The sequence below is a fragment of the Stappia taiwanensis genome, from assembly GCF_014635285.1.
Taxonomy (GTDB): domain Bacteria; phylum Pseudomonadota; class Alphaproteobacteria; order Rhizobiales; family Stappiaceae; genus Stappia; species Stappia taiwanensis.
Genome location: NZ_BMCR01000001.1, coordinates 1 through 57,671 on the forward strand (window position 1 = coordinate 1; position 57,671 = coordinate 57,671).

Genomic DNA, 57,671 nt, shown 5'->3' on the forward strand with positions numbered 1-57,671 from the left:
CGAATGGACCACAACGTGAACGGCGCTAGCCTATGAACGGGTACATTCAGGGGAGCAGGTCATGGCGATTGTGCCATCGTTCGAGACACCGCTTTGCCAGGGCTCTGCCGAGGCTTGGGTGGTGGCGCCGGGCAAGGACAGGAGGGCAGCGAGAAAAAGGCCGGCGAAAAGGCGGGGAGTGTACGTTCGCTGCGGTTTGATCGAATGACTGGAAAGAGGCCGACAGCTGACCTTAAGTCGTGCTGTGGGCTCAGTGTACCCGAGATTTCGCGTTGTCCGCTCGTGGTGAAGTATCCCAACGCTCTATCAACGTCGCCATAGGAACGGAGTCCAAATGATGCTCAGAGCTCGACATCAACAATAGCCGATTGATGGTGTTGTCCTGAAAACCACCGAAGCGAAACGCGGTCGTAAGGCGCGCCGCTACGGCGGGGACGTTTGCGCGCGCGATCAAGGATTTCATAGAGTCCCGTTGTCGCTGGAAGCGTGCAGCGAGCTGAGCCTCGAAATTAGGTTTCAGGTTCTCCGCGGAACGCTTAGCAGTGTACGAGAATGCGGAACGGAAGAGCGATCCCATCTCACGGAACAACGGGTTGTCGAATACACTGAGTATCGCCTGGTGGCCCACCGGAAATTCGACCGGGGTAGACGCAATCGCTCGCTGCAACTGGATCAGGGTAGGTGTAGTACCGAGATGGCGTCTGGCGAGCGCCGCTTGGAGTTCTTTCCATCGGAAGGGACTGTCGGTCACGATCTGAGCGCCGGTCGCCTGGGCCAGGTACATCGCCATCTCAAAATTGGGCGCCATCTTCATCAATTCGAACTGGCCGCCATCCGTGAGGGAGTCTTCCTGTAGGATGGCCAACGTGTCCTCAACCTTCATCTTTTCGACGAGGTCGACGAGTGTATTCATCGGGATCGGTTCGTCATCGCTGGCCATCTTCAACATGCGCTTGGCAAGGAAGTCTTTTGGCATGTTCAGCATCGTACGGCGTATGTCTTCTTGCATCACAGCCTCGACTCTCGGGTCGTCAGCCGGACCAAACTTGATGGCCCGAGATCGGACCTCAGACATTGCCATCATCTGATCCCTGAGGTGAAAATCGAAATCGCAGGGATCCGGGATCAGGATGATCAGTCCGGCCTCAACGAGCGGCATGAGCTGGAAAAAGGTCATCAGGGTCTTGAGAGCTTCGCCTCGGTACTTGCGAGGGTGCAGTGTGGGTCGCTTGTCCTCTTGTAGGGTTCGAGAGATCAAGAACGGGTTCTGGATAATTACCTCACCGAAATACAAAGGCGCCCCGAGTGCGAACTCCAAGATCAGTTTGGGATGCAGCGATCCTGTATAGACAGAGCGCATCTTGCCATCCGGCTTAGGCAAGAGGGCTAGCAGGTCGGTTTCTAGCGGCCACAGAGCCTCATACAGGCGATACATCCGCGCAATCTTGTCGTCGGTCATCTCGCGGCGGATCGTATCCCAATCCTTGGTCTTCAATTGGAAGAGCTTGGTCAGAGCGTTCATGAACATCATGTTGCGCTCTCGGATGCTTTTCTCCGTCCATGACGTGCGCAGGTGCGCCGGTTTGTCTCGACAGCAGTTCCCGAACGACTGGCCGGATCCACACGGACAGTAGTCGCGTGGCCGTGGAGGGGTTTTCAGCTTTTCCTTTAGCAGCCATTCCCGCGGTTTTTCGGTTCGCCCGAACTCGTCTTGATAGTAAACATCTCCATTCTCGAAGCTGGCATACATCTCTCCGCCGAACCGGTAGAGCTCGTCCGACGGCGGAAGGAACGTCGTACGCAGGTCGGCCCAGGACTTGGATACCACCTTTTCAGGGAAAAGATCCTCCCGGCGGGAACCGGCGACATAGCGGTCAGCACGAGCCTTGATCACGAGGTTCACCTCGGCGACCTGATCGTCGGTCAGGTGCCGCTTCTTGATGAACTCAATCGTGGACACCATCGTGGACTGGTAGTTCCGCGCGAACGTCCGCTTCGCGTCGGGGTTAGTTTCGGGGTTCCTCGCGTATTCGAGGTTGGTCAGGATTAGGAGGTGATCCGGCCCCAACGGGAAAAGCGTCTGCGAGCCTTTGAGAGCGGTCGACGGATCCTCGGGATACCGGTTCCGGGCGTCGGACGGTGGTATGGCATGGTTATAGACCGTGATAGGGTGGTCGCTTACGATGAACTTGACGCCGGCCCGCTCCGCTGAAACGATCTCCCGAACTCCGGAGGTCCAGGTCGTAATGTTGAGCATACGGATACCCTGCATCTCGACCATCAACTGGTTCTGGGCGGCGCCCGGAAACTTCTCGCTGACTCGACCGATCTCCGGATACTGCTGGCGTAGCCATGCGAGACCTTTGGGGGTTCGCAGCTTCTGGATGTCCAGGAATTCGAAGAGGTCCATGAAATGTTCATGCCAGGCACCTTGATCATCGCCGCAGAATGCCCGGACCGCGTCGGCACCTCGCCTATCGATGTCACCGAAAAACATTCTCTCGATCTCATCGTTGACCCCGGCACCGAAGAATGTCGAGTAGAGGTCCTGCTCGACAAACGCCCGGGCCGTAGGTGAATCGAAAAGGCAGCGCCCGCTAGCGGCCGTTCCGTCCCGACGCTTGAAAGTGGGTGGCTTCAGGTCGAGGAGGCAATGCGTGGTTTTCCCAGGCGTGAAGAACCTTTCCTGATACCATTGCGGGACATAGTGGTTCTTCCTGGTTACTGACATAAGTACTCGCTGCGTTCGATACAGGATATCCAACCAGCCTGATTCGATTATCGGCCGACCAACAATACCCACTATCAACCGTAGCGAGAAACTTGCTGAATGTCAGGAATGGCGTCGCGAAGCCGCCATTGATTGGCAAAGTTCCCTCTGTCCGCTATGGGCCGCCTCTGTCGATTCGGCGGGCGCGGACGCCTGGGGCGGCATGCGACGTCGCCCCACTGACGCCCCGCCGGTGAACTCTGATCATGATCTGGTCGTGCAGAAATTTCCGTTGGTTTTTTCACGGTGAGCCGAGGAACAAAACAGGGGTACTTTCCCAGCGGATTCCGGGACTATTCCGGGACTCCTTTGCCGCAAGGTGCTAAATCCGCCCAAAAATTCCCGTTTCGTTCCCCCTTGACGGCACCCCGATATGGCGGATAAACCGCAGAACTCCTTGGATCGGGGTATAGCGCAGCCTGGTAGCGCATCTGCTTTGGGAGCAGAGGGTCGCAGGTTCAAATCCTGCTGCCCCGACCATTCTTCAAAAAAATCGATTCACTCTTCGCCGGCCACATTGGTTCCGGATCTGGCGTATGCGCGGTGTATCGGCGGTTGGTCTTCAGGCAATCGGCGAGGGACGGGAGGCGTTTTCCCAAATCCCCGGCCCTGCGGCCCGCTAGCGCCGATTTGCGATGTTGACTTCGCCCGGCGGCGGGGAAATAAACAGGCGCAGTTGGTGCGCAACCGCGCACCGGAACAGCGAATTGAGCGACGGGAGCCGTCCGATGGTGGCACGCATCTATTCTCCGGCCAAGACCGCAACCCAGTCCGGCCGTGGCAAGACCCATGACTGGGTGCTGGATTACGTTCCGGAGGTGGCGCGGACGATCGAGCCGCTGATGGGCTACACCTCCTCCAGCGACATGCGCCAGCAGGTGCGCCTGCGCTTTGCCAGCGAGGAAGAGGCCGTGGCCTACGCCCGGCGCAACGGCATTGCCTACCGGGTGGAAAAGCCGCGCGAGCGGCATGTGCCCAAGGTGACCTATTCCGACAACTTCCGCTTCAATCGGCACATGCCCTGGACCCACTGACGGCCCAGAGCGGCGGGCTTCGTGCCCGTCCGGCCCCGTAGCTCAGGTGGATAGAGCATCGGTCTTCTAAACCGACGGTCGCAGGTTCGAATCCTGCCGGGGTCGCCATTTTCCATGTTATCCAGCTTGCAAGACGACTGCCCCTGCGCGCCCACGCGCCGGGCGGTCGGTGCGTCACGCTCTCCAGGCCATAAAAAAACCACGCGCGGGAAGGCCCCACGCGTGGTTTTGTTTTGCGGTAGGGGCGGCCCGCCCGGAGGGGAGGGCCGCCGTGTCCGGTGCGGCTTACTGCGCCGCGCCGCGCGCGGTGGCGAGCCAGCCGTCGACCATCTCGCGGTTGGCCTTGATCCAGTCGGAGGCCTGCTTCTTGATGTCTTCCGGGCTGTCGGCGCCATCGTTCATCGCCGAGTTCTGCGCGAAGATGTCCTCAAGCGGGATCGAGGCGGTCTTCAGCAGGGTGGCGACGGCGGGGTTCTCCTTCAGGAACTTGGAGTTGGCCACCGGCACGATGTCGTTGGCGGCAAAGCCCATCACGCACGGGTCGGCGACGCAGGAAGCAACGCCCTTGGCAGCGTTCTCCTCGGTGGCCTCTTCCGGCACCTGGATCCAGACCACGTCCTTGCCGAGCTTCAGCTCGTTGACGGTCCAGTTCGGGGTCCAGGTGTAGAACAGGATCGGCTCGCCGGCGCCATAGGCGGCAACCGCATCGGCCATGGACGCGGAGTAGCTGGCCTTGATCTCGTTGATGTCGCCCTTGAGATCGTACTTGGTCAGGTGCTCGTCAATGGCGACCTCACAGCCCCAGCCCGGGGGGCAGGCGACCAGATCCGCACGGCCATCGCCGTCACGGTCGAAGGCTTCCTTGACGTCGTCGCGTTTGAAGTCGGCCAGCGACTTGATGTTGAACTTCTCCGCCGAAGCCTTGTCGACGAGATAGCCCTGCAGCGCGCCGCCGGCGGCAACCGCACCGATGATCTCGGCCGAGCCCTCGAAGGCCGGACGGTAGGTGTCGTGGATCGGGAACCAGCCGTTGACCCACAGGTCGACGTCGCCATAGCCGACCGCCTGATAGAAGGGCGGGTTGTCGAGGGTGGTCGGGCCGTCGATGGAATAGCCGAGCTCCTCGAAGAGCTGCTTGTAGATTTCCGAATGGAACCAGCCGGTGTCCCAGGTGGCCTGAGCCATCTTGATGGTCTTGCCGGCGCCCGGGCCGTCCTGTGCCGAAGCCGGGGCGGCGGCAAGGGTGCCGGCCAGCGCCAGAGCCGTCACCGACAGGAGCGTCTTCTTGAGGCTGTTCATGGTGTGAAATCTCCAGATTGGAACGTCAGATGGGGATGGCGGCAAGCGCCGCCACCTTGGGCACGCGGCCCCGCTGGAACGGGGCCGCGCGAAACGGTGTGTCGGGGCAGCCGCCCGTCAGGCCGGCTTGCCGCTCTGCGCACCCACGTCCGCCTTGCTGGCGGAGAACAGCGAGCGCAGCGACTGCCAGAGAGAGGGTGTCTGCACGCCCTTCTTGTCGCCCAGCGACTGGGTAATGCGGTCCAGAATGATCGCCAGGAGGACGATGCCGATGCCGCCGGTCGTCGCCGCGCCGACATTGAGCCGCCCGAGGCCGGTGTAGACCGTCAGGCCGAGGCCGCCGGCGCCGATCAGCGCCGCGATGACGACCATCGACAGGGCCAGCATCAGCGTCTGGTTGAGGCCGGCCATGATCGTTCTGAGGGCCAGCGGCAACTGCACCTCCCAAAGCATCTGCCAGCGGGTCGAGCCGAAGGCCTCGGCGGCCTCGATCAGGTCGCCGCGCACGTTGCGGATGCCAAGGTTGGTCAGCCGGATGATCGGCGGCAGGGCGAAGATGATGGTGGCGATGATGCCAGGCACCATGCCAACGCCGAACAGCATCACGATCGGCACCAGATAGACGAAGGAAGGGATCGTCTGCATGATGTCGAGGATCGGCCGGACCACGAGCAGGACCCGGTCGCTGCGGGCGGTCCAGATGCCCAGCGGAATGCCGATTACCGCGCAGAAGAACACCGAGGTCAGGATCATCGACAGGGTGGTCATGGTTTCCGCCCACAAGCCGATCATGTCGATGAAGATCAGCGCCACCAGCGAGAACAGCGCAACGCCGCGTCCCGCCGTACGGTCGGCGATCAGCGTCAGCCCGACGGTGAACACCAGCATCGGCAGCCAGTGGAAGAAGGTGTCGATCTGCTCAAGGACCTTGGTGATCGGCACCTGCATGGCGCGAAAGGCCGGGCGAAAGTTCGGCACCAGGAAATCGCGCACGAAGGAATTCACCCAGTCGTCGAGCGGGATCTGGACAAAGTCAGCGGGGCTGATCATCGGGGCGTCCCTCCTTGTGCGGTCTCAGTCTTTTCCTCGGCGGGCGGCGTGCTGCCCTCTTCTCCTGTCTCGTCTTCGGACGCGTCGCCCGAAAGCTGGGAGAACACCGCTTCGACCTCGATCACGCCGGTCAGACGCCCGCGCTTGTCGGTCACGGCAATCGGGTGGCCGGCGCTGGCTGCGCCGTAAAGCTCGTTCAGCGGCGTGTCCTGGTCGACCACCGGAACGTCCGTCACCATCACCTCGGTAAGGTCGGTACGCCCTTCCTCGCGGGCGGCAACCGACAGTTCCTGGTAGGTGACCAGGCCGGCGACCTTCTTGTTGTCGAGCACATAAAGCGCATTGCGGTTGTGCTCTTCCATCAGCTGGAGAGCCTTTTCCGCCGCACCCTTTTCGTTCTGCTCGACGGTCACCGGATCGGTGACCACATGGCCCGCCTCGAACACGCGGCCGCGGTCGATGTCGGCGACAAAGGCGGCGACATAGTCATCGGCCGGGTTGTCGACGATTTCCTGGGCGGTGCCCACCTGCACGAAGCGACCATCCTTCATGATGGCGATCTTGTCGCCCAGAAGCAGGGCTTCGTTGAGGTCGTGGGTGATGAAGATGATGGTCTTCTTCAGGATCTTCTGAAGGTGCAGCAGCTCATCCTGCATCTCACGGCGAATCAGCGGGTCGAGCGCGCCGAACGGCTCGTCCATCAGCAGGATCTGCGGATCCGTCGCGAGCCCGCGCGCCAGACCGACCCTTTGCTGCATGCCGCCGGACAGCTCGCCGGGCAAGCTGTCGGCATAGGCGGCCAGTCCCACCTGCTCCAGCGCCGCAAGTGCCTTCTTGCGTCGCGAGGCGGCGCTTTCGCCCTTGATCTTCAGTCCGTAGGCCACGTTCTCGGCGACGGTCTTGTGCGGGAACAGCGCGAAATGCTGGAAGACCATGGTGATCTTCTCGCGCCGGATCTTGCGCAGGCGCTCCGCCGAGCAACTGGCAACGTCGTCGTCGTCGATCAGGATCTTGCCGGAAGTGGGCGGGATCAGGCCATTGAACGTCCGCACCAGGGTGGACTTGCCGGACCCGGACAGGCCCATGACCACGAAGATTTCCCCTTCGCCGACCTCGAAGCTGACATCCTGGACGCCGACGGTTTGGCCGGTTTCCTCGAAAATCTCGATCTTCGATTTTCCGGCATTCAGTGCGTCAAGGGCCCCTTGCGGGTCCTCGCCAAATATTTTGTAAACACCTTCGACCCTTATTTTGGGTTTCATGGATCCTCTTTTTGATTTCTTGATTGTTTACTGGGAAAATCTTTCAGGTTACGTAAGGTTTCTTTTGCAAATTTACTTGCGATATTTTGCGGTTGTTGCCGCATATGCTTTCAATTTTGCTTCGATTTTCCCATATCGCGGCGCAATATATCGTTTGTTATTATAATTCTCAACCGCAAATCAGATTTAATTTTATACGTTGCTCACGGCCGCGCTCCTGGCCGCGAAATATGCTGGCCGATGTGGCGGTAAGTGAATGGACATGCGGGCGATTTGGCGCTCGGATGCATCGGCCGGGAGCGTGCGTGTGTGTTCGCCTGAACGGCGTGATCGCGCGCTGTTTGAGTGGATCGGGGGGGCGTCTTACGCGAACTGGCCGGCGCACCAGCCGGAGGACCAGGCCCACTGGAAGTTATAGCCGCCGAGCCAGCCGGTCACGTCCACCACCTCACCAATGAAATAAAGCCCGGGGGTGGCTCTGGCTTCCATGGTCTTGGAATCGAGGTCGCGGGTGTCCACACCGCCAAGGGTCACTTCGGCGGTGCGATAGCCTTCCGAGCCGGTCGGCTTGATCCGCCAGTCGGTGATCGCGGCGGCAACGCGCCGTAGCGCCGTGTCCGACATGTCGGCCAGTCTGGCGGGTGCTGCGGCCTCCGTGGCGATCATCTGCGCCAGTTTTCGCGGTAGGTGCTGTGACAGTGCGGTCTGGAGCGCCTGGCGCCCGTTCGTGGCGCGCTGCGTGCGCAAGGTCTCGAACAGGTCGGCTCCCGGCAGCATGGAGAGGGCGATCTCGTCGCCTTCGCGCCAGTAGGAGGAGATTTGCAGGATGGCCGGGCCGCTGAGGCCGCGATGGGTGAACAGCATCGCCTCATTGAAGCGGGTCTTGCGGCAGGTGGCGGTGGCCTCGACCGCAACGCCGGCCAAGGGCTTCAGCTGTTCCAAAAGGTTCGGGTCGAAGGTCAGCGGCACCAGCCCGGGGCGGGTGTCCACCAGGCGCAGGCCGAATTGGGTCGCCAGGTCGTAGCCAAACCCCGTCGCGCCCATCTTCGGGATCGACTTGCCGCCCGTGGCCACCACCAGCGACTGGCAGGACAGGCTTCCGCCTGAGTGGCGCACGGTGAAGCCGCCCTCGGATTTTTCAACGCTTTCTACGCGGGTGGCGAGTTCCAGCTTTGCGCCGTGGCTCCGCATCTCGGAAAGCAGCATGGCGATGATCTGGGTGGCGGACTCATCGCAAAAAAGCTGTCCGAGCGTTTTCTCGTGATAGGCGATGCCGTGCCGCTCGACCAGCTGGATAAAATCCCGCTGGGTGTAGCGGCTGAGCGCGGAAATGCAGAAGCGCGGGTTGCGGGACAGGAAGTTCCGCGCGCTGGTGTGAAGGTTGGTGAAATTGCAGCGGCCGCCGCCGGAGATTCGGATTTTTTCGCCGGGCGCCTTGGCGTGATCCAGCGCCAGCACCGATCGGCCGCGCTTTGCAGCTTCGATCGCGCACATCATGCCGGCGGCGCCGGCGCCAATTACCACGACATCGATGTGCTGCAACATCCTGCTCCAAATGGCGGGTCGGGTCGCCGACGGGGTGAGCGGCGGTTCGTGCCCTGGGGAATCGAGACGCGGTCGGTCTTCTTCCCCGCGTCAAGCGTGCCAGCGCTCATATAGGAAACCGCCCGGCAGGGCCATGCGCGAGGCTGAAAAACGTCAGCAACGTCAGATGTCGGGTGTTCTGTGGGGGGGGCGCAGATGCGCTGCCCACGGCACTCTGAGGCACAAAGCGCCTCGCAGGCCGGGAGGCCTGCTTGATCTATCTGTGATGTGTGAGAAACACCTTGAGAGGGTGTGGCTCCCCGGGCCGGACTCGAACCAGCGACCCAGCGGTTAACAGCCGCTTGCTCTACCAACTGAGCTACCGGGGATCACCCTGTGCAGCGAGCTTCGCTGCGTCGGTGGCGAGCATATAGCAAACGGTTGGCGCGCTTGCCAAGCGTTTTGTCCGGAAAAATTTGCAAGGCTGGGGAAAACTTGTCCGCAATACCGGTTCCGGTGGTCGGGGGTGGCCAGCCTCCTCAAGGCGTATCCCTGATGAAATGCCGCTTGCGGGCCCTTGTTGCTGTGACGGCAAAGCGGTACAAGGGAGATGTGTTCCGGTTCCCCGCTTCGGGCAAAGCCCGATGGGGATGAAAAGGGAATGCGGTGAGGGAGGACCCAATCAGGGCTCCCGATTCCGCAGCTGCCCCCGCAACTGTATGCGGCGAGCCGCCCTGCGAAATGCCACTGGATCGGTTGATCCGGGAAGGCGCAAGGGCGGCGATGACCCGCGAGCCAGGAGACCGGCCGGATCACGTGACTCGCACATGTCGTCGGGTGGACGACCAATGGAGAATGCCAATGTCCGCTTCTGTTTCCTCCGCCGCTTCCGCTTCGCAGGCTTCCGTCTCGCGCGCCGCCCTGTTGCCGATCGTGCTCCTCAGCGCCTTTGTCGGCGCTTTCGTGGTCTTTGGCGTGGGCTTTGCCCATTCCAATGTGCTGCACAATGCGGCGCATGACAGCCGGCACGCGCTCGGCTTTCCCTGCCACTGACGATCCGGAGCGCTCGCGGATCTGATCCGCGTGGCCTTTCAGTCCAGTGATCACACGGATATTCGGTGTTGCCCTCGGCGCGGGATGCGCTGCGGGTATTGCCTTGGCTGTGCTTCAGGCACTCATCACGACACCGCTGATTCTTCAGGCTGAGACCTATGAGGTGGCCGGCCTGTCCGCGCCAGTGCTGCATCAGGCTGCCGGCATGAAGGCTGTCGGCGCCAGTGCGGAGCTTGCCCCATACGCGGGCGGATTGACCGACGATGGTCGGGTGTGGCTTGCCCATTCCCCCGGCGAGCATGACGAGGCGGCGGGCGAGCTCGGGTTTCTCGATTCGATGATCGGCGCCTGGGCGCCGGAGGATGGTCTGGAGCGCACGCTCTACACCAGCCTGTCGAGCATTCTCACCGGGTTCGGCTTCGGCCTGATGCTGCTGGCGGCGATGCTGCTCGGCGCGCGGCGGATCGATGCGGCGACAGGTCTGCAATGGGGTCTTGGTGCCTTTGCCGCCGTGGCGCTTGCCCCGGCGCTCGGCCTGCCGCCGGAACTGCCCGGCTCGGCCGCCGCCGAACTGGTCGCCCGTCAGACCTGGTGGGTCGGCACCGCCGTTGCCACCGGTCTCGGCCTCTGGCTCGTGGTGGGGCGCGGTGAGCCGCTGCTGAAGATCGCCGGCGTTTTGCTGATTATCGCGCCGCATCTGATCGGCGCGCCGCATCCGCATGAATATGCTTCTCGCGTCCCGGCGGAGCTGCAGGGCCATTTCGTCGCCGCGTCGATGGTGTCGGCGGCGGTGTTCTGGGCGATTCTCGGCAGCGCCCTTGGCTGGCTCTGGCAGCGCGGCGAGACGACATGACACATGGAGCGCGCGCGGCTGCGACCCTGGTCGTCGGGGGCGCGCGCTCCGGCAAGAGCGCGTTTGCCGAACGTCTCATCGTCGAAAGCGGATTGCGGCGGGTTTATGTGGCCACCTCCGCGCCCGGCGATGGCGAAATGGCCGAGCGGATCGCCCGGCACCGGGCCGATCGCGGTGACGGCTGGACCACGGTTGAGGAACAGCGCGACATCGCCGGCGTTCTCTCCCGCGAATGTGGGCCGGACCGCGCCGTGCTGGTGGATTGCCTGACGCTGTGGCTGTCGAATCTGATGTTCGCGCAAGCCGATATCGAGGCCGAGACCGGCCGCCTCGTCGCCGCATTGACAGCGGTGCGAGGGCCGGTGGTGCTGGTCTCCAACGAAGTCGGCCAGGGCATCGTCCCCGAAAATGCACTTGCGCGGCGGTTTCGCGATGCGCAAGGCCGCCTCAATCGAACGATTGCGCAAGCCGCGCATCAGGTGGTGCTGGTCGCCGCCGGTCTGCCGCTGCTTCTCAAACCCAATCCCATGCAACCGGAGATTCGCCTATGAGTGCCGGACCCTCGTCTTCCGCCAAGATCCCCGCCACCATCGTCACCGGCTTTCTCGGTGCGGGCAAGACCACGCTGCTGACCAACCTTCTCACCGAAGCCAAGGGCAAGCGCATTGCCCTCATCGTCAACGAGTTTGGCGACATGGGCTTCGACGGCTCGCTGGTCGATGGCTGCGCCGATCCCAATTGCGCCGCCGAAGAGGTGGTGGAGCTGACCAACGGCTGTATCTGCTGCACCGTTGCCGATGATTTCCTGCCGACCATGGAAATGCTGATTTCCCGCGATCAGGCGCCGGATCACATTGTCATCGAGACCTCGGGTCTTGCCCTGCCGCAGCCGCTGGTACGAGCGTTTTCCTGGCCGAGCGTGCGCAACCGGGTGACCGTCGATGCGGTGGTGACGGTGGTCGATACGGCTGCCGTTGCCGAGGGGCGGGTTGCCGCCGATGAGGCGGCGGTCGCCGCCCAGCGGGCCGCCGACGAGGCGCTCGATCACGACAGCCCGGTGGAGGAGCTGTTCGCCGATCAGCTCGTCTGCGCCGACCTCGTCGTTCTCAACAAATCCGATCTGGTGGATGCGGAGACCCTTGACCGGGTGCGCCAGAGCGTTGCCGCCCGGGTGCGCCCGGCGGTGGAGATTGTTGCCGCCGAGCGGGGCAGCCTTGCCGCCGATGTGCTGCTCGGCCGTGCCAGCGCCTCGGAGGACGACATGACCGGGCGCGCCGGCCATCACGAGGCGCATCATCACGATGATGATGACGATCACGATCATGACGATGACCACGACCATCATCACCACCACCATGATCATGACCACGATGAATTTGCCAGCCATGTGATCGAGACCGGGGTCTTTGCCGGGCTCGATGACATTCGCGACAAGGTGGCGGCGGCCATGGCGGTGCCCGGCGTTCTGCGCATCAAGGGCGCGGTGGCGGTCGCGGGCAAGCCGGCGCCGGCGATGGTGCAGGCGGTCGGGCCCCGGGTCGAGACCTGGTTCGCCCGCGATGCGCGTGCCCCCGGGCGTCTGGTGGTGATCGGCCTCAGCGGCTTCGACCTTTCGCGGATCGAGGACATTCTGCGGGCGACTGTCGCCGCCTGACACGCTGGCGGTCAGAGCCGCCACAGCCCACACGGGAGACGACATGCATATTCTGGCCGGCCGCAGCGGGCGGATCGATCAGGGGGACGAGGCGGTTGACCTGGAACAGGCCCCCGCCGACATCCTCTTTCTGTCCGCCGCCGATACGGAATTGGCGTCGCTGGCCGCCGTTGCCGGTGATCTTGGCGACGATGGCGCGCTGAGCCTGCGGCTGGCCAGCCTGCTGGCGCTCTCCCATCCCTATTCGGTCGACCTTTACGCCCAGCAGACCGTCGAGGGCTCGAAGCTGGTGGTGCTGCGCCTGCTCGGCGGAGCGGAATACTGGCCCTATGGGCTCGACCGGCTCACCGAGGTCGCGCGTGGATTTGGCGTCAAGCTGGCGGTCATGCCCGGCGATGACCGCTGGGATGCGGATCTGGCCGCCCGCTCCACGCTGCCGGTGGAGGAGGTTGCCACCCTCTGGCGCTATTGCGTGGAAGGGGGCGCCGGCAATCTGTCCAATCTGCTGGGCTATTGCGGCTATCTGCTTGAGCGCAACCCGGAGCCCGACCCGCCGCGTGCTCTGCCGCGCGCAGGCGTGTTCCTGCCCGGCCATGCGGCGCCCGCGCTGGAGGACCTGACACGGGGCTGGGCCGATCCGGCCGCGCCCTGCGCTGCCATCGTCTTCTACCGGGCGCTGGTGCAAAGCGCGGCCACCGCGCCGGTCGAGGCCCTGTGTTCAGCGCTGACCGACCGGGGCATCAACCCGCTGCCGGTCTATGTCTCCTCGCTGAAGGAGGCGGAAAGCGCCGGTGTTCTCGCCGCGCTGTTCGCCGAGGCGCGGCCCGATGTGGTGCTGAATGCCACGGCCTTTGCCGTGTCCAAGGCGGGCGGCCCGCACCGCACAACGCCGCTCGATGCGCCCGGTGTGCCGGTGATGCAGGTGGTGTTCTCCTCCTCTTCAGAAGAAGGGTGGCGCGAGGCCGACCAGGGCCTGTCGATCCGCGATCTGGCCATGCATGTGGTGCTGCCGGAGGTGGATGGGCGGATCCTGACCCGCGCCGTGTCCTTCAAGGAGCAGGGCGCGCGCGACCCGCGTACCCAGTCCGCGCCGGTGCGGTTCGTGCCCAAGCCTGACCGGATCGCTTTCGTCGCCGATCTGGCGGCGCGCACCGCCCGGCTCGGCCGGACGCCGCCGGAAGAGCGCAAGGTGGCGCTGATTCTCGCCAACTATCCCAACAAGGACGGCCGGCTCGCCAATGGCGTCGGGCTCGACACGCCTGCCTCCTGCGCCGGGCTGCTCGCGGCCATGCGCGCCGAGGGCTACCGGGTCGACGGTGCGCCGGAAACCTCCGCCGGGCTGATGGAGCGGATCTCGCACGGCCCGACCAATGCGCTGGCGGACAGGCAGGTTAGCCCCGGCGGTGCGGTGCTCGATCTGGATAGCTACCGCCGGCATTTCGCGGGTCTTCCTGAAAAGGTGCGCCGGCAGGTGAGCGAGCGTTGGGGCGCCCCGGAGGGTGATCCGCATGTGGCCGAGGGCGGCTTTCGTCTCGCCCTCCATGTGTTCGGCAACACGCTGGTCGGCATTCAGCCGGCCCGTGGCTACAACATCGACCCCAAGGCGACCTATCACGACCCGGACCTGGTGCCGCCGCACCATTATTTCGCGTTTTACATCTGGCTGCGCGAGGTCTTCGGCATCGATGCCGTGGTTCATCTGGGCAAACACGGCAATCTGGAATGGCTGCCGGGCAAGGCGCTGGCGCTTTCCGAGGCGTGCTATCCGGAAGCGGTGCTCGGCCCGGTACCAAACATCTACCCGTTCATCGTCAACGATCCGGGCGAGGGGGCACAGGCCAAACGGCGCACATCGGCGGTGATCGTCGATCACCTGACGCCGCCGCTCGGCCGGGCCGAAAGCCACGGCGTCGGCGCTGAACTGGAGGTGTTGCTCGATGAATACTATCTGGCGCAAGGCGTCGACCCGCGCCGCCTCAAGGCGCTGACTCGCGACATTCTCGACACCGCGACCCGGCACGGGCTCGACCGGGACATCGGCCTCAGCGACGAGATGGATGAGGAAACCCGGCTTGCCCGGCTCGATGCCCATCTGTGCGACCTGAAGGAATTGCAGATCCGCGACGGGCTGCATGTGTTCGGCGATGCGCCGCAGGGCGATGCGCTTTCCCATCTTCTGGTGGCGATGACGCGCATTCCGCGCGGCGAGGGTGCGGCGAACGAAAGCCTGCTGCGCGCTCTGGCGCGGGATTTGGACCTCGGCGAGGCGTTCGACCCGCTCGACTGCGCCTTCGAGGCACCCTGGCAGGGGCCGCGCCCGCAAGCCCTCGCCGAGGTCTCGGATGCGCCCTGGCGCAGCTGTGGCGACACGGTGGAGCGGCTGGAGATCCTCGCCCATCGCTGCGTGGAGGCCGGCGCCCCAGAGGGCTTTGCCGCGACCAATGCGGTGCTTGCCGAGATCGCCGAGCGGATCGCCCCCGCCATCACCGCATCGGGAGAGCTGGAAACGCGCGGTGTGCTCGATGCGCTGGCCGGCCGCTTCGTGCCGCCGGGGCCGTCCGGTGCGCCGACGCGCGGGCGTCCCGATGTGCTGCCGACGGGTCGGAATTTCTACTCCGTCGATGTGCGCGCCGTACCCACCGAAACCTCCTGGCGCATCGGCGAGGCGAGCGCGGACCGGCTGGTGGAGCGGCATTTCCAGGATGAGGGCGAGTACCCCAGCGCGGTGGTGCTGACCTGCTGGGGCACGGCCAACATGCGCACCGGCGGCGATGACATCGCCCAGGCGCTGGCGCTGATCGGCACGCGGCCGAAATGGGAACCGGGGTCGGGCCGGGTGACCGGCTTCGACATTCTCGGCCTGTCGGAGCTGGGCCGTCCGCGCATTGATGTGACCTTGCGCATCTCTGGTTTCTTCCGCGATGCCTTCCCCCATCAGATCGACCTGTTCCAGTCGGCGGTGGCGGCGGTTGCCGCGCTGGACGAGCCGACCGACGCCAACCCCATCGCCGCCCGGGTGGCGGAGGAAACCCGCCGCCGGATTGCGGGCGGCGAGGCGGCGGAGGCGGCGGCGCTGAGCGCCGGCTACCGGGTGTTCGGCTCAAAGCCCGGTGCCTACGGCGCGGGGCTGCAGGCGCTGATCGATGAGCGTATCTGGGACCAGCGCGCGGATTTCGCCGAAGCTTTTCTGGCCTGGGGCGGCTATGCCTATGGCGCGGGCGCGGACGGGGCGGGCGCGCGCGGTGCGCTGGAGGACCGGCTGTCGCGGGTCGATGCGGTGCTGCACAATCAGGACAACCGCGAGCACGATCTGCTCGACAGCGATGACTATTACCAGTTCGAAGGCGGGCTGGCGGCGACGGTGGAAACGCTGAAGGGCGAAGCGCCGAAGGTCTATCACAACGACCATTCCCGGCCCGAACGGCCGGTGATCCGCACCCTCGGCGAGGAAATCGGCCGGGTGGTACGCGGCCGGGCCGCCAATCCGAAATGGATCGCCGGGGTCATGCGTCACGGCTACAAGGGGGCGTTCGAGATCGCGGCGACGGTCGATTATCTCTTCGCCTTCGCCGCGACCACCCGGGCGGTCGGCGATCACCATTTCGACCAGCTGTTCGATGCCTATATTGGCGACGAGACCGTGCGCGCCTTTCTGGAAGAGGCCAATCCGAAGGCGCTTGAGGAAATCATGGACCGGTTCCGTGAGGCGCTGGACCGGGGGCTGTGGGCGCCAAGGCGCAACAGCTCGCGGGCGCTGCTGGAACGACAGGACAACGGGGAGACGATCACGTGAGCGACAAGAAAGCGGAAATGAGCGAAGAAGAACTGAACGCTCGCCATGCGGAGAAGATGCGCAAGAAGAAGGCCGCGCGCGACAAGATCATGGCCACCAAGACCATCGAAAAGGGGCTGTTGATCGTCCACACCGGCAAGGGCAAGGGCAAGTCCACCGCCGGTTTCGGCATGGTGTTCCGCTCCCTCGGTCATGGTCACAAGGTGGCGGTGGTGCAGTTCGTCAAGGGACGGATCGAGACCGGCGAACGCATGGCGCTGGACCGCTTCTCCGACCTCGTGACGATCAAGCGCATGGGTGAGGGCTTCACCTGGGAGACCCAGGACCGCCAGCGCGACATTGACGCCGCCCGCCAGGCCTGGGAGGCGGCCAAGGAGATGATCCGCTCGCGCGAATACCGGCTGATCCTGTGCGACGAGCTGAACATCGTCCTGCGCTACGACTACCTGCCGATCGACGAGGTTGTCGCCTTCCTGCGCGATGAAAAGCCGGAGGATGTGCATGTGGTCATCACCGGCCGCAACGCCAAGGACGAGTTGATCGAGATTGCCGATCTCGTCACCGAGATGACCCAGATCAAGCATCCGTTCCGCTCCGGTGTGAAGCCGCAGGAGGGGATCGAGTTTTGAGCCTTTCCCGCCATGGCTGAGCGCCGCACCCCCGCCCTGATGATCCAGGGCACCGGCTCCAATGTGGGCAAGAGCCTGATCGTTGCCGGGCTCTGCCGGCTGTTCGCCGACCGGGGCCTGAAGGTGCGTCCGTTCAAGCCGCAGAACATGTCGAACAACGCCGCCGTCACCGCCGATGGCGGCGAGATCGGCCGCGCCCAGGCGCTGCAGGCCATCGCCGCGCGGGTGCCCCTGAGCGTGCACATGAACCCGGTTCTCCTGAAGCCGGAGACCGATGTGGGCGCCCAGGTGATCGTGCAAGGAAAGCGCGCCGGCACCATGCGCGCCCGCGACTATGGCAAGCGCAAGGGCGAGCTTTTGCCGCGCGTGCTGGAAAGCTTCGCCATGGTCGGCGATGGCGCCGATCTGGTGCTGGTGGAAGGCGCGGGCAGCCCGGCGGAAATCAACCTGCGAGCCGGGGATATCGCCAACATGGGCTTTGCCGAGGCTGCCGATGTGCCGGTGGTGCTGTGCGGCGATATCGACCGGGGCGGGGTGATCGCCTCGCTGGTCGGGACCCATGCGATCCTGCCCGAAGCGGAGCGGGCCCGCGTCCGCGCCTTCCTGATCAACCGGTTTCGCGGCGATCCGTCCCTGTTCGCGCAAGGGACGCGGGAGATTGCGGAGCGTACCGGCTGGCCGTCGCTCGGTGTGGTGCCCTGGTTCGATGCGGCCCATCGCCTGCCGGCGGAGGACGCGCTGGAGCTGGCGGAAAGCGCAGGCTCAGGCGCGGTGAAGATCGCCGTGCCGGTGATCAGCCGGATCGCCAATTTCGACGATCTCGATCCCTTGCGGCTGGAACCGGAGGTGACGCTGGAGCTGGTGCCGCCCGGCGCGCCGCTGCCGGGGGATGCCGATCTGGTGCTTCTGCCGGGCACCAAGTCGACCATCGGCGATCTCGCCTTCTTCCGCGCGCAAGGCTGGGACATCGACCTTGCCGCTCACCTGCGGCGCGGCGGCAAGGTGCTTGGCGTGTGCGGTGGCTATCAGATGCTGGGCCGGAGCATCGCAGATCCACAAGGCATCGAGGGCACTGCCGGTACAGTCCAGGGGCTCGGCCTTCTCGATGTGGAAACGGTGCTGACCCCGGACAAGCGGCTGGTCGAGGTGATGGGCACCCATCTGCCAAGTGGCGCGCCGCTGTCCGGCTACGAGATCCATATCGGCCGCACCGAAGGTCCCGATTGCGCGCGGCCCTTCGCCGAGGTGGCCGGGGAGGGCGACCGGAGCCACCCCGATGGCGCGATTTCGCCGGACGGGCGGGTGATGGGCACCTACATGCACGGGCTGTTTTCCGCCGACGGATTTCGCGCAGGATTCCTGGAAGGGCTCGGCGCCCGCTCCGGCTTCCGCTACGCGGGCGAGGTGGACGCGACCCTCGATGGTCTGGCCCGGCATCTGCAAAAGGTGCTGGATGTGGAGGCGCTGCTGGCAATCGCTGGCAGGTAGAGGGCGCGGCTCCGGCTCCCTCAGCCGGCGGCGCGGCGCCAGATGAGCAACTGATTGTTGGCCGGCATGGCGATGTCGTCTTCAAGGGTCAGACCCTGCGCGCCGGCAAGGGCGTCAAGCGCTTCGAAGTCGCGAATGCCGCTCTCCGGGTTGCCGGCCCGCAACTGTGCGTCGAAGGCGGCGTTGCTCGGTGTGGTGAAGGCGCCGCCGTATTTCATCGGCCCGTAGACGCAGCAGACCCCGCCCGGCGCCAGCAGCTCGCCAACGCGCTGGAAGAATTCTTTCACATGCGCAAACGACATGATGTGCAAGGTGTTGGCCGTGAAGATGGCGTCAAAGGCCTCCGGGCTGGTCGCGGCCGGAACCGGCCAGGGCGGCATGGCAACATCGAGGGTGAGCGGCGGCGGTGTGCGGTCGCTGCCTTCCTCAGCCAATCGCGCGGCGATGCCCGGAACGGACGCGGGCAGATCGCTGCATTGCCATAGGAGATGCGGCAGGGCCGTCGTGACATGCACTGCGTGCTGGCCCGTGCCGCTGCCGACCTCCAGAACGCGCCGACACCGCGCCACAATGGGGCGGAGCGCGGTGAGGATCGCATCCTTGTTACGTTCGGCGGCGGGGGCGACAGGCAGCATGACGAACCTCAGGTGAAAAGGGGAAGGGCGGCGATCAGCGCCACGAGCATGAATTGCAGCGCGGCGGCGATGGACAGGGCTTTCAGTGCACGCGAGATATCACCGGCGGTGAGAGTTTTGCGCCCCTCGTCATGGATGAACGGATCCTCCACCGTATAGCCCGGGTAGACCCGCCGGCCGGCCAGGGCGATGCCGAGAACTGCCGCCATTGCCGCTTCCGGCCAGCCGGCATTGGGCGAGCGGTGCTGGGGCGCGTCGCGGCGCATGACGGCGAAACACGCGGTCAGGCTGCGTCCCAGAAACGGCGCGGCGCCGACAAGCGTCAGCCCGGCAAGGCGGGAGGCGGGCAGGTTCACCAGATCGTCGAACCGTGCCGAGGCCCAGCCGAAGGCGCCATGGCGCTCGGTCTTGTGGCCGATCATCGAATCGGCGGTGTTGACCGCCTTGTAGGCGATCAGCCCGGGCAGGCCGAAGAGCAGGAACCAGAGCGCGGGAGCAGTGACGCCATCGGCGTAGTTTTCCGCGCAGGATTCGATGGCCGCGCGCGCCACGCCGCTTTCGTCGAGCTGCTCCGGGTCGCGGCCGACGATCATTGCCACCGCCCGCCGTCCACCGGCAATGCCCTCCTGCGCCAGCCCGTCGCGCACGGCGGCCACATGCCGGTAGAGTGAGTTCTGCGCCAGAAACACGGCGGCGATGACGACAATGCCGACCTCGCCGAAGGGCAGGCCGCGCAGGATCGCTTCCAGCAGAAAGCCGATCAAAAGGGCGCAGGCCACCAGCGCGGCGAGGAACAGGGTGCCGTAGATCCGGCGTAGCCGCCGGGAAAGATCCGGCGTGTTGAAATCCTGATCGGCGATCTCGATGATCTTGCCGAACAGCGTCACCGGATGGGGCAATCGGCGCCACAGCCAGTCCGGATCGCCGACAAGCGCATCGAGCAGGAGCGCCAGCGCGAGCAACAGGGCGGCGTCGGAAAACAGCAGCATCGCCGGGCTCAGTCCCCGGCCATGGCGCGTGCCAGCGCCGCGTCGAGCCGGTCGAAGGCCGGCTTGTCGCCCGGCAGGCCGATCCGCATCCAGGTCGGTGCATAGTCGAACACCCGGGTCCAGATCCGTTGCCGCGCCAGCGCGCCTTGCAGCGCCGCCGCATCTCGCGTGCCGGCCAGCACGAACAGCGGCGTGCCGCCAAAGACGCTGAGCCCGTGTTTGTGCATCAGCATGGTGAGGTCGGCCGCCTCGTCGGCGAGCCGCGCGCGCATCCCGTCCTGCCAGTGCGTGTCGGCGAGCGCCGCCGTGCCGATGGCCAGCGCGGGCCCGGACACCGCCCAGCTTTCCAGATCCGCCGCCAGGCGGTCGATATCCTCCGGCGGTCCGGCGACAAAGCCGAGCCGGAGCCCGGCAAGGCCATAGAACTTGCCGAAGGAGCGCAGCACCAGTGCCGGCATGCCCTCCAGATGCGGCAACACGCTGGTGCCGGGAAAGCTGTCGGTGAAGGCTTCGTCAATGACGAGCCGTCCGCCGCGCCGCTGCATTTCGCCGGCCAGATGACGCAGGCTGGTGGCATCGACAAGCCGCCCGTCGGGATTGTTCGGATTGACGATCACCAGGATGCGGACCGCCGGGTCGAGATCGGCGAACGGGGTGCGGATCTCGGTGACCTGCCGCCCGGCGCGCCGCCAGGTGTCCGCGTGGCTGCCATAGGTGGGGCCGACCACGGCGACATCGCCGGTGGGTAGAACATGCGGCAGCCACGCCAGAATGGCCTGGGTGCCGGGCGCGGCGGCAAGGGCGAGATGATCCGGCACCTGATAGGTGGCGCGGGCGGTCGCCAGCAGCCGGTCGAGCGCGTCCTGCCCCGGCAGCGCGGTCCACACATGCGCCGGCAACGTTGGCAGAGGATAGGCGTGGGGGTTGATGCCGGTGGACAGGTCAAGCCAGTCTTCCGCCAGACCGCCGGCCTGTGCGATCGCCGCGCCGAGGTCACCGCCGTGTTTCATGCCCGCTCCCGTTCGAAAAATCCGGATCGCCGCCGCAAGGGGACTGTCGCTCTCCGCCGGTTGGCTCTGTTGTCTGAGCGACCGTACTGCGCCGGACCCGCCGCGCCAAGGCGGACAAGCGACATGCGGCGCTTCGTAAGGGCCGCTATCCCCTGCCTGAACGGAGAGGGAGGCACGGCCAATGCGGATGGCACGGCGCGCGGAAAAGCACCAGCTGCAAGGGCTGCCGGGAATTCGTCAGATTTTGAAGGGAGTTGGAGGCCTCGCCCGGAATCGAACCGGGGTACACGGATTTGCAATCCGCTGCGTCACCACTCCGCCACGAGGCCTTGCCACGCTGTATCAACGGCTTGAGGTCCGGTGTCAAGCGGTGATGGAGAGTTTATCCGCAGCGTTTGACAAATCCATGTCTCCGCCGTTTTGAAACCCGCGCGTCGATGCCGTTTATCCACAAGTGGGCGACAGGGCAGGAGGGCGATGATGGCATCGCCCGTCCTCGCTACATCCCGCGAAGGGGGATCAGGCTGCGTCTTCGACGGCACCGTGCAGCCGGTGCCAGCGGCGGTCGAGATAAACGAGGGTTTCCCGTGCCGGATCCTCCGGTCCCGGTGTCGCCTGTCCGTCAAGCAGCTGCGCGCTGACGATCGTTGCGCCATCGACGGGCAGGGTGCCGTAAAGACGAGCGCGAAACCAGGTGGCGACCCGGCTGTAGCGGGGTTCTCCGGTCTCCAGCCACTCCCAGGGTTCGGCCGGGCCAAAGCGCTCCGCACCGCTTGTCGCGCAGAGCCGGGCAAGATCCTGATCGGCATAGCGCAGGAAGTGAACGACCATGGTCTCTGCCGTCAGCAGCGCGGCGGCGGAGCTGGAAGACGCGGAGAGCGAGAAGGCGACGACCGGAGGATCTGCGCTGACCGAGATCAGGGAACTGACCGTCAGGGCGACGGGGCCGGTTTCGGTCTGGGCGGTGATCACCGCCACGCCGGCGGGGTGGTAGCGAAAGGCCTCGCGAAAGGCCGCGCTCACCGGGTGCGACTGCTGCATGTTCTTCTCCTCCTTCAGTTGCGGTGCGGCCCGCTCTCCGCGCCCAGGGTGCGGTGGCCGTCTTGGTGGTGGCCGGCGACGAAGGCGGCAAGGTCCCTCCTGACCTCCCGACTCACCTCCTCGAAGTCTTCCGCTGACCAGCCCTCCAGCATCGGGGCATCGTGCCAGTCCGCGCGATTTCCGAACTGGAAGGGCAGGTCGAGGCAATGCGCCGCGCCGAGCCTTGCCGGTCCGGCGAGCGCCGCAAAGGCCCGTTGGATCACAAGACGGCCATCGCGTTCCGCCGCGCCGGCGATCACGCTGGCGAACCGCCCGAACCCGATCCAGGACGCGAGCGTGACGAGGGCGGCGTGATCGCGTGGCCAGTCCGGAGGGCAGGGAACCGGTGGCACCGGTGCCGTGCCGGCACGGGCGCGCAGATGCGCGAGGGTTGCTTCCATTTCGCTGGAGCCGGAAAGAGAGGCGGGCAGAAACACTGACATCTCGTGCCGGGTCGCCCTCAGATAAAGCGCATCCACGTGAAATTTGTTGGCTGGCCTCGCCGGATCTTCGGGCCAGACTGGCAGATACATCGGCGGGATCGCGCCCGGCTCCCCGGGGGCTTGGGACAGAACCCGGGCGCCGGCGCGAAGCAGCGCCTCGCGCGGCTCCTGACGGGAGGCCGGATCTCTGGCCTTGGCGGCGAGGACCGCCCGGGTGAAGGCGCTGCGCTGTACCGGCGTCCAGGGTTTGATTGCGGGAATGCTCAAAAGCGCGGCCCGGCGGAACAGGCCAGCGGCGGCCGGCAGCGTGGACAGAGCCCAGGCATACCAGGCGCCAGCGGATTGTCCGGCAAGCGTGACCTGGTCGGGATCCCCGCCGAAATCGGCGATCTGCCTTTGGACCCAGCGGAGCGCTTCCAGAATGTCCTCTATTGGCCGGTGATAGGAACCAGGCTCATCGTCATCGAGATGACCGGCAGGGCCGAGACGGTAGTTCAGCGTCACGACCACGAGGCCCTCGCTTGCCAGTCGCTCACCGCGATACCAGCGGGCCGCGCCGCCGCCGCTGACCCAGGCGCCGCCATGCAGGAAGACGAGGACAGGAAGACCGGTGGCCTCTTCCGGCGCCCAGACATTCAGGAAAAAGGCCGCGTCATCCTGCGGGTTGTCGCGAATGCCGGGGCCCATCACGCTCTCAAGCCGGCTGGGAAGCTGCGGAAAGACCGGGACATCGGTCAGGTCTTCCACCGTGAGCTGGCCGCCCGCCGTGGTGATGGCGGAGCGAGGGCTCCCCGGATGCCGGAGCTGTCCGTATCTGAGGCCGTAAAAGCAGGCGATGCCGTCACGCGATACGCCGACCGCACCGCCGCGTTGCACGGTTCTCTGGTCCGGGGAGTCTGTCATCGTCGCCTCCTAGACCAGCGGTGTCGGCTGCTCGATACCCAGCAGGCCAGCGCCGCCGATTTCATAGCAGAGCGGGCTGGCAGCGATGGCATGGCGCACGCCGGTATTGACGTCGCGCCAGAGCCGGCCCAGCGGGTTGGCCTCGGCGAACAGCGCGGTGCCATGCAGCCAGGCGATGTCGTTCATCGCCTCGGCCAGGTTATGGGTGGCATGGGCACAGCAATTGCGCACGCTGGCCCGGTCGGCCACCGACAGCGGCTGGCTGCCTTGAGCGGCCGTGTCGATCATGTCGGCGGCGCGCTGCAGGAACATTTCGGCGGCGTCGATCTTCGCCCGTGTCGCACCGATCCCCTGAACGAAGACGCCGGAGCTGGTTTGCGGCTGATACTTCGAATAGGTCACCGGCCGCTTTGCGGAGGTTTGCATCACCATCTCCAGCGCCGCCTTGGCCGCGCCGAGCGGGCCGGAGATGACGACGGTCGGAAACATCGACACGGGGGGCAGCCGCTGCAGGAAATGCGCATCCTCGCGCTCCTCGAAACCGGGGCCGAGCAGCACGTCGGCGCCGACCACCTGATCGGCGGGAAGCCACAGGTCCTCGGTCACGAAGTTGTTGCTGCCGGTGCCGCGCATGCCGATGGTGAACCAGGTGTCCTTGATCGTGTACTGGTCCTTGTGCAGCAGCACATAGCCGGGGCGGGGTTCGGCATCCGCGCTCTCGCGCATCTGCACCGCGCCGATGGCCCATTCCGCGTTCAGGATGTTGGAGCCGAAGGGCCATTCGCCGGTGACGCGATAGTCATCGCCGTCACGCACCGCAGTGCTGCCCATGTTGACGATGACCGAAGCCATGCGCACGGGCCTGCCATCGTGGAAGATGCGCTCGCGGACGGGCTCGGGAAAACGCATCGGCAGCAGCGACGATACGCTGGAGATCACCGAAATCCAGGCCGCGTTGGTGCAATACTGGCCAATGGCGCTGGTGACGTCGAGCAGCATCCGCGCGCCGCCTTCCTGCCCGCCGTAGCGCTCCAGCGTGTTGATGCCGAATACGCCAGTGCTCTCCAACGCGGCGAGGGAAGCGTCGGGCACGCGCCTGTCGCGGTCCGCCTGGGCGGCATTGTCACGCAGGATCGGGCCGATCTCGTGGACGCGGGCGATCATCTGCGCGGTGAGGTCTTGCTTGTATGGGGTCGACATGTCGTCTCCTCAGAAACCGAAAGCGGCGTTGACGGCGGCGAGATCCATCACTTCGCGGACGTCAATGATCTGGCCATCGCGCACGGTGATCACGTCGACGATCTCCAGGGAGATGCTGTTGCCGTTGTGCAAGGTGGCGGTTTCCTCAAGGTGCAGGATGCCGACGCCCTGCTCCTCATCGGCATAGAGTCCCTTCAGCCGCATGGTCAGCGTGCCCGGCACGAAGGCGGCGGCCAGTCCGCCGAGCAATTCGCCGAAGAAGCCATCCCAGCCTTCATAGGTTCTGGCGATGGGGCAGGTGTCGCCAACCACCGTCCAGCGTATGTCTTTGGCAACGATGGTCTTGAGTGCGTCGTGATCGCCGGCGCTGTGGCCGTGCCAGAACGCCTCGACTGTGGATTTCACATTCATTTCGGATCTCTCCTTTAGGGAGGGCAGCGTGACCCGCTGGGCGCACGGGGTCGTTGTCCGGTTGCGGTGCCGAACCCGTGCGCTCTGCCTGTTGTTGGAGTGGTGCCAGGGTATACCTTTGGCCGGGGTGCGCGCTGTCAGGCGCAGGTCATCCCATGTGTGGCCTTGCGGTCAGACGAAGCGGATCTCGTGTTCCGCCCCGAGGCGGACCACTTCGGCCGGATCGCTCAGCCCGTCGATCCGGGCCATGTAGTCGTACATTTTCCCGGTCGGCGAGACGAAGACCAGTGCCCGGGCGGTCTTGCCCGACCGGTTGTGCAGGGCATGGGGAATGCCCATCGGCAGGGTGACCGTGGTGCCGGCCGCTGCCTTGATCGTCTTGCCTTCCAGTTCGAATTCCATCTCCCCCTCCATGATGTAGAGCGTTTCATCCTGGGTTTCGTGAAGGTGGGTGGGAACGAAGCTGTCCGGGCCGAATTCGGCATGCATCAGCAGCGAGGAAGGGGTCATGTGCAGCGGCACATAAGGCTCGCCGAGGATCGTCCACTTCTGCCCCTGGAAGCCTTCGCCGATGGTCATCGGACCTTTGCTGAAATCCATTTTCTCTCTCCCTTTTGAAATGTCCCGGCGGGGCGCGCGCAGCGTGTGCGGCGCTGGGCCGGGTGATCGCCGTTTTCGGTGTTGCGCGCAGTGGCGCGTCGTCGCGGCGGCGTCTTGCGCGGCCTGCGGTCCTCCTCTTTCTCCTCCTTGACGCGCCTCTTAATCGCGCGTTTCATATTATTGTATGTTGATAAGAATGGCGGTGCCGAAGCGGCCTCTCTATCCAGTTACTGCGGGAAATGTACAGATCGTGCAGGAAAGAACCTTGAGCGACCAAGACGAGACGCCCGTGCCCATGTCGCGTTATTTCCTCTTCGAGACATCCGATCTCGACGAGGCCCGCGAGCGGGTGGGGAAGGTCTTTTGCAGGCACCGTCTCGACTATGCCGGGCGCGGGCGCGGCCTTGCGATCCGGCAACATCTCGCGCCGCTTGGCCGGCTTGCGCTGAGCCATATCACCTATGGCGAGGAGGTGGAGATCGACGCAGGCGAGCCGGAAAACTGGTTCATGGTGCATTCCGTCGACCGTGGCGGCTGCGAGATGCAGGTCGGCAACCGCTATGTTTCCGCATCGCCGGCCATGAGCGTGATCAGTTCGGCGACGCTGCCGCTGCACATGACCTGGACCGAGAATTGCGACCATCTGGTGCTGAAGGTCGACCGCAGTGCGCTGGAACGGCATCTCGGCAGCTTGCTGAACGACGCGGTGACCCGGCCGATCGAGTTCTATCCGAAGTTGCCCACCGGATCTTGCGAGAATCAGGGATACCGCCGGGCGCTGAACTTCGTCATCGAGGAGATCGACCAGGACGCCACGTTCTTTCGGACCCAGGTGGGGATCCGGCATCTGGAACAGACGCTGATGACCATGCTGCTGACGACGTTCCGCAACAACTATTCCGAGGCGTTGGCGGCGCCGGTGAGCCCGTCGGCACCGCGTCATGTGGTCCGGGCCGAGGACTTCATGATCGCCAATGCCGACCGGGCGATCTCGGTCGAGGATATCGCCGCGGCGGCCGGCGTTGGCGTGCGCACCCTGTTCGATGGTTTCCGCCGTTTTCGCGCCACGACGCCGATGGCGCGGCTCCGGACGATGCGGCTGGAAGGCGTGCGGAAGGATCTGCTGGCCGCCGATGCGTCAGCCTCCGTTACCGACATCGCGCTGAAATGGGGCTTCACCAACCTTGGCCGCTTCGCCGACACCTACCGCAAGCGCTACGGCGAATTGCCATCGCATACCCTCAAGCGCCATCGCTGATTGGGGCCTGCGAGACCGGCGCCCGCGAAAAACAGCCGGTTTCTTGCAAAGCGCGCGACGTCTGCCTGCGGGGCGGGGCCTGCTTGTCCAGCGCAATTTCATATATATCGTTTAATGAACATTGGAATGATTATTGAGTATATAGATTGGAATTATTGTAAAATAATACCTGTTTGCATGATAGGTAATTCTATTTACTTGAGAATGATTTTCATTTGCTTTATTCGAAGTGTGTTGCTTGTTCGATGGTAGGGCCTTGAACCCTGTTTATCGGAGATGGAAATGCACACACCACCTTCAGCTCCATCAGAAGGGGCATGGCTTCTATGCGTCGATTGGCAACTCCGGCCCTTGAAACCGAAGGAGTTGTTCGATCATGTCCCGTAAAATCACCCTGACACTTGCCGGCAGTCTGCTTGCCGCAGCCTGGGCTTCTCCCGCGCTGGCGGCGGAATATCCGATCGGCGCGCCGCAAACCGGTGGCGGATTGGAGGTGGCGGCGGTCTATCTGCAGCCGATCACCATGGAGCCTGCGGGGATGATGCGCCCGGCGGCCGACAGCGATATCCATCTGGAAGCCGATATTCACGCCCTGGCGGATAACAAGAACGGTCTGGCGGAAGGGGAATGGGCGCCGTATCTGGTCGTCACCTACACTCTGACCAAGCTCGACAGCGGTGAAACCCAGACTGGCCCGCTTATGCCGATGGTGGCCAGTGACGGGCCGCACTATGGGGACAATGTGAAGCTGATGGGCGTTGGCAAATACGAACTGAAGTTCGACATCGCTCCGCCAAGCGGCAAGACCATGACCGGGTTCGGCCGGCATGTGGACAAGGAAACCGGCGTCGCGCCGTGGTTCGAACCTTTCACCACCACCTATGAATTCGTCTACGCCGGGGTGGGCAAGAAGGGCGGCTACTGACCCGTTGAAAATGCGGCCGGCGGATGCTTCGCCGGTCGCGTTTCGCCCATGTTCAGGAGCTGCCCCCCATGTCTCTTTTTCGCTTTGTTTCTCCCGGCCTGGCACGTGCTCAGGCGCGCGTGCTTGCCCTGACCCTTCCTCTTTGCCTCGCCCTTGCCCCGTCCCCGAGCCTTGCCGCCGATATGCCGGTGTTCGAGATGGAGCTTCGCGACGGCGTCGTCACGCCCACCCGGATCGAGGTCGAGGCCGGGACTACCTTCAAGATCGTGCTGCACAACACTGGCACGACCGCTGCCGAATTCGAGAGCCTGCGCATGCGCAAGGAAAAGGTGCTCGGCCCCGGCGTGACCTCCTTTGTGGTGATCCGGCGCCTGTCGCCGGGCAGCTATCCGTTCTTCGATGAGTTTCACATGGACAAGGAAACGGCCCATGGGGTGATCGTTGCCAGATAGCGTTCGCGCGCGGCAACGAGGCGTTCCGAGGTGGCCAGGGATTTGGCATCATGACGACGCAAATTGCATTCATTGTCTGGCGCGAAAGCGTCGAGGCGCTGCTGGTGATCGGCATTCTCAATGCCTGGATCGGTCAGAGCGGAATGGGGACTGCCGCCCGGCGTTATCTCTGGGGCGGTGTGGCAGCCGGTCTGGCCTGCGCCCTGGCGCTTGCCTTCGCCATCCTGCGGTTTTCCGAAAGCCTCGCCGGCGACCGGCTGGAGTATTTCCAGACCGCGCTGGTGCTTGGCGCCGCCGGGCTGATCGTGCAGATGGTGGTATGGATGCGTCGTCACGGTCGCCAGATGCAACGGGATCTGGAGCGCGATCTCACCCGGGCCGCCGCCCGCGGCCGCTGGTGGATGGTCTTCTTTCTGGCGCTGATCGCCGTGGCCCGCGAGGGCAGCGAGACCGTCGTCTTCCTCTATGGCTTGCTGGGCGCCGGTCCCGGGATCGGCCGTATCACCGTGCTGGCCGCCGCCGTGACCGGGCTGCTGCTGGCCCTTGGCTCCTACGCGCTGTTGCAGCTCGGCCATCGCGCCCTGTCGTGGCGGGTGTTCTTTCGCATCACCGAAATCATGTTGTTGCTGTTGGCCTGCGCGCTGCTGGTCACCGGTATCGGCAACCTCGTGGCGCTCGGTTTCCTGCCTTACACCGCGCCCTTGTGGGATACCAGCTGGCTGCTGGATGATACCGGCCGGGTCGGCGGCAGCATTGCCTTGCTCACCGGATATCGCGCCGCACCGGATCTGGCGACCGTCGCCACATGGGGCGGCTTCGCACTGCTGATGGGCATTGCCGGCTGGTGGCAGAGCCACCGGGCGGTGGCCGCGCGGGAGGGAAGGTCATGACCGGGAAACCCGCGCCCTGCACCGTCTACGCCACTGATCTTCATCCAGGCGGTCGGTTTGAAGCCGCGGGCCACTGGCTGCGGCGGCACCAGCGTCTGATCCGCCTTCTGCAATGGGGCGTCGTCGCGGTCTATGCCACCTTGCTGGTGGTGCCCTCGGTGCTGCCGCTTCCTGGAGAAACGGCGCGCATCTGGAACGATGTCACGGTGTTTGCCCAGTTCGTCTTCTGGGGCATCTGGTGGCCGGGCGTGCTGATCTCCATGCTGGTTTTCGGTCGGCTGTGGTGCGGCGTTCTTTGCCCGGAAGGCGCCCTGTCGGAGTTCGCCAGTCGGAACGGGCGCGGCGGCGCCATTCCCCGTTGGGTGCGCTGGCCGGGCTGGCCCTTTCTGGCGTTTGTCCTGACCACGGTTTATGGCCAGATGGTCAGCGTCTACCAGTACCCCAAGCCGGCGCTGCTGATCCTCGGCGGGTCGACCCTCGCGGCAATGGCGATCGGCTATCTCTATGGGCGCGAAAAGCGGGTGTGGTGCCGGTACCTATGCCCGGTGAACGGAGTCTTCGGGCTTCTGGCCAAGCTTGCCCCCATGCATTACGCGGTGGACCGGACCGCCTGGGAGGGCAACGCAAGGCGCGCCGATCTGCTGCAGGGCTATACCTGTGCGCCGCTGGTCCCGGTGAAAAACATGCAGAGCGCCTCGCCCTGCCACATGTGCGGGCGCTGCAGCGGTTTTCGGGCGGCGGTCCGGCTGGAGCCGCGTGCCCCCAATCACGAAGTGGTGGAGGTGTCCGGCCGCACGGCGACCCGCTGGGACAGCCTCCTGATCATCGTCGGGCTGATCGGGGTTGCCGGCGGCGCGTTCCAATGGGCCTCGAGCCCGTGGTTTGTCGACCTGAAGCAGGCGGCGGCCACATGGCTGGTCGAGCGGGGCATTTTCTGGCCCCTCGACACGAGCCTTCCCTGGTGGATGCTCACCAACTATGCCGCCCAGAGCGATGTGATGACGCTGCTCGACGGGGCGATGCTGCTTGCCTATATCGGCGCGGTCACCGTCGGTCTGAGCGTTGCGGTCGGCCTGCCACTGGCGCTGGCGACACGTCTATGCGGTCCCTGGCACTGGCAGAGGTTTCATCATCTTGCTCATGCGCTGATCCCGGTCGCGGCCTGCGGCGTCATCCTCGGGCTGTCGGCGCAGACGGTCACCCTGCTGCATCAAAGCGGCATCGACTTTGCGTGGATCCAGCCGGCCCGCGCGCTCGCGCTTGCCGGAGCCGCGCTCTGGTCCGTCTGGCTCGCTGGCCGGATCGTCGCCAGAACATGTCGCGGCGGACGGGCGATGGCCGCGACCGCAAGCTTCCTGTTGTCGTTGGTGGCGCCGGTCACCGGCTGGGTTCTGCTGTTCTGGCTGTGGTAGGCTGTCTTCTTCCCGGCGGTGCATGTGTCGCGCCGCCGGGAAATCGTCGCGGCGATCAGCCGCCGAGACCGCCGAGGCAGACGTATTTGATGTTGAGGTAGTCCTCGACACCGTATTTCGAGCCCTCGTTGCCGACGCCCGAATCCTTGACCCCGCCAAAGGGGGCGACCTCGGTGGTGATCAGCCCTTCGTTGACGCCGACAAGGCCGTATTCCAGCGCGTCCATCACCCGGAACACCCGGCCAAGGTCCTGCGAGTAGAAATAGCAGGCAAGGCCGTATTCGGTGTCATTGGCGCGCGCGATGGCCTCCTCTTCGCTTTCGAAGCGGAACACCGGCGCCAGCGGGCCGAAGGTCTCCTCCCGTGCCACCTTCATGTCGGACGTCACGTCGGCGACGAGCGTCGGTTCGAAGAAGCTGCCGCCATTGGCGTGGCGGCGCCCCCCCGTCACCAGCCGGGCGCCCTTGCCGATGGCGTCCTGAATGTGTTCCTCGACCTTCTCCACCGCCCGTGCGTCGATCAGCGGCCCCTGGGTGGTGCCAGGCTCAAGCCCGTTGCCGACCTTGAGCCCTTTCACCGCAGCGGCGAGCTTCTCGGTGAAGGCGTCATAGATGCCGGCCTGGGCGTAGATCCGGTTGGCGCAGACGCAGGTCTGGCCGGAGTTGCGGAACTTGGAGATCATCGCCCCCTCGACCGCCGCATCGAGATCGGCATCGTCGAAGACGATGAACGGCGCATTGCCGCCCAGTTCCATGGAGATCTTCTTCATGTTGGCGCTGGCCGCGCTGGCCAGCGTCTTGCCCACCTCGGTGGAGCCGGTGAAGGTGATCTTGCGCAAGTTGGGGTTCTCGCACATCTCCGCCGCGATCTCGGAGGCCGATCCGGTCAGGACATTGACGACCCCGCGCGGGAAGCCGACCTGTTCGGCCAGCGCACCGATGGCCAGCGCCGAATAGGGGGTCTGGCTTGCGGGTTTGATCACCATGGTGCAGCCGGCGGCCAGCGCCGCGCCGAGCTTGCGCGAGATCATCGAGTGGGGAAAATTCCAGGGGGTGATCGCGCCGGTGACGCCAACGGGCTCCTTGGAAACGAGGATCTTCTTGCCGCGCCAGGGGGAGGGGATGATGTCGCCGTCGATCCGCTTGGCCTGTTCGGCGAAGAACCGCACGTATTTGACGCCGAGCGCGATCTCGCCCTTGGCCTCGGCCAGTGGCTTGCCCATCTCCGTGGTCAGGATTTCCGCCAGCGCGTCGTGGTTGTCCATGATCGCGTCGCACAGCGCATGCATCAAGCTGGCGCGCTCCTCGGCGGTGGTCTGCTTCCAGTCCTGAAACGCCAGATAGGCGGATTCGATCGCCCGAGTGGTTTCCGCCCGGCCGCATTTGGGTACGGTGCCGATGATCTCGCCGGTCGCCGGATTGGTGACCTCGATCACCGCGCCGTCATCGGCATGGCTCCACAGCCCGCCGATGTAGCAGGCCTGCTTGAAAAAGGGGTGCTCGTTGATCATGACTGCCTCCCGCGCTGTGGCCGCTCCGCCGTGTCGTCTGAAAGCCAGACACGGGCGAAGCCTGCGATCCGCGCGGTCCGCGCGAATCTCCTCATGGGGAAGACAATAGGGCCGGCTGCCGCCGGGTGAAATAGACCGTCGGCCGACCCCTTACAAAATTGCTGGGCGTTGCCGACGATCAGTCGCCGAATTCCCGCTCGTAGAAAATACCGGCTTTGGATTCGCCGTCGGCGCCCATCTCGCCGCGCAGCTTCAGCGATTTGGTCACGTCGATGTCGACGGTCACCCGGCTGGAGTTGCTTTCCGTGCCCTGCTTGACGCCCAGGTAAATGTTTTCATTCAGGTATTTGCCGACGGAGACCGACGGGCCGCCTTCGCCGCCGGCATCGATGTCGATGGCGTCGAGGCCAAGCGAGTTGCGCAGGGAGCCAAGCGGGCCCTCGCCGCTGCCGCCGGTCAGCGTCAGCACCGAGGCGCCGAGCTGGGCGATCTGCAGCGGCGACAATTCGCTCATGCTGCGGCCGAACAGCAGCCGGGCGAGGATTTCGTCCTGTGGCAGGTCGGGCGAGGAGGTGAGGGCAATGACCGGCGCATCGGCCTCGCCCTTGACGGTGATGGTGATGCTGGTGCCATCCGCTGAGGTCGTCGCCGCGAAGTCGAGGCTCGGGGTCAGCGATCCGGTGAAGGAGACATTGCCCTTGTCGAAGGTCAGCCGGCGGCGCAAGAGGTCCATCCGCCCGCGCCGCATGGAAAAGCCGCCCACCGCATTGGGATCGGCGACCGTGCCGGCGATGCGCAGGGTCCCGCCCATTTCCGCGTCGAGCCCGCGTCCGCGCACAAACATCTGTCCCGGCGAGGTAACGGTGAGATCGAGCGCAATCGGCGCGCTGCCTCCGCCGCCGCCTGAACTGCCACCCTCGTCGCGGCGCAGGGCTCTGTCCTGGGCACGCACGGCGGCCGGCGCATGCCGGTGCACCACCGCCACCGGGTCGATAGCGCCGGGGAAGGTACTTGGGATGGTGATCTCCGCGCGCGGAATGGTGACCGTGCCCGACAGTCGGGCGGCGCGGCCGGCATCGGCGAGCGGGCCGCTCAGCGCCAGCGCGGCGTTGAGGGTGGCCGTGACGATCCGACCATCGGAGTAGCGCCCGTTCTGCACGGCCACGTTGATATCGGCCGGAATGCCGGCGTCGAAGCCGACCCGTCCGCCGACGGTGACCGTTCCGCCGCCGGCGATATTGGCGCGGATGCCGTTTAGTGCCGCACCAGTGTTGGACACGTCCACCTGTCCGGCCAGCCCATTGAGGGTGAAGCCGCTGGAGAGCTGGGTGAGCGAGACCCCGCGCGGGCGGATGGTGGCGCTGTAGCGCGGCCCGGTGAGCGGACCGCTGACCTTGCCGGCGATGTCGAAGGTGCCAACGCCGGAAAAGCCGGACAGGATCAGCTTCTGCCGTGCGAGGGCCAGCGGTGCCGACCCGGAAATGTCGATGTCCATCCGTGTCGGCGCGGCCAGCGCGACCGGTCCCTTGACCGTGATGGCAAGGCCCTCCGGACCGGTGACCCGGGTTGTCTGGGTGACCCTGTCATTGGCGAAGGCGCCTTCGGAGGCGATGGCCAGCGGCGGAAGACCATTGCTGCGCAGCGGCTCGGCGGAGAGTGACGCCAGCGCAATAGACCAGTTGGCCAGGGGGGAGGCCGGCGTGCCGGTGACCTTGGCGGTGCCGCTCGCCGTGCCGGAAATGCCGAGCCCGGAGGTGAAGGCATTGGCCAGCGCCAGCGGAATGGAATTCAAGCTTGCATCAAGCGCCAGCGTTTCCCCGGCGCTGCCGGTGACCGCGAGGCTGCCGCTGCCAAGACCGAGGGTCAGCGCCTCGATCCGGGTGACGCCGTCATTGCCGTGCAGGATGCGGGCCGGGGCGGCAAGGCGCGTGTCGATCCCCATGTAGCGGCCATCAAGCCGGGCAAGGGAGAGGACGAGACCAGTGTCGTTTGGCTCCAGCGCACCTTCCAGCGCCACCCCGTCGGCGGTGGGTGTGTCGGTCAGCCGGGCGTCCACGGTGAAGGCCGTGCCGGCCCCTTCGGTTCGGGCGGTGGCATCAATCCGGGCGACAGGAGTGCCGGAAAGGTCGAGGGACGCGAGAGACACGGTGCCTTCGGCCTGCGGCGAGCGGACCGGATCACGCAAGGTGGCGTTGGCGCTCAAGCTCCCGATGCGCACAGGCCCGGCAGCGATGTCACTGCCGGTCAGGGCCACCGCCGCCTGGGGCGCGCCGTTCTCGGGAGCAATGGAAATCTCGCCGGAAAGAGCGCCGGCCAGCTCGGTCAGGGCCAGGGTGGAGAAGGCGGCAAGGTCGGGCGCCTCGATCCGGGCCTTGCCGGCCAGCCCGTCGAGCGGGGCGGCCAGATCGGCCAGGGAGAACTCGCCGGTGATCGCATTGCGTCCAAGACGCAGCGACAGGGTCTCCGCCACAAGGCCGGCGCCTTGCGGTTTTGCCGCCAACTGCCCTTCAAGTCGGGCACCGTCGACCAGCGCGGAGACCTTAATATCGGCGGCAAGAGCGGTCTGGTCGGTGGAGATGTCGGCATCGAGCGCCAGATCGCCGACCGGCTTTCCGGCAAGCGTCAAGGTCGGAGCGCGCAAGGTGGCGGCGACCTTCGGGCCAGTGAGCGGACCGGAGAGCTTGGCTTCCAGCGTAAGATCGCCCTCAACGCGCGGGTCGATCCGGTCAAGGCCGCTGGCGTCAACGCGCAGATCGGCGGAGACGGTCTGAAGGTCGCTGGTGCCGCTGGCGGTGGCCTTCAGCCCGCTCGCCTCAACCGACAGGGCCGAAAGCGTGAGCTGCCCGTCGCTGTCGCCCTGTGCCGTCATGGTCAGGCGCAGCGGCTCGGTGAGGAACGCGTCGGCATGGGCAATGCCGGTGGACAGATCGCGCGCCGTCATCGCAGCCTTCAGCTCGCCGGCAAGGGTCTCCGGATTGAGACTGGCCGTCAGCGTGCCCTCGGCGGCGCCGGAAAGCGGCTGACCGGAGAGAGCGGCAAAGGCGGCAAGGTCCGGCAGGCGGAAGGAGAGGTCGCCGGCAACCTCGGTCGGCGAGAGGCCCGCCTTGGTCAGCGCCAGCGCGGCGGCCGGATGGTCGAGGGTCAGGCGGTCGAGCGCGATGCGGCTTTCGGCGGAAAAGGCGCGCCCGCTGGCGGCCAGCTTGAGCGGGCCGGCAAGGCTTTCCATGCCAGCCAGGCGCGGTGCCAGGGTGGCAATGGTCGCATCGAGCGTGAATGGCAACTCCGGCTCTTCGGCGGAAAGGTCGGCATCGCTGCCGGCAAGGCGCAGGTCGAGCCCGTCGAGCCGGGCTTCCTGTGTGTCGACGCTCTGGCTGGTCAGGGACGCCGACCAGTCGAGGGCCGACAGGGTGCCGGAGGCGCTGAGCTGCATGTCGCTCTCGCCAAGGGCGATCCGCCGGTCGGGCAGCTCAAGCGCGATCATCGCGCCGGCGCCAGCCGAAAGGGCCACCTGCGTGGTGAGGTCGATGCTGCCGGTGCCGGGCGCATAGCGCGCGGTGGAGGTCGCGCGCAGGGTTCCGGTCGAAAGCTCCGCATCGAGGACAAGCGGGGTGAAATCCTCGCCAAGGCGTGCCTTGGCCGAAAGCGCGGTCTGGCCGAGCAGGAAGGCTTCGGCCACCGGCGGGGCGAGCGGCGCCAGCGCGCCGCCAAGCGTGAGGGTAACATCCCGCTCAGCGCCGTCGCGGGTCAGGCGGGCATTGCCGGCAACTTCCGTGGCGCCGTCCAGCTTGACCTGAAGGTCGGCGCGCCAGTCATCCAGCGGCCCGTCGCCCTCAAGCGACAGCGACAGGGCGGGCAGGCCCGGAACCTCCAGAAGCCGCGCCGTGAGCCCGCCGCGCGGCTCATCGACGGCAACGGAAAAGGTCAGGGTATCCTCTTCGGGGGCAAAGCGCGCCGAGGCCAGCACCGTCCCTTCGGTTCCGTCGGTGCGGGCAATCGACAGGGTGCCGGCCAGGGTGGTCGGGCCGGTTGCCAGCCAGGCGTCGCCGCTGGCGGTCAGGCTCATCGCCGCGCCGGCGATGTCTTGTCCCAGTCGGATATCCTCGATGGCGAAATGCTTCAGGGCCAGCGGAATGCCGGGCAGGCCGCCGCCTTCGCTCGCGTCGCTGGCCTCGGCAGCGTCTGCCGCAGGTTCGGGCAGGCGGGCAAGATCGACCTCGCCGATGGTGGCCTGTTCAATGTCGAGCGCGCCGGCCAACAGGGCGGTGGGACGCCAATTCACCGCAAGATCGGCGACCGTCAGATAGGGCCCGTGTGCATCGGACACTTCGATCCGCGAGATCGCCGCATCCAGCCCCCAGCTCAGCCTGATATCGGAAATGACGATTTCCGCGCCCGGTGCCGAGGCGAGCGCGCTCACCAGCCGTCCGGCCAGCGCCTGACCATTCCTGGTCTGCAGGGCGGCAAGGGTCAGCACCCCCAGCACGATGACCAGCGCCACCAGGGCAAGAAGGAGTTTCGGCAACAGAAGCAGAAGGCGGGAGGTCCGCCGCCAGGAGAACGACAAGGCTATCTATCCCTTCAGGCGCCAAAGCGATTCGCGCGCAGTATCTTGCTCGATCTTGTTAAAGCATAATCATGGCTTCACCGCGAAGACCCGGGTTTTTGGGCGTCCCGGTTCGCTCGCAGGCCACGGATCCGGAATCAGATTGTCCGCATTCGGCCGCAGGCTCTTGAAGCGGAAGATATTTTTCTCCGTTGCGTCAGAGAGGGCGTGGACGGCCTAGAATGCCTGGCTAAGCCCCAGATAGATGGCGAATTTCGGGTCGTCCTTGTCCGGGGACAGCGGCACGGCCACATCGAGCCGAAGCGGGCCGACGGGCGTGAAATAGCGCAGGCCCGCGCCGACGCCGATCTTCAGGGCCTGGGAGAAATCCGGGTACATGGCATCGAAGGCATTGCCCGCGTCGACAAAGCCGACAAGGCCGATGGTCTCGGTGACGCGCATGCGCACTTCCGCCGAGGCTTCGACAAAGCTGCGCCCACCGGTCACCTCGCCGTTGAGGCGCGGGCCGATGTTGCGATAGGCATAGCCGCGCACGGAACCGCCGCCGCCGACGAAGTAGCGCCGCGCCGCCGGCACGTCACGCACCGAGGGCGCGATGATGCTACCGGCACCGACCCGGCCGGCGAGGACGAAACGTTTGGCCTCGTCGAGCGCCTGATAGGTCGAGGCGTAGCCGCGCACGAACAGCATGCCGTTGCCGCCGCGCATGTCATAGGCCGGCTCGGCGAACAGCAGCGCGTTGATGCCCTTCGTCGGATTGAGCGGATCGTCACGGGTGTCGTAGGACAATTCGCCGATGACCCCGGCCATCATGTAGGTGTTGTCGCCGAAGACGTCCTGTTCATCGGCATAGAAGAACTCTCCGCCAACCCTGGCGGACAGGCTGTCGCTGAACTGGCGCACCAGAAAGGCATCGGCGGTGATGCTGCGGCTGCGATAGGCGTCGGGGACTTCCTGTTTCGCGCCGAGACTGGTGGTGAATTTGGTCAAGGGGCCGAACGCACCGGGCTTTTCAAAGGCGATGCGGGCGGCGTACTCTAGGTCCGACAGGGCGTTCTGGCCAATCCGTCCGACGGAGCCTTCAAGGCTCAGGAGCTCGCCCTTGCCGAACAGGTTGCGCCGGCGCCAGTAGGATTCGACGCCGAACCCTTCCGAACTCGACCAGTTCGCGCCAAGGCCGATGACATTGCGCTTGCGCTCCGACACCTCGATGGTGATCGGCAACAGGCCATCGGGTCCCGGTGCCTTGCCCTCGACAATCCGGACGCTTGAGAAGATCCCAAGATCGTTCAGGCGCTTGTTGGCGTCCTTGATTGCCTTGGGGTCATAGACAGCGCGGGTCGGGATCATCGCCTGTTCGATGACGAAGTCCGGGTCGGTGCGCTTCGTTCCGGACACGGTGACCTCGCCGAAGCGTGCTTCCGGTCCGACGGTGACCGAAAGCCGCACATCGAGCTGGTTGTTGTCGTGATCGGCGACGATCTCGCGCTGGCCGATCCGGGCAAAGGCATAGCCGCCCGCTTTCAGGTCACGGACGATCCGCGCTTCCGCGCGCAGGATTGCGTCGGATTTGGCAACTTCGCCGCGCACCAGGCCATAGTCGGACGGGCTGTCGACAAGCGCGCGCGCGGCGGCGGAGGCATCGCGCGCGTCGATGGAAATGGTTCCGAAGGTAAAGCGCGGACCGGGCGTGACGGAAATCGTCACCGGCACCGGGCGTGGGCCGGGAAGGGAGGGGGCGGCAAGCGCCTGCTGCAGCTCCAGCCCGGCCACCCGGATCGACACGGTTCCGGCGTAGTATCCCTCCACATAGAGCTGGCCGACCAGCCGTTCGAAGTCGGCAATGGCGCGGGCCACAAGCCCGGCTTCCCCCGAGGGCGGCGTCGCCTGTTCGCTGACGAGTTGGGAGGCGCCGTTCAGCGTCTTTTCGAGGTCGCTGTCCTCACCGGCCAGGGTGAGCGTGACCTCATAAGGGAACGGGTTGGGGATACCGTTTTCCTCGGCGTCCTGGGAACTGGAGAACGGGTTCCAGCCAAACAGGTCGAAGGCGTGTGCCGGGGCGTCGCTGAGAGCGAGGGATACAAGGAACGTCGACAGTAGCAGGCCCGCACGCGCGCGCGCGCCGGCCGCACGAAAGGGTGCGGCGCACGACGGGGTGCCTGTTGCTGGCGTACTCCCATTGATGCGCACGAGATCGTCCTGACGTCTGGTCCCGGGGTGTGTGCCCGGGCTCTCTACCGGTTCTGCCGGGTTATGGCACGTTTGCTGTCCGATTTCGATTCCGTTTCCGGTCATGAGAAACGCTCGGACGGCCTTCAGGATGGGGTTGCAGGGTTAAGTTTGTCTCACCTTGTCGGGCGGTAAAGGCGGACAAGCGCATACTGGAAAGGCAGAACCGGCGGATTCCGCAAGGTTCCGGGGGAAAAGGAAAAGGGTCAAATTGATTCCAGTTGGTTAATGTTTTCTTGAGATGATGTTGCCGTTCGAACACAGCCACCGATGGAGCGTCCGGTGGCTTGTAACGTTCTTGGACTCGCGCCTCGCGCGGTGGTAACAGGATGCATCCGCGCGAGGGGCTGCGGACAAAGTGCGAATGGGATCTGGATGCGGTTTCTTCTTGTTGCGATCTGTGCATCTTTCCTGACGGGCTGCGGGGCGCTGCCGGGGCAGGGGCCGACGGCAATCACCATCACCTCCGAGGATATCGAGGGCGATGCGATCCGCTCGCAATATGCGCTGATCAACGTGGACCGGAAAGCGGTCAACGCCATCCACGCCTATCGTCCGGAATTGTTTTCCAAGAGCTTTCGCAAGGTGCCCGGTGGGAGCCGGTCCAGTCGTCTGGGCATTGGCGACCGGCTGGTGGTGACCATTTGGGAGGCGGCGCCCGAAGGGCTGTTCTCCACCCCCGATGGCAAGCAGGTCTCGGTGCCGGTCGTCGTTGACGAGAACGGATACATCTTCATTCCCTATGCCGGGCGGATCCGCGTTGCCGGCCTGTCGGTCGAGGGTGTGCGCGCCGGCATTCAGGAGCGGCTGAAGGGCAAGGCGATCGAACCGCAGGTTCTGGTGGTCGTCGAGGGCAACGAAAGCAGCGGCGTGGTGGTCGTCGGCGATGTGAACAAGCCGGGCCAATACACCATGTCGGTACGCGGCATGCGGCTTCTGGAAGCGGTCGCCCGGGCGGGCGGGTCGCGCCAGGCCACCTATGAGACCGTCGTCACCGTCAAGCGGGGCCGCGGGGCGGGGACCGCGCGGCTCGTCGATCTGATCGAATACCCGGAAAACAACATCTGGCTGGTGCCCGGCGACAACATCCTGCTGACGCACAAGCCGCGCACCTTCTCCGCCTTCGGAGCGGTAAAGAGTACGCAGCTCGTGCCGTTCAAGACCGAATCGGTGACGCTGGCCGAGGGGCTCGCGCAGGTCGGCGGGCTGAAGGACTTTTTCGCCGATGCCGCCGGTATCTTCCTGTTCCGCTATGAGGACCGCGCTCTGGTGCGCAAGCTCAAGGGGCCGAGCGCCGACAAGTTCACCAGCAACCGCGTTCCGGTTGTCTACAAGCTCAATCTGCGTCAGGCCGAGGCATTTTTCCTCGCCCGCTCGCTGGAGATGCGCGACAAGGATATCATCTACGTCGCCAATCATCCGACCGCGGAATTCGGCAAGTTCCTGCAGATCATCGGCCCGCTTCTGTCGAACGTGAACACGGCCAATGCGCTGATCACCGATTAGGCGGTCGTGGCCATCGGGCCAGATTGCGGGAATGATGAACGGGTGCTGAAATAGGGACGCAAGACACGCAGGGGCGCCATGGCGCCCTGCGTCTGGCGGATGTCGGGTCGTTAGGGGGGGCAGACAAGACAGATGTCCAACGATCCATCCCCGCACACCGTTCTCTTCCTTCAGGGGCCTCCGTCGAACTTTCCGCGCATCGTTGCCGACGAGCTGGAAAAGCTTGGACACAAGACGTTTCGCATCAATCTTTCCCTGTCCGACTGGCTGTTGTGGCATGATCGACGGGCGGTGAGCTTTCGCGGCGGGCTCTCGGCCTGGCCGGCGTTTCTGAAGGCGTTTCTGCTCCGCCACCAGGTGACGGATATCGTCTATTATCAGGATCGGTTTCCTTACCATTCGGCGGCGATCGAGGTGGCCCGGGAGCTCGGCCTGCGGGTGATTGCCTATGAGAATGGCTACCTGCGTCCCGACTGGATCACGGCGGAGCGGGTGGGCATGTCGGTCCGCTCCCAGTTCCCGGCCGATCCCGGTGCGATTCTTGCCGCCGCGCGCGACTTGCCGCCCATCGATCTCACGGTGCGTTACCGGCATCCCTTTCCGCTGGAGGCCACCCATGAGGTGGCATTCCACCTGATCAATTTCTTCGTGCGTGCCTTTTATCCCCGGTTCGAGGCGGACAAGTATTACAGCCCGTTGTTCGAATATCTGTCGATGCTGCCACGGCTCCTGTTTTCCCGGCGTCGGGACCGGATCGCCAAAATTCTGATCGACGACGTGATCGAATCCGAAGCGCCCTATTTCGTCTTTGCTCTTCAGCTTCAGAGCGATTACCAGCTTCGCTACAATGCTCCGTTCCCGCATCTGGCCGATGCGCTCGAAAAGACGATTGCCTCTTTCGCGCAGCATGCGCACCCGGTGGCGCAGCTCGTGGTCAAGGTTCACCCGATGGATCAGGGCATCGAGCCCTGGGGGCGGATCGTGCGGCAGTTGGCGCGCAAGTATCGGGTGAAGCGGCGCGTGCATCTGGTCGATGGCGGGCATCTGGTGACCTTGCTTCAGCATGCCAGCGGCGCGTTGATGGTCAACAGCACCACCGGTTTGCACGCCGTCGATCTCGGCTGTCCGGTGAAGATCCTTGGCGCGGCGATCTATGATTTGCCTGGGCTGACCTGTCAGTTGCCACTCGATCAGTTCTGGCGCAATCCGCAGGCGCCGGACGAGGAGGTTCTGGAGGCCACGCAGCGGCTGCTGGGGCATACCATCCAGATTCAGGGCAGTTTCTATTCCCGCGCCGGCAAGCAGGCGGCGGCCCGGGAATTCGCCGCCCGGCTCGGCGCCGGTCGGATCAATGGCCCCGGAGGCTGGGTGGAGCCGCCGCCACGGGAGGAAAAGGCCCGGGCCATGGGCTTGCCGCTGACCTACAGCGAGGAAATGGCCGTGCGTGGCAAGGTCGGACGGTGGCGTCGTGCCTGGCGCGGGTGAGGGCCAGTCCCCGGCCGGGGCGACACGGCAGCCGGTTCGGCGGTTTCTGTTTCTGCAAGGGCCGTTGTCGCCACTTTTTCGGCGGATCGGCGCCCGGCTCACCGAGGCCGGGCATGAGGTGCGCCGTATCAATTTCTGCCCCGGCGACTGGTTGCACTGGCATGGGCGTGGCACCATCAGCTATCGTGGGAGGAGCGCGGACTGGCCAGCCTTCATCGCCGGGTATCTGGCAGAGCATGGCATCACCGATCTGGTGGTGCACGGCGACACGCGGCCCTATCACCGGGCGGCGGTGCGGGCGGCTGAGGATCTTGGCATTTCAGTGGCCGCCACCGAACTGGGCTATCTGCGGCCCGGCTGGATGACCATTGAACGTGGCGGCCTTTCCACCCTCAGCCGCTTTCCCGATACCGCCGACGCAATCCGCGCCGCCGCGCATGCCGCCGGGACCGTTGACCTTACGCCGCGCTACCCCGGCTCTTTCGCGCTGGAAGCCTGGCAGGATGTCTCCTACCATCTGCCGAATGTGCTCCTGGGATTTCTCTACCCGGGCTACCGGCGCCACACGCCGCTGCATCCGGTCGTCGATTACAGCCGCTGGCTGTTGCGGCTTGCCGGCGCGCGGCGGCGAAAAGCGCGCGCGGTCCGGCGCCAGAAGGCGCTGGCGGATGGGAAAGGGCCGCTGTTTCTGCTGCCTTTGCAGGTGGAGGGGGATTATCAGATCCTCGCCCATTCGCCCTTCGCCACGATGGCGGAGGCGCTGGAGCGGATCATGACCTCCTTCGCCGCCCACGCCCCGGCGGATGCCCGGCTCGTTGTCAAATCGCACCCGCTGGACAATGGCCATCGCGACTGGCAGCGCTGTGTCACCGAGCTCGCCCGTCGGTTGGGGCGAGAGGACAGGGTGGTGTTTCTCGATGGCGGTGCGCTGCCGGAGCTGCTGCGCCGGGCAGCGGGGCTCGTCACCGTGAATTCCTCCGCCGGGCTGGAGGCCTTGCGAGCCGGGGTGTCCGTGAAAACGATGACCCCGGCGCTCTATGATGTCGCGGGATTGACCCATCAGGGCGAGCTGGACGGATTCTGGTCAGCGCCCGAGGCGCCCGACAGTGCGCTCCTTGCCGATTTCGTCACCGCCATTGCCGCCAGCCTTCAGGTGCGCGGCTCGATCCACAACCGCGCCGGGCTCGATGCGGCGGTCGACGGCATGGCGGCGCGCATTCTGACCCAGACGCTCAACGCGCCGGCCAAACCGGTGGAACCGCCACCGCGTCTTGCGCGGGCCCGGGCCCTCGGGGTGCCGTTGTGAGCGCGCCGATCTGGCTGGCCGACCCGGTGTTGCGACCGATGCGCAAGGCCCTTTCCGCCTGCCTTGGCGCGCCGGTCGACGCCAACCGCCACCCGCCCGCTTTTTGCGGCGGTATCCTTGTGGCCTTCGCCAGTCCGGCCTTTGAACGCTGGCGGATGATGGCGCTGGAACGGTCCCTTCCGCTCATTCTCGCTGATGCCGCACCGATGGTGGCGGGGCATGCCTTGCCTGCCTCCGCCTTTCCGCTAAAGGGCATGGTCCGGCTCAGTTTGGCCGAGGTGCCAAGGACCGTGCTGACGGAAACGATGGACGCCGATGCGGCGCTGATCGGCGCCTTGCGGGCGGCCGGGGAGGCGCAGGCGATGGTCTCGCCGGCGACCTTGTCCGAGGCGGATGTCTGGCGTTTCGATGCGCTGGAACGGGCGTTGCAGCGGCTCGGCGGGGAACCGGCGGGCGAGCCACAGCAGGCCGGGCTGCACGGCGCGCTGATGGCCGCGTCTTTCGTTTATCCCAGCCCTTATGACCGCAAGACGTGCCTGTCTGCCGTTCACATGCAGCACGCTCTGAACGCCGCGCTGCGCCGCGACCGGCTGGCGGATCGCCGCGGGCATTGTTTCGGCGTGAAATCCTGGAACCAGGCTGCCGTGCGCGCGGCTTTCGGAGCGCCGGGGCTGGAGGTTGTCATGGAGCGCTCAGCGGCGGAGGCGGTGGCCGGCGCTCGTCGCGATGGCGGCCGCGTGCTTGCCTGGGCCGGGCAGGTGAACGCGGATCTGATCGACCGCGCCCGAGCCGAGGAGATCGAACTCTGGCGTATTGAAGACGGGTTCCTGCGCTCCGTCGGTCTCGGCGCCGGCCTCGCCCGAGGCGCGTCCTTCGCCTATGACGATACGGGTGTCTATTTCGATGCGCGCGGCGCGAGCCGCATGGAACGGCTGCTGCAGGAGCGGAGCCTTCAACCGCATGAGGTGGCCCGCGCCCGTGCGCTGCTGCGGTGCATCGTCGAGGCGGGCCTGTCGAAGTACAACATCGCCGGCCGCCGGTCGCTGCCGGCCTTGCCTTCGGACAGGGAGGTGATTCTGGTGCCGGGTCAGGTCGCCGACGATGCCGGCGTGCACCGCTCGTTGTCCGACGTGATCGACTGCGAGCGCGTTGCCAACATCAATCTGGAGCTGTTGCGCTGCGTGCGTGACCGCAACCCGCAGGCGCATATCCTCTACAAACCGCATCCGGATGTGGATGCACGCTTGCGGGCCGGACGGTTGTCAGCCTCGGAGTTGTCGGGCCTTGCCGATGATGTGGTTGCCGGCTGCGACCTGGGAGAGCTGTTGCGCGCCTGCTCCCGGGTCGAGACGTTTTCCTCCCTGACCGGCTTCGAGGCGTTGCTGCGCGGCAAGCCGGTGACGGTCTACGGTATGCCGTTCTATGCGGGCTGGGGCCTGACGCAGGATCTCAGCCGATGCGCCCGTCGGACCCGGCGCCTTGATCTGGAGACCCTGGTGCATGTGGCCTTCATCGACTATCCGCTGAGTGTCGATCCGGTGTCCCTGAAGCCTTGCGGTCCGGAATTCCTGATCGAGCGGCTGCAGCAGCAGCGCGGCGATGCCCGCTATCGCTTGCGCCAGCGGGTGCGGCAGGAGCTATCCTGGCTGGGGCGCAAACTGGGGCTCTGAGGCGGGGTGAAAGGGGGCGTGCGGTTGCGGTCAGGGGGAGGCGAGATCAGTCCCGGGCGCTTTTGACGAGTGAGCCAAAGCCGACATTCTGCTCGCGCAACAGCGCCAGTTCCTCGGCGGTGGCCGCAACCGCCCGGTCGATCTGCGCATCGCTGTGCTCGCTGGTGATGAAGAAGCGAAGCCGCGCCGATTTCTCCGCCACCGCCGGAAAGACGATCGGCAGCGCGTTGATTCTGCGTTTCAGCAACCGGTTGGAAAGCGTTGCCGCGCCGATGGAATCGCCGACAATGACGGGAATGACGCTGTAGCCGGCGCTGTTTCCGGTATCGAGACCGGCGGCGCGCGCGCGGGTGAGAAAACGCTGGCCGTTGGCCGCGAGCCGCGCCACCCGTTCCGGCTCCTGCTCCAGGATTTCCGCCGAGGCGAGGGCGGCGGCGGCCAGCGGCGGTGCCAGCCCGACGGAAAAGACGAAGCCCGGCGCGGTGGCCCTCAGATAATCGCACAGGGCCTTTGAGCCGGCGATATAGCCGCCACAGGCCGACAGGGTCTTCGACAGGGTGCCCATCCACATCTCGACCGTGTTTGGGTCGATGCCGAAATGCTCGGCGATCCCCTTGCCGGTCTTGCCGAGGACGCCGAAGGAATGGGCTTCGTCCACCAGCAGCCAGGCGCCGAACTCCTGTTTCAGGCGGATCAGTCGGGGCAGGTCGGGGAAATCCCCATCCATGCTGTAAATGCCTTCCACGGCGATCAGCACGTTTTCGTAGCGGTGCCGGTTGTCGATCAGCAGCTTTTCCAGCGCGTCGAGATCGTCATGGGGGAAGTTCTTGCGTGCGGCACCGGACAGGCGCGCGCCCTCACTGATCGAGTTGTGCACCAGCGCATCGGTCAGGACCAGGTCGCCTTCGCCGAGCAGGTGACCGATGGTTGTCACATTGGTGGCATGACCGCTGACCATGACCACCGCGTCCTCGACGCCGTGCAGCCGGGCAAGGGCTGCCTCCAGCGCGCCATGCACCGGGCGCTCGCCCGCCACCACCCGGCTGGCGGAGGCGCTGGTGCCGTAGGTGCGGATCGCCGCTTCCGCCGCTGCGTTGACGCGCGGATCACCGGTCAGGCCGAGGTAGTTGTAGGAGGAGAAGTTGTCGTGCTCGGTGCCGTGCAGGACGCTGGTTGCGCCAGCGACCCCCTCATGGGGCTGAAAGAACGGATTGTCGAGGCCGATCATGTCCGCCGCCGCCCGGTGCATGCGGAGCTGCCGCACGGGCGCCAGCTCCGAGAAGTCGAAGGCGCCGGGCTTGTGTGCTGAGGCGGCCGGAGTGGACGGAGACGCGGCTGGTGCGGTGCTGCGCTGACGTGCGGATTTGTGTCCGGCGCGCAAATTCGCCACCAGCTTGTCGCGCTTGGTGCCGGACGGTTTGCGCGCGTCGGTCACAGCAGGGACCTCACGTCCTTGCTCCGCGCTTCCACCTTCGCCGCCACATCGGCCAGCGCCTCCTTGTCCGCAAGGGCTTCCTCGCCAAGATGCTGCTGCGAGGTTGCCCGGGCATCGGCGGACAGTCCTGCGTCCGCGTCCCCGTCGCCGGACATCGCCTGATCGGCGATCCGACCGGCCATGTCCTGGAGTGTTGCCCCGTTGGCAAGCGACATCAGCGGAATGTCGATGCCGAACTGGCGCTCCGCGGCCATCCGCAGCTCCAGCGCCATCAGCGAATCCATGCCGACCTCCGCCAGAGGCCGCGCGGCGTCGATCTCCTCCCGGCCGATACGCAGGATCCGGGCGATCTCGACCGCGAGCAAATCGCTGATCCTGGCAATCGCCTGCGGCCGATCGAGGCCGGACAGAAGCTCGGCAAGGTCAACGGCCGCGCCTTCTCCGGAGCGGTCGTCGGCCTCGCCAAGGCCGAGCCGTTCGGCAAAGGGAGTGGCCAGGAGGGCCAGATCGCGCCGGGCCGCCGCCCAGTCGATGCGGGCAAAGCCGGGCGCGGCGTCATCCTGCTGCTCCGGCGGCAGGGACATCAGCACAACGAGCGCATCGAGCGCCTCGCGCGCGGTCAGGGCATGGCGCCCCAGCTTGCGCGCCAGCTTGTCGCCGACCTCATCGTTGCGGGCGAGATAACCGGCGTCGGAAATGGCACCCCAAGCAATGGCGAGGCCGGGATGTCCGGCGGCGCGGCGACGGCGCACGAGCCCTTCCAGATAGCCATTGGCCGCAACGTAATTCGCCTGTCCCGGATTGCCGACCAGGGTGGTCGCCGAGGAAAACAGCACGAAATGGGCGAGCGGATCGTCCCGGGTCAGCCGGTCGAGCAGGTCCGCGCCGCGCACCTTCGGCGCCAGCACCGCATCGAGCGCCGCGCGGTCGAGATTGGCCAGTAGCGTATCCTTCAGCACCATCGCCGTGTGGAACACGCCGCCAATCGGCCCGAGCGTGCCGCGCACGTCAGCCAGGGCGGCGGTCAGCGCCGTCTCGTCGGTGACGTCGCAGGCGTGCCCGGCAAGCGTGACGCCGCGTCCGGCCATTTCGGCGATCAGCGCCTCGGCACCCGGCGTTTCGGCCCCGCGCCGCGACAGAACCGCGATCTTGCGGGCACCGACATCGGCAAGGCGGCGGATCAGCTCCGCACCAAAGCCGCCGAAGCCGCCGACCACCACCTGCACGGTTTCCGCTTGGAGGGAAACAGGCGCGACCGGTTCTGCCGGTGCGCTCACCCGCGGCGGTTGCAGCACCAATTTGCCGATATGGCCGGCCTGCTGCATCAGCCGGAAGGCGCCCACCGCGTCATCGGCCGGGAAGGTGCGATAGGGCAGCGGGGCAAGTTCGCCAGCGGCGAACAGCGCCATCAACTCCTGCATCACCTTTTGTGCCAGCACGGGCTGGTGGATCAGCAACTGGTCGGCGTCGATGCCGAAATAGCTGAGGTTCTGGCGGAACGGCCTGAGGCCGATATGGGTGTTGGCGTAGTAGTCCCGCTTGCCCAGTTCGAGGAACCGTCCGAACGGCTTCAGCACGTCGATGCTGCGTTCCATTGCCTCGCCGGAGAGCGAGTTCAGCACCACCTCCACACCGGCGCCGTCGGTGATTTCCATCACCGCATCGGCGAAGTCGAGTGAGCGGGAATCAAGCACATGATCGACGCCGAGATGGGTCAGGAAGCTGCGCTTCTCGTCGCTGCCGGCGGTCGCGATCACCGTCGCGCCGATATGCCGGGCGATCTGGAAGGCGGCCAATCCGACGCCGCCGGCGCCGCCATGGATGAGGATGGTCTCGCCCGGTTGCAACTGCGCAAGACGGGTGAGGGCGTAGAAGGTCGTCAGGAACGCCACCGGGATGGTCGCGGCGGCCTCGGCCGGGATCCCCTCGGGCGCTGCGGCGCAGCCGGTTTCCGCGACCTGCACATGACTGGCGAAACAGGCTGGAGCAAAGGCGATCACCCGATCCCCGACCGCAAAGCGGGTGGCCTCGGGACCGCAGGCAACGACCCGACCACAGCATTCCATGCCCAGCGTCGCGCCGGCAAAACCGTCTTCCAGCGCTTCTTCGGGAAGCAGTCCGAGCGCCCACATCACATCGCGGAAGTTCAGGCCGCTGGCCTCCACCGCAATTTCCACATCCGCGCCGCGTGGTGGCGTGCGGGTCGTCTCCTGCCATTCCAGCCGGTCGAGGGAGCCCTGGCCGGCGATCTCAAGACGCATGGCCGGTGCGCCGGCGGGCGTGCCGCCAGCACGGGGCGGCAAGGCAATCCCGGCATCAAGGCGCAGGCCAAGCCGCGTGTCGCCGGTCAGAATGATTTCGCGCTCATCGTCCTCCTGCAGCACCTCACGCGCCAGACGTAGCGCGGCATTGCTGGCTTCCAGATGCGCGTCGATGTCGATTAGCTTGAGGTTCAGCGACGGGTATTCGTTGAGCGCCACCCGGGCGTAGGTCCAGATCGCCGCCTGAACCGGATCGGCGGCGCGCCGCGCGCCGTGGGGGGCGACTATGGTGAGAGGGAGGTTGAGCGCCGAAAGCTGGCGCAGCAAGAGGGTCAGCGCCCAGCTTCGCGCACTGACGGCTGCCGCATCGTCGCCGCCGTGAAGATACGCCCCCTGCAGATGCACGACCCCGGCCTGTGCGGCGCTGGAGAGATCGTCATCTTCAGCCAGCGCTTGCGGGTCTGACGGGTCCAGCTGCCATTCGTTGGGCGCGAGACGACAGGTTTCCGGCCCCAGAACGGCCAGCGCGGCCTCGACGCCGTGGCGCGACAGGGTCTCGCGCAGGGCGCTGGCCACCGCTCGACTCTGTCCGTCGGCATCGCACAAAAGCAGCATCCGCCGGCGCGGCGCATCCTCTGAGGCCTCGGCGGCAGGTTCAGCGGCGGGGACGATCCGGGCAATCTCGTCGGCATGGGCGAGGATCAGGTTCGCCTCTACCAGATCGGTTGCGAGCGGCGCGCTTTCCATCCCGCGCCAGCCGCAGGCCGCAAGGCGGTCGTTCCAGTCCGGACCGTCGCGCAGCGGCGACCGCGCCACCGCCGTATCGGTTTCACCGGACCACCAGCCGCTGCCAATGCCATTGATGAGGTCGATGCCGGCCGCCGGCACCCGCTCCACAGCGATCAGCCGGCCATCGGCGGCCATCCGCTTGCCAAGGAGGGAAAGCCTGCTGGACGCTGTCTCCGACAGAGCATCGCAGGCAAGCACCAGATCGAAGGGGCCGAGGGGGGCAAGCGCCTCCGCATCGAGCGGCGCGAAACTGGTCGTCGGATTGCCGGTCCACTGCCGCCCCAGTCGTTCGACACTGGAGGCGGTCCGGTCGGTGACCACCAGCTTCATGCGGTTGTCGTTGAGCAAGCCGGCGAGCCGGCGCGCGAGCACCGGGTCGCGCGCGCCCAGCAGGAGTACCGTCAGGGGCCGGTCTTCCGGCCAGTCGCGCGTGAGGCGCGCGGCGAGCGCCAACAGGGCACTGCGCATTGCCTCCGCCGCCGGGCTGGCGCTGCGATAGGCCTCAAGCAGCGCCGGGGCGAACAGCGCTTGCGCCGTCTCGCCCAGGCCGTCGCGCAGTACCGTGGGCAGGTCGCCCGCGAGGCGAGCAAGAAGCGCCGTCTCCGGTCCATGGGCGCTGGCTTCCTGGAACAGGGTCTGCACTAGATCGGCGATGCCGAAGTCCTCGTCCGGTGGTGCGATCTCCCAGCCGGCATCTGTCAGCCAGGCCAACTCATGGGTCGCCAGCAGGTCGAGGCACCGGGTGGCCAGCGGCATTGCGCTGTCATGCAAGGTTCCGCGCGCGATCACCTCGGCAAGGTCCAGCGGTCCGGCGACCTCGATGGCAAGCCCGTGGAAGGCATGATGAACGAGCGTGCGCGCCAGCGCATCGAGCAGCAGTGTTGCATCGTCGGGATCGAAATCCTCGCCATCCGGACGCAGAAGGTCGAGTTCGTCCGCCAGAGCGGCGATGCGCGGGACATCGGGAGCCGGCGCGTCGTCATTGCCGCGGAGCAGGCGCTGGGACACGCGGTAGAGCATCCCGTCATCGTGCGGTCCGCTGTCGAACTGCACCGCCTTGAAGCGAGCCCCCGCAAGGCGCGCCACCAGCTCTCCAGCGGCATCGAGATAGTCGAGATCGGCCAGGATCGAGCGCTGCCCCGCCCGGATGACGGTGATGCGCACGGAGGTGGGAGCGCGTTCCGGTTGGTAGAGCTTCACCGCACCGATGCGGATCGGCAGGAAGCCGGTTTTGCCATCTGCCGCCGCGTGCTCGGCCATCAGGGCGAACAGGCCGTGGAAGCCAGCGTCGGTGAGAGCCGGATGCAGAGCGAACTGAGCAGCTTCAGGCGTTGCGACTGCTGGTGTCAGGGTGGCGATCGCCATGCGCGGCCCTGCCAGTTCGACCGTTTCGACGAGCCGGAAAGAGGGGCCGTAGTCAAGGCCATGCGCACGGGTGATGGTGTAGAGCGCCTCCGCGTCAAGGCGCCTGGCCTCGGGCCGGGAGCGGGCGGCGTCGACCTTTCCGGCTCCGGCAAGGCTGCGGTAGCTGGCGCGCGCGTTCAGCGACCAGTCCGCCCCTTGCAGCCGGGGGCGGCTGAGAATCTCGATGACCCGATCGTCCGGAGACAGTCGAACAAGGGTCTCTTGCAAGCTGCGGTCGTCAAACACCAGCGGCCGCAGGATCTCCAGATCGCGGATTTCGACGTCGCCGGAGCCGGTCCACTCAAGCGCGGCGCGCAAGGCCATCTCGATGAAGCCGGTTGCCGGGAAGACCGTGGCCTCTTCCACCTTGTGGTCGGCGAGGAAGGGCAGGAGGTCCGGATCGAGGGTGTTGAACCATTCACCGGTTTCCGGCCGGAGCCGGGCGCCGGCCAGCGGCCAGAAATCGCCGAAGGCGCCGCCGATCCGTTCATCTGTGTGCTCGACGAGATGGGGGCTGTTCTGCCACGGGTAATGTGGCAGGTCCGGCAGATCTCGGCCGTTGGGGCCGATATAGGCATCGAGATCGGGGCGGGCGCCATGGGCGACAAGGCGGGCGGCGATCATGTCGATGGTGACCTCGCCGCCGTCGCGCCTGGGGGCATCGAGCGAGGTCAGAATGGCGGCGCTGTTTGTTTCTTCGCGCAGCACGTCGCGGATGTAGGTGGTCAGGATCGGCCGGGGACCGATTTCGACGATCATATCGATCTCGCCTTCGATCAGCCGCGTCAGCCCCTCTCGGAAGCGCACGGGCAGTCGGACGTTCTGCCACCAGTAGGTGGCATCGGGTGTAATCGAGTCCCGCTCCGGGAAGACGGTCGAGATGAAGGGGGGGGCAGGCGTGCGACTTTCGATCTCGCCCAGCGCCGCGCGCAATGGCTCTTCGATCGGATCGACAAGAGCGCAGTGGAACGGGTAGGCGAGGCCAAGCTTGCGGAAGGCCCAGCGGCGTTTGCGGGCAAGGGCGGCGAAGGCATCGATGCTCTCGACCGGACCGGAAAGGGTCACGCTGCGCGGGCTGTTCACCGCCGACAGCTCGATACCCGGCAGGCCGGCGTCGGCGATGGCCGCGCGGGCATCCGCCTCCGGCAGCAGCAGGGCCGCCATGGTGCCGAGGTGGCGAACCACCTCCTGCTGGGTGGAGCGGGCATGGATGATCCGCGTGGCGGTGGCCAGATCGACCATGCCGGCACACCAGGCAGCGGCGACCTCGCCAACGCTGTGGCCGATCACCGCGTCAGGGCGAAGGCCCCGCGCCTCAAGCGCGCGCACCAGGGCGACCTGCAGGCCGAACAGCAGCGGCTGGGCGATCTCCGTCCGCTCGATTTCTGCGTCGAGATCCTTGGAAAACAGCATGGTGACAAGCGACCAGCCGGAGACTGCCATGAAATGCCGGTCGGTCTCTTCCAGCGCCTCGCGGAAAGCGGCATCGCCCCGGTAGGCGGACTGGCCCATGCCGGCCCACTGCGAGCCGTTGCCGGCAAAGGCATAGGCAAGACCCCGGGCGCGTGGATTGGCCTTGCCTTCGATCAACCCGGGGGCGCTGTCACCGTGCGCATGCGCTTCAAGGGCCGCGCGTTTGTCGGCGGCGGTCTCGCCCAATATCACCAGCCGGTGGTCGAGCAGGTCGCGGCGCCGGGCGGCCGCGTCGAGCAGCGGGCCGACCGTTTCGGTCTTCTCCGCGTGCTCAAGTGCCTCGGCATAGCGGGCGGCCAGGTCACGCAAGGCAGCCTGACTGCGCGCGGAAATCACTAGCGGCGCTGTGTCGGGAACATCGCTTTGCGGCGGGCGGATCGGGTCCCCTTCTGCGATCACCGTATGCGCATTGGTGCCGCCGAAGCCGAAGGAGTTGATCCCAGCGAGCCGGCCCACTCCGGGGGTGTCAAGGGCAAGGGGTGCGCCCGCGACCGACAGGTTGAGCGCCTCGAAATCGATATTCGGATTCGGCGTATCGAAATGGAGGGAACGCGGCAGCTGCCGGTGTTGCAGGGCCAGGATCGACTTGAGGACACCGGCAAGGCCCGAGACCGGCTCCAGATGGCCGATGTTGGTCTTGACCGATCCGATTGGCACCGGCGTCTGGCGACGCTGGCCGATGGCAACGCCCAGTGCGTTGGCCTCAGCCGGATCTCCCACCGGCGTGCCGGTGCCATGCGCCTCGATGAAGGCAAGATCTTCGGGGGAAATGTCGAAGTCGCGGTAGATGGAGTGCAGCAGGGCGGCCTGTGCCTGCGAGCAGGGCAGGGAAAGGCCCGTGGTGCGGCCATCCGCGTTGATGCCGCTGGCAATGATGCGGGCGTGGCGCTTCAGAATGGCGGCGTCGTCCCGCTGCAACACCAGGGCGACCGCGCCTTCGGAGCGCACGTATCCATCACCATTGGCATCGAAAGCCCGGCACAGGCCGTTTTGCGACAGCATGGAGGCGCGGGCGAAGCCGATGAAGGAGAACGGGCTGAGCAACAGGTTGACGCCGGCGACGATGGCGGTCTCGATCTGCCCGCTTTCAAGGGCGCTGACCGCCTGATGCAGGGCCACCAGCGACGAGGAGCAGGCCGTGTCGAGGGTGAAGCTTGGTCCGCGCAGGTCGAAAATGTAGGAAATGCGGTTGGAGACGATCGACAGGGTGTTGCCGGTCATCATCTGAACATCGACGATCGGCAGGTCGAACAGCAGCCGGTGATGATAGTCGAGGGCGGAGGCCCCCACATAGACGCCAGTGTTGGTCCCGGCCAGCTCCGACGGCTTCAGGCCGGCATGCTCGATGGCTTCCCAGACCACTTGCAGCAGCAGCCGTTGCTGTGGGTCGATCTGCGCCGCTTCGCGCGGGGAAATTCCAAAGAATCCGGGATCGAACCCCCAGACATCGTCAATCTGGCCGGCAGCGAAGGTGAAGCTTCTGCCAGCGGTATTCGGCCGGGGATGAAAGAACCGGCGCTTGTCGAAGCGATCCTCGGAGATCTCGCCGACCGAACAGCGTCCCTCGGTGAGCAGCGACCAGAATTCGTCCGGCGTTGAGGCGCCGGGCAGGCGCGCGGCGAATCCGGTAATCGCAGTGTTATGGGCACGTAGCGACATAAAAATCTTCCAGCTCAATGCCTGTGACTTAAGACAAGTAGCTGGCGAATGATACTGTTATGTAAAAATGCCGCGCGTTTTCCACGGAGTTGGCTTCTCAAAGTCATCGTTGGGTCGGTAAATTTCACAGGTGGGCGTTTAGCCACGCGAGGCTTTGCCTCTACGTCAGCACCTTGGACGTTCGCTGCGGTGGCGTGACTGTGGGGGCTTTTACTCGCGTCGGTGACGAGTTTCTGTCCTGCGTGTGCGAAGGGTTGCATGCCCCTCCTTTTGCGGAGGGACTTCAAGAAACCCCTTCCTGGGCACCCATGTTGCGTTGGGCGAGATGTTTTTCCCAGTCGAGCGCATGCTGGACGATCAGATCGAGATCGGCGTATTGCGGCTGCCAGTCGAGTTTTTCAAGGATGGCGGTATTGTCGGCGATGACACGCGGGGAATCACCCACTCTGCGTTGTCCCAGCTGGATCGGGAAGTCGTTGCCGGACAGCCGCTTTACGGCGTCGATCACCTCATACACGGAGTAGCCGTGGCCATAACCGCAATTGAGCGTAAAGCTCTCCGGCTTGATGCGCAGGTGCTGCAGTGCCAGATAGTGGGCATTCACGAGATCGGACACATGGATGTAGTCGCGCAGGGCGGTGCCGTCGGCGGTGTCGTAGTCGGTGCCGAAGACGCTCATGCCCGGGCGTTTTCCGGTTGCCGCCTCGCAAGCCACCTTGATCAGGTGGGTCGCACCATCGGTTGATTGTCCGGTGCGTTGGTGGGGGTCGGCGCCCGCCACATTGAAATAGCGCAGCGCAACATAGTGTAACGCACCGGTCGCTGCGATGTCGCGCAGCATCTGCTCGATCATCAGCTTCGACGTGCCATAGGGGGAGAGGGGGGCAAGAGGGGTATCCTCGGCCACCGGAGCCTCTTCCGGAGCGCCATAGAGGGCGGCGGTGGAGGAGAAGATCAGTCGATTGATCCCGGCCTTGAGGCAGTGGTCGACAAGCGCGAGCGTGGCGCAGGTGTTGTTGCGATAGTATTTGATCGGGTCGGCGACGGATTCAGGGACCACCACCGATCCGGCGAAATGGATCACGGCCTCGATGTCATGCGCGTTGGTGATCCGTTCGATGATGGCCGGATCGTCGATGTCGCCGCGCACGAAATGCGCTTGCCCGGCGATCGCCCATTCATGTCCGGTGCACAGGTTGTCGAGGACCACCACATCTTCGCCAGCGTCGAGCAATGTCCAGACCATATGGCTGCCGATATAGCCGGCGCCGCCGGTGACCAAGATCGCCATGGGGTGTCCTCCTGCCTGCTTGGGTCGCTGCGCGATGGTTGAAGTCTAGCACAACCTGTATGGGTAGGCGTCAATGTCTTGCCGTTTGTGACAATTCAATAGTCGCTCCCCTACTTTCGGATGATCTGCGACTATCTTCGGTGGAAAGCTGCCAGAACCGAATCCCGGGTTGACAAACCGTTTGGCGCGGAACACCAAGGCGAAGATTTCGCAACGGGCGCTATCGGCAGAGGCAAAATATCGTGGAGCTTGTCTCCAACCAGAACGGGTCAGGCGTGGAAGCTGTCTCTGTGTGGGCCCAGGCGGGGCCACGGGACCCTCGACAATCCGCCAGCGCGCTGCCGCGCGCCGAGAGTATCCAGAACAGATCGCAACGCCCCGTTGAGCGGGGTCATGTCAGGACACAGGAGTTGTCATGCGTATTGCCATGATCGGAACGGGGTATGTCGGGCTCGTTTCCGGTGTTTGTTTCTCCGAGTTCGGGTTCGATGTGACCTGTGTGGATATCGATGCGGACAAGATTGCCAGGCTGAACAACAAGGAAATTCCGATCTACGAGCCGGGGCTGGATGCGCTGGTGGAGCGGAATCTGGAAGCGGGACGGCTTGCTTTCACCACCGATCTGGAAGGCGCTGTTGCTGCCGCCAATGTGGTGTTCATCGCCGTGGGGACCCCCTCCCGGCGCGGCGATGGCGAAGCCGACCTGACCTACGTCTTTGATGCTGCGCGGCAGGTCGCCCGGGTGATGACGCCGGGCACCGTCGTGGTGATCAAGTCGACCGTCGTGGTGGGGACCTGCCGCAAGGTGGCTCAGATCATTCGTGAGGAACGCCCGGACACGGAGTTCTCGATTGCCTCCAATCCGGAATTCCTGCGCGAAGGCTCGGCGATCGAGGACTTCATGCGCCCGGACCGGGTGGTGGTCGGCGCGGAGGATGAGCGTGCCGAAGAAGCGCTGCGCCGGCTCTATCGGCCGCTGTATCTGCGCGAGACGCCGATTCTCGTCTCGACGCTGGAAAACGCGGAGCTGACCAAATACGCGGCCAATGCCTTCCTGGCGCTGAAGATTACCTTCATCAACGAGATCGCCAACCTGTGCGAGCAGGTCGGTGCCGACGTGCAGAAAGTGGCCAGTGGCATCGGCCTCGACAACCGCATTGGCGGCAAGTTCCTGCATGCGGGGCCGGGTTTCGGCGGGTCCTGCTTTCCCAAGGATACGTCCGCGCTGGCCGCGACCGGGGCCCGCCACGGTGCGCCGCTGCGTCTGGTGGAAACCACCATCGAGGTGAACGAGGCGCGCAAGCGCGACATGGCAACGCGGATCCTGACGGCGCTGGGGCCTGAGACGACCGGCAAACGGGTCGGCATTCTCGGCATTGCCTTCAAGCCCAATACCGACGATGTGCGCGATGCGCCGTCGCTGGTGATCGTCCCGGCCCTGCAGGCGGCGGGCGTCGAGGTCGTCGCGCACGATCCGGAAGCGCGCGAGCAGGCCGAACCGCTGCTGCCGGGTGTTATCTGGTGTGACAACCCCTATGACGTGGCAAACGATGTGGACGTTCTGGCGGTGGTGACCGAATGGAACCTTTATCGCGGTCTGGCACCTGAGGAACTGGCGACGCGGATGCGTGGTCGGTCGGTGATCGACATGCGCAACATCTGGGCGGGGCCAGACGTCGAGGCCGCTGGCCTCAGCTACCAGGGGATCGGCAAGCCGGCGGCGAAGGGCTGACCTTCGCTTTGCCGGAAGGTGTGTTCGAACAAGGAAAGAGCGGTGATCATGTCCCCCCAATTGGACTGTCTGCGGCGGATCGGCGAGGATGCCGGAGCCTTGATCCTGTCCTACTACCGGGGCGGCGTCGAGGTTGAGCGCAAGAGCGACGACAGCCCGGTCACCGAGGCGGACCGGCGGGCGGAGGCGTTGATTCTGTCGCGTTTGGCGGAGGAATTCCCCGGCATTCCGATGATCGCCGAGGAGGCCGCCGCCGCCGGCAAGCTGCCGCATATCGGCGAACGCTTCTTCCTGATCGATCCGCTGGACGGCACCCGCGAGTTCATCGGCGGGCGCGGAGATTTTACCGTGAATATCGCTCTCATCGACAACGGGCGTCCGGTCATGGGGCTGGTGCACGCGCCCGCTCATGAGAAAACCTTCGTGGGCAGCATCGAGGATGGCGCCTTCCTGTCGCGCGCGGGGGAAGGGGAGATGCGCCGCATCCGGACCCGGATGGCGGATCTCGAGGCCCTGACGGCGGTGGCAAGCCGCTCCCACCGCTCCGAGCGCACCGATCTGTTGCTGGATACGCTCGCCGTGTCTCAGCGCGTCAATGTGGGCTCGTCCCTGAAGTTCTGCCTGGTCGCGCAGGGCGAAGCCGACTTCTATCCCCGCTTCAGCCGGACCATGGAGTGGGACACGGCGGCCGGGCATGCGGTCCTGGTGGCCGCTGGTGGTTGCCTTGCCGGACTTGATGG

38 protein-coding genes, 4 tRNA genes and 1 riboswitch (1 of these 43 running past the window's edge) are annotated in these 57,671 nt (G+C 65.6%); of the genes, 21 read left to right on the forward strand and 21 right to left on the reverse strand.

Features of this window, described 5'->3' with window-relative positions; all coding sequences use genetic code 11:
• Positions 1–250 precede the first annotated feature (250 nt).
• A complete protein-coding gene (locus IEV83_RS00005) occupies positions 251–2,731 on the reverse strand; it encodes a DUF4238 domain-containing protein (protein ID WP_181758226.1) in 2,481 nt (826 codons plus the stop codon).
• A 442-nt stretch (positions 2,732–3,173) separates the two neighbouring features.
• Between IEV83_RS00005 and IEV83_RS00010 the strand changes: the two genes are divergently transcribed.
• The 3 genes from IEV83_RS00010 to IEV83_RS00020 all read left to right on the forward strand — a co-directional run bounded on the left by IEV83_RS00010 (position 3,174) and on the right by IEV83_RS00020 (position 3,912).
• A tRNA-Pro gene (locus IEV83_RS00010) sits at positions 3,174–3,250 on the forward strand.
• A 248-nt stretch (positions 3,251–3,498) separates the two neighbouring features.
• Positions 3,499–3,804, forward strand: a complete 306-nt coding sequence (locus IEV83_RS00015; RefSeq protein WP_181758227.1) for an ETC complex I subunit — start codon at positions 3,499–3,501, stop codon at positions 3,802–3,804.
• Positions 3,805–3,835: 31 nt separating this feature from the next.
• Positions 3,836–3,912, forward strand: a tRNA-Arg gene (locus IEV83_RS00020).
• A 177-nt stretch (positions 3,913–4,089) separates the two neighbouring features.
• Here the strand turns inward: IEV83_RS00020 and proX are convergent.
• The 5 genes from proX to IEV83_RS00045 form a co-directional block, all read right to left on the reverse strand.
• Positions 4,090–5,103: a glycine betaine/L-proline ABC transporter substrate-binding protein ProX gene (gene proX / locus IEV83_RS00025; protein WP_188478573.1), complete on the reverse strand. Its 1,014-nt coding sequence runs from the start codon at positions 5,101–5,103 to the stop codon at positions 4,090–4,092.
• Positions 5,104–5,220: 117 nt separating this feature from the next.
• Entirely contained in the window at positions 5,221–6,153 is a 933-nt protein-coding gene (locus IEV83_RS00030; RefSeq protein WP_181758229.1) for an ABC transporter permease, read from the reverse strand.
• A complete protein-coding gene (locus tag IEV83_RS00035) occupies positions 6,150–7,415 on the reverse strand; it encodes a quaternary amine ABC transporter ATP-binding protein (RefSeq protein ID WP_181758230.1) in 1,266 nt (421 codons plus the stop codon). Before IEV83_RS00035 ends, IEV83_RS00030 begins: the two co-directional genes overlap by 4 nt.
• 363 nt (positions 7,416–7,778) lie before the next feature.
• Positions 7,779–8,957, reverse strand: coding sequence for a BaiN/RdsA family NAD(P)/FAD-dependent oxidoreductase (locus IEV83_RS00040; protein WP_181758539.1), 1,179 nt, complete (start codon positions 8,955–8,957; stop codon positions 7,779–7,781).
• Positions 8,958–9,252: 295 nt separating this feature from the next.
• Positions 9,253–9,328: transfer RNA gene (locus tag IEV83_RS00045), tRNA-Asn, on the reverse strand.
• Between the two features lie 212 nt (positions 9,329–9,540).
• A riboswitch (cobalamin riboswitch) is annotated at positions 9,541–9,765 on the forward strand.
• Between the two features lie 35 nt (positions 9,766–9,800).
• On the opposite strand from IEV83_RS00045, the gene IEV83_RS00050 reads away from it, so the two are divergent.
• Genes IEV83_RS00050 through IEV83_RS00080 form a run of 7 tightly spaced genes read left to right on the forward strand, consistent with a single transcriptional unit; the run spans position 9,801 to position 18,409 of the window.
• Entirely contained in the window at positions 9,801–9,992 is a 192-nt protein-coding gene (locus tag IEV83_RS00050) for a CbtB domain-containing protein (RefSeq protein WP_181758231.1), read from the forward strand.
• Between the two features lie 46 nt (positions 9,993–10,038).
• Complete coding sequence (locus tag IEV83_RS00055) at positions 10,039–10,845, forward strand: CbtA family protein (RefSeq protein WP_181758232.1); 807 nt, start codon at positions 10,039–10,041, stop codon at positions 10,843–10,845.
• Positions 10,842–11,396, forward strand: a complete 555-nt coding sequence (gene cobU, locus IEV83_RS00060) for a bifunctional adenosylcobinamide kinase/adenosylcobinamide-phosphate guanylyltransferase (RefSeq protein WP_181758233.1) — start codon at positions 10,842–10,844, stop codon at positions 11,394–11,396. The genes IEV83_RS00055 and cobU overlap by 4 nt, the downstream gene beginning before the upstream one ends.
• Complete coding sequence (gene cobW, locus IEV83_RS00065) at positions 11,393–12,499, forward strand: cobalamin biosynthesis protein CobW (protein ID WP_181758234.1); 1,107 nt, start codon at positions 11,393–11,395, stop codon at positions 12,497–12,499. The genes cobU and cobW overlap by 4 nt, the downstream gene beginning before the upstream one ends.
• A 43-nt stretch (positions 12,500–12,542) precedes the next feature.
• The gene (gene cobN / locus IEV83_RS00070) at positions 12,543–16,292 is read left to right on the forward strand and encodes a cobaltochelatase subunit CobN (protein WP_181758235.1); all 3,750 of its coding nucleotides are present in this window, start codon (positions 12,543–12,545) and stop codon (positions 16,290–16,292) included.
• Between the two features lie 17 nt (positions 16,293–16,309).
• Positions 16,310–16,921, forward strand: coding sequence for a cob(I)yrinic acid a,c-diamide adenosyltransferase (gene cobO, locus IEV83_RS00075; RefSeq protein WP_181758540.1), 612 nt, complete (start codon positions 16,310–16,312; stop codon positions 16,919–16,921).
• 12 nt (positions 16,922–16,933) lie between these two features.
• Positions 16,934–18,409: a cobyric acid synthase gene (locus tag IEV83_RS00080; protein WP_244628008.1), complete on the forward strand. Its 1,476-nt coding sequence runs from the start codon at positions 16,934–16,936 to the stop codon at positions 18,407–18,409.
• 20 nt (positions 18,410–18,429) lie between these two features.
• Here the strand turns inward: IEV83_RS00080 and IEV83_RS00085 are convergent, their stop codons facing one another.
• From IEV83_RS00085 to IEV83_RS00125, 9 genes are all read right to left on the reverse strand, one after another.
• A complete protein-coding gene (locus IEV83_RS00085) occupies positions 18,430–19,044 on the reverse strand; it encodes a DUF938 domain-containing protein (protein ID WP_181758236.1) in 615 nt (204 codons plus the stop codon).
• A gap of 8 nt (positions 19,045–19,052) precedes the next feature.
• Positions 19,053–20,033 (reverse strand): adenosylcobinamide-phosphate synthase CbiB, encoded by a 981-nt coding sequence (cbiB, locus tag IEV83_RS00090; RefSeq protein WP_181758237.1) that lies wholly within the window; start codon positions 20,031–20,033, stop codon positions 19,053–19,055.
• 8 nt (positions 20,034–20,041) lie between these two features.
• A complete protein-coding gene (gene cobD, locus IEV83_RS00095) occupies positions 20,042–21,043 on the reverse strand; it encodes a threonine-phosphate decarboxylase CobD (RefSeq protein ID WP_181758238.1) in 1,002 nt (333 codons plus the stop codon).
• A gap of 255 nt (positions 21,044–21,298) precedes the next feature.
• Positions 21,299–21,372 (reverse strand) — tRNA-Cys (locus IEV83_RS00100).
• Positions 21,373–21,562: 190 nt separating this feature from the next.
• Positions 21,563–22,084, reverse strand: coding sequence for a flavin reductase family protein (locus tag IEV83_RS00105; protein WP_181758239.1), 522 nt, complete (start codon positions 22,082–22,084; stop codon positions 21,563–21,565).
• A gap of 14 nt (positions 22,085–22,098) precedes the next feature.
• Positions 22,099–23,469 (reverse strand): carboxylesterase family protein, encoded by a 1,371-nt coding sequence (locus IEV83_RS00110; protein ID WP_181758240.1) that lies wholly within the window; start codon positions 23,467–23,469, stop codon positions 22,099–22,101.
• Between the two features lie 9 nt (positions 23,470–23,478).
• Positions 23,479–24,669 (reverse strand): acyl-CoA dehydrogenase family protein, encoded by a 1,191-nt coding sequence (locus tag IEV83_RS00115; RefSeq protein ID WP_181758241.1) that lies wholly within the window; start codon positions 24,667–24,669, stop codon positions 23,479–23,481.
• Positions 24,670–24,678: 9 nt separating this feature from the next.
• A complete protein-coding gene (locus IEV83_RS00120) occupies positions 24,679–25,080 on the reverse strand; it encodes a nuclear transport factor 2 family protein (RefSeq protein WP_181758242.1) in 402 nt (133 codons plus the stop codon).
• 171 nt (positions 25,081–25,251) lie between these two features.
• Positions 25,252–25,680 (reverse strand): cupin domain-containing protein, encoded by a 429-nt coding sequence (locus tag IEV83_RS00125; RefSeq protein ID WP_181758243.1) that lies wholly within the window; start codon positions 25,678–25,680, stop codon positions 25,252–25,254.
• A 265-nt stretch (positions 25,681–25,945) separates the two neighbouring features.
• Between IEV83_RS00125 and IEV83_RS00130 the strand changes: the two genes are divergently transcribed.
• From IEV83_RS00130 to IEV83_RS00150, 5 genes are all read left to right on the forward strand, one after another.
• The gene (locus IEV83_RS00130; RefSeq protein WP_181758244.1) at positions 25,946–26,938 is read left to right on the forward strand and encodes an AraC family transcriptional regulator; all 993 of its coding nucleotides are present in this window, start codon (positions 25,946–25,948) and stop codon (positions 26,936–26,938) included.
• 376 nt (positions 26,939–27,314) lie between these two features.
• Entirely contained in the window at positions 27,315–27,863 is a 549-nt protein-coding gene (locus IEV83_RS00135; RefSeq protein WP_181758245.1) for an iron transporter, read from the forward strand.
• Positions 27,864–27,931: 68 nt separating this feature from the next.
• The gene (locus IEV83_RS00140; protein WP_181758246.1) at positions 27,932–28,315 is read left to right on the forward strand and encodes a cupredoxin domain-containing protein; all 384 of its coding nucleotides are present in this window, start codon (positions 27,932–27,934) and stop codon (positions 28,313–28,315) included.
• Between the two features lie 50 nt (positions 28,316–28,365).
• Complete coding sequence (locus IEV83_RS00145) at positions 28,366–29,205, forward strand: FTR1 family iron permease (RefSeq protein WP_181758247.1); 840 nt, start codon at positions 28,366–28,368, stop codon at positions 29,203–29,205.
• Positions 29,202–30,617 carry a 4Fe-4S binding protein gene (locus tag IEV83_RS00150; RefSeq protein WP_181758248.1) on the forward strand — a complete coding sequence of 472 codons (1,416 nt, stop codon included), beginning with the start codon at positions 29,202–29,204 and terminating at the stop codon, positions 30,615–30,617. Before IEV83_RS00145 ends, IEV83_RS00150 begins: the two co-directional genes overlap by 4 nt.
• 55 nt (positions 30,618–30,672) lie before the next feature.
• Here IEV83_RS00150 and IEV83_RS00155 read toward each other — a convergent pair whose 3' ends face one another.
• The 3 genes from IEV83_RS00155 to IEV83_RS00165 all read right to left on the reverse strand — a co-directional run bounded on the left by IEV83_RS00155 (position 30,673) and on the right by IEV83_RS00165 (position 38,881).
• Positions 30,673–32,127: an NAD-dependent succinate-semialdehyde dehydrogenase gene (locus IEV83_RS00155; protein ID WP_181758249.1), complete on the reverse strand. Its 1,455-nt coding sequence runs from the start codon at positions 32,125–32,127 to the stop codon at positions 30,673–30,675.
• A 178-nt stretch (positions 32,128–32,305) separates the two neighbouring features.
• A complete protein-coding gene (locus tag IEV83_RS00160) occupies positions 32,306–36,691 on the reverse strand; it encodes a translocation/assembly module TamB domain-containing protein (RefSeq protein ID WP_181758250.1) in 4,386 nt (1,461 codons plus the stop codon).
• Positions 36,692–36,907: 216 nt separating this feature from the next.
• Complete coding sequence (locus tag IEV83_RS00165; protein ID WP_209002917.1) at positions 36,908–38,881, reverse strand: autotransporter assembly complex protein TamA; 1,974 nt, start codon at positions 38,879–38,881, stop codon at positions 36,908–36,910.
• 414 nt (positions 38,882–39,295) lie between these two features.
• On the opposite strand from IEV83_RS00165, the gene IEV83_RS00170 reads away from it, so the two are divergent.
• The 4 genes from IEV83_RS00170 to IEV83_RS00185 all read left to right on the forward strand — a co-directional run bounded on the left by IEV83_RS00170 (position 39,296) and on the right by IEV83_RS00185 (position 44,887).
• Positions 39,296–40,426 (forward strand): polysaccharide biosynthesis/export family protein, encoded by a 1,131-nt coding sequence (locus tag IEV83_RS00170; RefSeq protein ID WP_181758252.1) that lies wholly within the window; start codon positions 39,296–39,298, stop codon positions 40,424–40,426.
• A gap of 132 nt (positions 40,427–40,558) precedes the next feature.
• Positions 40,559–41,911: a capsule polysaccharide biogenesis protein gene (locus IEV83_RS00175; protein ID WP_188478575.1), complete on the forward strand. Its 1,353-nt coding sequence runs from the start codon at positions 40,559–40,561 to the stop codon at positions 41,909–41,911.
• A gap of 64 nt (positions 41,912–41,975) precedes the next feature.
• Positions 41,976–43,217, forward strand: a complete 1,242-nt coding sequence (locus IEV83_RS00180; protein WP_209002918.1) for a capsule polysaccharide biogenesis protein — start codon at positions 41,976–41,978, stop codon at positions 43,215–43,217.
• Positions 43,214–44,887 (forward strand): capsular polysaccharide export protein, LipB/KpsS family, encoded by a 1,674-nt coding sequence (locus IEV83_RS00185; protein WP_181758254.1) that lies wholly within the window; start codon positions 43,214–43,216, stop codon positions 44,885–44,887. The genes IEV83_RS00180 and IEV83_RS00185 overlap by 4 nt, the downstream gene beginning before the upstream one ends.
• Before the next feature lie 46 nt (positions 44,888–44,933).
• On the opposite strand, the gene IEV83_RS00190 is transcribed toward IEV83_RS00185, so the two are convergent.
• The 3 genes from IEV83_RS00190 to galE all read right to left on the reverse strand — a co-directional run bounded on the left by IEV83_RS00190 (position 44,934) and on the right by galE (position 55,199).
• Positions 44,934–46,322, reverse strand: a complete 1,389-nt coding sequence (locus tag IEV83_RS00190) for an aminotransferase class I/II-fold pyridoxal phosphate-dependent enzyme (RefSeq protein ID WP_181758255.1) — start codon at positions 46,320–46,322, stop codon at positions 44,934–44,936.
• Positions 46,319–53,908 carry a type I polyketide synthase gene (locus tag IEV83_RS00195; protein WP_181758256.1) on the reverse strand — a complete coding sequence of 2,530 codons (7,590 nt, stop codon included), beginning with the start codon at positions 53,906–53,908 and terminating at the stop codon, positions 46,319–46,321. Before IEV83_RS00195 ends, IEV83_RS00190 begins: the two co-directional genes overlap by 4 nt.
• A gap of 283 nt (positions 53,909–54,191) precedes the next feature.
• Complete coding sequence (galE, locus tag IEV83_RS00200; protein ID WP_181758257.1) at positions 54,192–55,199, reverse strand: UDP-glucose 4-epimerase GalE; 1,008 nt, start codon at positions 55,197–55,199, stop codon at positions 54,192–54,194.
• Positions 55,200–55,614: 415 nt separating this feature from the next.
• Between galE and IEV83_RS00205 the strand changes: the two genes are divergently transcribed.
• Together IEV83_RS00205 and cysQ are read left to right on the forward strand one after the other, a co-directional pair.
• Positions 55,615–56,931: a UDP-glucose dehydrogenase family protein gene (locus IEV83_RS00205; RefSeq protein ID WP_181758258.1), complete on the forward strand. Its 1,317-nt coding sequence runs from the start codon at positions 55,615–55,617 to the stop codon at positions 56,929–56,931.
• 48 nt (positions 56,932–56,979) lie between these two features.
• Positions 56,980–57,671, forward strand: the 5' portion of a protein-coding gene (gene cysQ / locus IEV83_RS00210) for a 3'(2'),5'-bisphosphate nucleotidase CysQ (protein WP_181758259.1). 127 nt of this gene lie beyond the right edge of the window; the window shows 692 of its 819 coding nt (coding positions 1–692); the start codon lies at positions 56,980–56,982; its stop codon lies beyond the right edge, outside the window.

Bases quoted from the DNA above. Each gene is read 5' to 3' on its own strand.
- IEV83_RS00005 (WP_181758226.1), bottom strand. From the start codon at position 2,731: ATGTCAGTAACCAGGAAGAACCACTATGTCCCGCAATGGTATCAGGAA.
- IEV83_RS00015 (WP_181758227.1), top strand. From the start codon at position 3,499: ATGGTGGCACGCATCTATTCTCCGGCCAAGACCGCAACCCAGTCCGGC.
- proX (WP_188478573.1), bottom strand. From the start codon at position 5,103: ATGAACAGCCTCAAGAAGACGCTCCTGTCGGTGACGGCTCTGGCGCTG.
- IEV83_RS00030 (WP_181758229.1), bottom strand. From the start codon at position 6,153: ATGATCAGCCCCGCTGACTTTGTCCAGATCCCGCTCGACGACTGGGTG.
- IEV83_RS00035 (WP_181758230.1), bottom strand. From the start codon at position 7,415: ATGAAACCCAAAATAAGGGTCGAAGGTGTTTACAAAATATTTGGCGAG.
- IEV83_RS00050 (WP_181758231.1), top strand. From the start codon at position 9,801: ATGTCCGCTTCTGTTTCCTCCGCCGCTTCCGCTTCGCAGGCTTCCGTC.
- cobU (WP_181758233.1), top strand. From the start codon at position 10,842: ATGACACATGGAGCGCGCGCGGCTGCGACCCTGGTCGTCGGGGGCGCG.
- cobW (WP_181758234.1), top strand. From the start codon at position 11,393: ATGAGTGCCGGACCCTCGTCTTCCGCCAAGATCCCCGCCACCATCGTC.
- cobN (WP_181758235.1), top strand. From the start codon at position 12,543: ATGCATATTCTGGCCGGCCGCAGCGGGCGGATCGATCAGGGGGACGAG.
- cobO (WP_181758540.1), top strand. From the start codon at position 16,310: ATGAGCGAAGAAGAACTGAACGCTCGCCATGCGGAGAAGATGCGCAAG.
- IEV83_RS00080 (WP_244628008.1), top strand. From the start codon at position 16,934: ATGGCTGAGCGCCGCACCCCCGCCCTGATGATCCAGGGCACCGGCTCC.
- IEV83_RS00085 (WP_181758236.1), bottom strand. From the start codon at position 19,044: ATGCTGCCTGTCGCCCCCGCCGCCGAACGTAACAAGGATGCGATCCTC.
- cbiB (WP_181758237.1), bottom strand. From the start codon at position 20,033: ATGCTGCTGTTTTCCGACGCCGCCCTGTTGCTCGCGCTGGCGCTCCTG.
- cobD (WP_181758238.1), bottom strand. From the start codon at position 21,043: ATGAAACACGGCGGTGACCTCGGCGCGGCGATCGCACAGGCCGGCGGT.
- IEV83_RS00105 (WP_181758239.1), bottom strand. From the start codon at position 22,084: ATGCAGCAGTCGCACCCGGTGAGCGCGGCCTTTCGCGAGGCCTTTCGC.
- IEV83_RS00110 (WP_181758240.1), bottom strand. From the start codon at position 23,469: ATGACAGACTCCCCGGACCAGAGAACCGTGCAACGCGGCGGTGCGGTC.
- IEV83_RS00115 (WP_181758241.1), bottom strand. From the start codon at position 24,669: ATGTCGACCCCATACAAGCAAGACCTCACCGCGCAGATGATCGCCCGC.
- IEV83_RS00120 (WP_181758242.1), bottom strand. From the start codon at position 25,080: ATGAATGTGAAATCCACAGTCGAGGCGTTCTGGCACGGCCACAGCGCC.
- IEV83_RS00125 (WP_181758243.1), bottom strand. From the start codon at position 25,680: ATGGATTTCAGCAAAGGTCCGATGACCATCGGCGAAGGCTTCCAGGGG.
- IEV83_RS00135 (WP_181758245.1), top strand. From the start codon at position 27,315: ATGTCCCGTAAAATCACCCTGACACTTGCCGGCAGTCTGCTTGCCGCA.
- IEV83_RS00140 (WP_181758246.1), top strand. From the start codon at position 27,932: ATGTCTCTTTTTCGCTTTGTTTCTCCCGGCCTGGCACGTGCTCAGGCG.
- IEV83_RS00145 (WP_181758247.1), top strand. From the start codon at position 28,366: ATGACGACGCAAATTGCATTCATTGTCTGGCGCGAAAGCGTCGAGGCG.
- IEV83_RS00150 (WP_181758248.1), top strand. From the start codon at position 29,202: ATGACCGGGAAACCCGCGCCCTGCACCGTCTACGCCACTGATCTTCAT.
- IEV83_RS00155 (WP_181758249.1), bottom strand. From the start codon at position 32,127: ATGATCAACGAGCACCCCTTTTTCAAGCAGGCCTGCTACATCGGCGGG.
- IEV83_RS00170 (WP_181758252.1), top strand. From the start codon at position 39,296: ATGCGGTTTCTTCTTGTTGCGATCTGTGCATCTTTCCTGACGGGCTGC.
- IEV83_RS00175 (WP_188478575.1), top strand. From the start codon at position 40,559: ATGTCCAACGATCCATCCCCGCACACCGTTCTCTTCCTTCAGGGGCCT.
- IEV83_RS00195 (WP_181758256.1), bottom strand. From the start codon at position 53,908: ATGTCGCTACGTGCCCATAACACTGCGATTACCGGATTCGCCGCGCGC.
- galE (WP_181758257.1), bottom strand. From the start codon at position 55,199: ATGGCGATCTTGGTCACCGGCGGCGCCGGCTATATCGGCAGCCATATG.
- IEV83_RS00205 (WP_181758258.1), top strand. From the start codon at position 55,615: ATGCGTATTGCCATGATCGGAACGGGGTATGTCGGGCTCGTTTCCGGT.